Consider the following 46,566-nt stretch of genomic DNA (forward strand, 5'->3'; position numbering starts at 1 on the left):
CGGCCCCTCGCGCACGAAACACTCGATGCTCAGTCTGGGCGAGGGTTATGCGGTCGGCAGCAACAACGGCTGCATCGACCCGCCGTCCGGCACCCCCGGCTTCTACAGCAAGATCGATCTCGCGCAGCCCGAGCTGTGGCTGCCGGACGGTCGTTTCAAGGGCGGCAAGAGCGCGGAGCATGTCGCCCAACATCCGGAAGACAGCTTCCAGGTGCACGTCAGCCCCATCAGTCAGTTCGCGACGCGGGTGAAGACCCAGGTGAAGGCCGAGCGCTAAGCGGCCTCCGACGGGCGGTCTGGCTCGCTGCAGTGAAGGCAACACCTGTTGCTTCACTGCTGAACCTCGAGTATCAGAGGTAGGTCAACAAGCTGCTAGAGCTGCAAGAGATCGGGGATCCGCACATCGGGATTCACATCGGCGTCATAGTCGACACCGCTCATCTCGAATCCGAAGAGGCGCAGGAACTCGGTCTTGTAGCCCGCGAAATCAGTCAGCTCATAGAGCCTGTCGGTGCTGACCTGATTCCACAGCTCGCGCACTCGCGCCTGGGTTCCCGGATCGAGCTCCTTGTAGTCTGTCCGAAAGCGCCCTTCTTCGTCGATGCAGGGTGACTTGCCGCTCAAGCTGTCGTGGTACAGGGCGTGGATCTGCTCGATACAGCCCTCATGAGTTCCTTGCTCCTTCATGACCTTGAACAGCAAGGACAGGTACAGCGGCATGATGGGGATCGCCGAGCTGGCTTGGGTCACCACGGCCTTGAGCACGGAGACCCGGGCGTCTCCGCCCTTCACCGCCAAGCTGTCCCGGATGGCAAGTGCGGCCCGGTCGAGATCTTTCTTGGCGGCTCCGATCGAGCCGTTCCAGTAGAGATCGCGTGTGGTGTCTTCGCCGAGGTAGGTGAATGCGGTGGTGGTGGCGCCGTCGGACAACACGCCGGCCGCGAGAAGCGCATCCATCCACATCTGCCAGTCTTCACCGCCCATGACCGCCACGGTGCCGTCGATTTCCTCTTGCGTGGCGGGCTGCAACGTCGTCTCGTTCACCACTTCCTTGTCCGTGTCGATACCGCGCACGGTGATCGCTCGTCCTATCGGTTTCAGGGTCGAGCTGAACACCTTTCCTGTTCGGGGGTGGGTCCGCCTCGGCGCGGCGAGGCTGTAAACCACCTGATCCACCTGACCGAGATCTCGCTGGATGAGATCGATGGTCCTTTGCTTGGTCTCGTCGGAAAAGGCGTCCCCGTTGATGCTCTTGGCGTACAGGCCCTCATCGGCCGCGTACTCGTGGAAGGCCGCCGTGTTGTACCAGCCGGCGGTGGCGGGTTTGCTGTCGGTCCCCGGGCGTTCGAAGAACACCCCCAAGGTAGCGGCACGGCAGTTGAACGCTGCCGTGATCCGAGCCGCCAGCCCATACCCGGTGGACGCGCCTACCACCAGAACCTTCTTCGGGCCGCAGGGGATGGTGTCCTTGGCTTTGACGTATTCGATCTGCTGCTTGACGTTGGTCCTGCAGCCAAGGGGGTGGGCAGTCACGCAGATGAAGCCGCGGACGCGCGGTTTGATGATCATGAAGACCTCGATCGTCTGATTTTTTCGGCGACGCCCACGTCAACCTGTGGTGCGAACGCATGGAGCAGAAGCCCCTGGCAGTGTAAGCGCCGGGGAACAGGTGCCAGGCCGACCTGGCGCAGCCGCTTCTGCCCCCCGATGATGCGTCGCTGGCGGCTCGCATCCAGCGCGAGTACCGTCCTCTCCTGCGCTCTACAAACTGCACGGAGACATTGCGATCCAGCTGCATCTGCGGCCCATCGACTACCGCGCTTCGCGCCGGCAAGTTCGTGGGCCTGCCCGCCTTCCCCTGCCGCCGCGCTCGGTCGTATCCTTACCCCCCACAAGGATCAGTACAAAACCAACCCATGCCCCGCACCCCTACCCCACCCGATGCAGACGCCCGTATCGGCAAGAAGATCGAATACGTCGCCCGTCGCCTGGGCGATCACCTGCAGGCCGAAGGCTTCGAGCGGCATGGCCGCACCCTGGTGCGGACGCGCGGCGAGGGGCACGGGCTGCACCGGCAGATCCTCCACCTGCAGGGCAGCAAGTGGAACGAGGGCAGCTACGGGGGCTTCTACGTTGCGCTGTCGGTGCTTTTCCCCAAAGTGAACGCCAGCGTCGCGACCATGCCCTCCCAGGCATGGCGGGCCGATGGCGCCGACTCGATCGACGAGGCAGCGGGGCAGGTGCGCGAGCGCCTGCACGAGGTGTTGCCGCCCGAAGGCCGGGCCTGGCCGGGCTGGCACGACTTCGGCGAGGTGCGCATCGAGAAGCACTGCGACCTTGACGCCCTGGCGTCCGACCTGCACGGGCTCCTCATGCAGGGCGCACTGCCCTGGTTCGAACGCCACGGCCGGCTCGAAGCGGTCCGCGATGGCGCCGGCATGCTGGGTGGCAACATGCTGGACGTCCTGTGCGCCGCCGCATGGCTGGGGCCTGACGGCGACGCTGAACGTCTGCTGGCGCAGTTTGCGCCGAGGCTGAAGGAAGGCCGTATTGCACCGGTCAACGAGCTGGCCGCGTGGCTGCGCTCGCTGGCGTTGGACCCGGCGCCGCTGCTCGGCGCCTAAGGATTCACCGGTTCGCACCTCTCTCCGGGAGGCCGAGATGCGTTCGGCGTCCCCCAACTTGAGGCCTGACCCAGGTCGCAAGCACAGATACAAGGCCCTGAAGCTTCACAAGGGCCCGCGCATCAGCGAAACCACCACCTCCCGAAGCCAGCGATGACCCGCGTGGCCGTGGCTGCGCTCGTGCCAGACCATTCCCACCGGAAAACCCTCCACCGGAATCGGAGGAGCGACGCTCTTCAGCTTGCCGGAGCGGCCGGCGACCAGCCGCTCTGGAACGAGGGCCACGAAGTCGGACTGCGACACGATCTCGGGCACGGACAGGAAGGACGCCGCGGACAGCACCACCTTGCGACGCAGGCCCAGGGCCGCGAGCGTCTCATCCACAGGCGTGGTGAAACCTCCGGCCAAGGAAACGATCACGTGCTCCAGTCGGACAAACTCCCGGGCCGTCATCCGCTCCTTGAGCGCAGGATGGTTGCGACGGCCGATCAACACGTACCGTTCGTCGAACAGATGCCTGCTGCGCAGACTCCGCGGGGCAGCGTCGGGGGTCATCAGCACAAGGTCGACATCCCCGCGCACCATCTGGGCCTCCAGCTGCTGCAGATCCAGGTGGCGCAAGGCCACCCGCACCCCCGGCGCCTTCTTTCTGAGCGCGATCGCCAGCGGCTTGACCACCGCGACCTGGAGATAGTCGGTGCACGCGATCGTGACCGTCAACTCGGCCTTCGATGGCTCGAAGCGTTTGTGCTCCTCGACGGCGGCGCGCACCTGATCGAGCGCCAGGCGAAGCGGGCCGAGCAGGTCGAGCGCCTTTGCGGTCGGCGTCATGCCCCGCTGCGCCGGGATCAGCAGCGTGTCCTCGAAGAGGTCGCGCAACCGGCTCAGTTGAGCGCTCACCGCCGGTTGGCTCAAGTGCAGACGGGCGGCCGCCTTGGTGACGTTCTGCTCCACGAGCAAGGCCTCCAGCGTCACGAGGAGGTTGAGGTCAAGCCGCTTGCTATCCATGCGATGGATAGTAGCCAATCCATCTTCCGATTTCACCAATGGGCGGCTGCCGGCCAGACTGGCGCCATGGATCACCTGCTTCTATCAGGAGCGCCTCAGGAGAGTTGTCGATGAAAAAGGTCTTGATCGTTTTTGCCCATCCGGAGCCCACATCCTTGAACCACCAGCTGGTGGAAACGGCCGTACATGTCTTGCAGCAAGATGGACACGAGGTGCTGCTGTCCGACCTTTACAGCATGGGCTGGAAAGCCGTCTTCGACGAGCAGGACTTCCCCCTTCGGGCTCATCCGCAGCGACTGTCGTTCATCGAGGAGTCGGGCCACTCGTACGCGGTGGGACGGCAGGCGCCCGACATCGCCGCGGAGCAGCAGAAGGTGCTGGCCGCCGACGCATTGATCCTCCAGTTCCCGCTGTGGTGGTTCGGCATGCCGGCCATCCTCAAGGGCTGGATCGATCGCGTCTGGGCCCGCGGGCTGGCCTACGGCTACGAGGGCGCGGGCAACCGCTACCGCTATGGCGACGGCGCATTCAAGGGCAAGCGGGCCCTGGTGTCTGTCACGGTCGGCGGCCCCGCGGTGGACTACTCGCCGCGCGGCATCAACGGTCCGCTAGAGCAATTGCTCTTCCCGATCACCCACGGCACGCTCTTCTACCCCGGGATGGACGTGCTGCCTGTCCACGCCGTCTATGGCGCCGCGCAGCTGAGCGCTCAGGGAGCCGAGGTGGCCAAGGCGCAATGGGCAGCGCGACTCGAGCGGATTTTCGATGACACGCCGACCCCGTTCCGCCGCCAGAACGGCGGCGACTATCCGGACGGCCATGTGCTCGCCCCCGATATCGCGAGCGGACGGAGCGGCTTGCTCGCCCACGTCGCAGACCAGGGGGCCTTGGCGCCAATGAAGCCTGCCGGCACCTGAACGAGCCGCGCCAGAGCGGACATCCGTCCTCATCCTTGAGCCGAGCGCCTTGGCAGACAACAAATCCGACATACGGCCCGGCTTCACCGCGGCTCGGAGAATCGGACCGACGAGAAGAAGACATCGAACGCGCCTTCGTTCTGCCTGTACGCTGCCGTTGCCTTCGCAGCGCCGCGCGTAGAGGCAGAACCGCATTGGACGTTCCAGGCATAGCCCGGGGTTTGGGAAAGGTAAGTCTTCGAGACGTAGTCGGCCGTGCTTGCACCCGTTCTTTCCGATGAAGTCGAAGCGGCCCAGTAGGCAAGGCTGTCCCCCAGCATCGCCTGACCATGGGCCGTTATAGCGACGGGAACCCCTGTGTGGCTGCCGAGGCGGTCGGCAAAGCCTGCTGCGTCGAGAGGCCGGCTGGCATAGGCGTCGTTCAGCTCCTGCTGGGTGTACTTGCGGAAACGCGCAGGCAGTTCATGTCTGTCGATGCGACACCGCACGGCCACAGTAGCGTCGCTGTCACTTGCCGGCCTGATGGACACGCCAACACGCCCCGGCTCCTCCTTGACGTGATGTTTCCAGCGGTCAGGAACCGAGAACGCGACACCGACAGCGGGAAGCGATACATCCCCTGCATCGGCATGAGCGTGAGCAAAGAGGGCGACGACGATCGCGAAGGCGTGATGGCAGGTGGGGGGAGGCACAGCAAACTCTCCGGTGGGGCGTCTCCGTCAATAGGCTGACGCCAAAGCCGTTGATTCTGCTCGGCCCAAGGCCAGTGCGCAAACGCCGAGCCCATTCCCTTGAGCGGAACACTGGCGGCATCAGGTCTTGGTCGGGTCAGCGGTGTGTGTGGTCAGGCTGATACGCATCGAAAAAGGATGGCCGCACCTGCTTGACGTAAAAGTGAAGAGTCTTTACAGTTCGCCTTCTCGCTGCAGTGAATGCGGCGAGGACGACTTCAAAACATCCCAACACCGAAGAGTTCATCGTGCACCGCCAAGGCCACATCGCAAACAGCTCACTGCCCCTGCAGGGCCAGTGCCGGTTCGTGCGCGCCGCCTCTGGCAAGGCCAAGGCGGTCCTCACGTTGAACGAAAAACGGCATCCGCTCCAGAGCCAGCGAGCGACTTGGTCGCTGGGCGACGAGGATGGGAAACATCCGGGCGAGGGAGGCGCGTAAGGCGCACACCCTCCACTCGATCACAGGTCGAGGCCCGGATTCCGAAAGGATCCGGGCCTTTTTTGCTTTTCCGAGCCGGTCGGCAACCGGCTCACTGCCGCGTCCCACGCAGGACGCACCGGTGCGCCATGGCGCACCGGACTGCTCTTTGACAAGTTGCCGCGAACACGCCTGCACCACTGGGTGCGGCCCGTGTTCGCACTCAGCGGATATAGCTCAGCAGGCAGCGCCCGGTCACGCCATGGCCGAGGCCCCGAGTTCGATGCCCGGTATCCGCTCCATGACATCTCATTGCGGGTGTGTTCCGGTGCGCTTGCGCAGCGAGAGCACTTCACGGCCGGGAACCGCGGTCGTGCTGGAGCACAGCCGCAATGAAATCGCGACCCCCACGTCGACGAGCACGTGTTCCGCTTCGCGCAGCACTGGGCGGACACCTGGTGCTCGAACCCGGCGTTCTGGCTCGAGGTGGCCGACACGCCAAACGGATTGAAGCTTCTGGAGATCAACGCCATCAACTCCAGTGGCTTCTACGCCTGCGACATGGGGAAGTTCGTGAACGCCATCAATGCCCTGGTCTGAAGGAGCCGTCCGTGCGCTCTTTCCTGCCTGCGGCGGGTATGCCGAAGGAATCGCGCCTCAGTGGATGCACTGCAGGCGCTCATGAATCTGCTGTGGAAGGCGATCGCTCACAGGCCAGGGGCTCGGGCTGATGCTCTGCCCCGCCGGTGTGCGGTGTCCGGACCGCAAGTCTGTCGTCGCCGCACATGCCGCGCCGCCGGAAGCAGCCGATACGGGTCATCGAGGGTTCGCACTGCAAGGTGCCGGGTTCGACTCCCGGATGACCGAAAGCTTGGATAGCTCAGTGGGTAGAGCAACGCACACCTCATGCGTCTGTCACGGGTTCGACTCCCGTTCCAAACCAGCAAGGGCCGCAAGGCCACCCGCCGAACGTGGGCCGCAGGATGGGCCCATCAGCGGCGGCCGCTCCGCACGACGGGCAAGCGGGGCTCCGCGTCCAGGGCCAGCCGAGGCGGTCTCGATCGGGAGGGAGACCGCCGACGCGCACCCTGGCACCCGGGCCCTGGCATTCGTCGTCCGCGGCCGCTGCTGTAACGGCACCCATTTCATAACAACCGACACGCCAGACCACAAGGAGAACCGACATGAAGATCAAGCGTGTGACCGTCAAGAAAAACGAGCGCGGCCTGCTGCTGCGCAACGGAGATTTCGAGCGCGTGCTGCAGCCGGGCACGCACTGGCTGTTCGACGGCATGGACCAGCTGCGCGTGGAACTGTTCGCACAGGAACAGCCCGCGTTCACCCATGCGCTGGTGGACTACCTGATGGCCAAGGAGCCCGAGGTGGTCACCGCCGAGTTCGTGCGCGTGGAGCTCAACGAACACCAGGTGGGCCTGCGCAGCGAGAACGGCGTGCTGGTCGAAGTGCTGCCGCCGGCGACCCGCAAGCTGTACTGGAAGGGGTTGGTGGATGTTCGGGTGGAGGTGATCGACATCGCCGACTCGGCCGAAGCGCCGGCGTCGGTGGTGGCGCGCCTGGTGCAGACCCAGCTGCGTCAGCGTGCCGTGCAAGGACTGGCCGGCGTGCTGCAGGTGCAGGTGCCCGAGTACGGCGCCGGCATCGTGTGGATCGACGGCAAGATCGCCCGCGTGCTGGGGCCCGGCTCGTACGCCTTCTGGAAGTTCAACCGCAACGTCGTGGTGGAGCTGGTGGACCTGCGACTGCAGGCGGTGGAGGTGTCGGGCCAGGAGATCCTGACCCGAGACAAGGTGGCCCTGCGCCTGAACCTCTCGGCCACCTGGCGCTTCACCGACGTGCTCGCCGCCTACACCCGGCTGGCCAAGCCCGCGGAGCACCTGTACCGCGAGCTGCAGCTCGGCCTGCGTGCGGCCGTCGGCACGCGTTCGCTCGACGACTTGCTGGAGAACAAGCGGGTGATCGACGAGGTCGTGACCGCCCAGGTACGCAGCAAGCTCTCGGCTTATGGGCTGGAGCTGGACGGCGTCGGCGTGAAGGACATCGTGCTGCCTGGCGAGATGAAGACCATCCTCGCCCAGGTGGTCGAGGCCGGGAAGTCGGCCGAAGCCAACGTCATCCGTCGCCGTGAAGAAACCGCCGCGACCCGCTCGCTGCTCAACACGGCCAAGGTGATGGAGGACAACCCCGTCGCCCTGCGCCTGAAGGAGCTGGAGACGCTGGAACGCGTGGCCGAGCGCATCGACAAGATCTCGGTCTTCGGCGGTCTGGACCAGGTGCTCAACGGTCTGGTGAAGCTGCGTTGAGCACGCTCCGGGATGCAGCTTGCAGGGCGCCGGAAGGCGCCCTTTTTTTCTTGTTGGCTCGGGGCGCCTCTACACTGCCGGTATCCAGGAACATCGAGACAGGGAGAAACCTCGCGATGCAGGCGCCAAATGTCCCGCCGGGCCGCTACCGGCACTACAAGGGCCAGTTCTACGAAGTCATCGGCGTTGCGCGCCATTCCGAAACCGAGGAGTGGCACGTGGTCTACCGAACGCTCTATGGCGACATGAGCCTGTGGCTCAGGCCGGCCTCGATGTTCACGGAATCGGTCGAGGTGGACGGCCGGCAAATCCCCCGCTTCGAGCGCGTGGACGACCGGTAGCTGGCGCGCTTCCCTGCAATGGCACACCAGTCCCCCTGTCATCAGCCCGCGCCACGCCCCGCCGCCCCTTGCCATGATGCCCGTGTCCGCCTTGCTCGCCGCCCTTCGGTCGGCGGGCCTCCCCACCGCTGACGCCGCCGCCGCGGCACTCGCCCCCCGTTTCGTGCCGCAGGATCTGGCCCGGTCCACGCCCTTGTTGCGCCAAGGGGAGGTCTGGCGCTTCGCCTTGGTCGTCGAGACCGGCCTGGTGCGCATGCACTTCCTGCGCCGTGACGGCCGCGAGTTCAACAAGAACTTTTTTGCCGAAGGCGCCTTGGTGTGCCCGGTGACACCCGCGATGTGGACCGGGCCTTCGCTGTTCGGCATCACCACCATCGAAGCCACGCGCATCTGGCGCTGCGACGCCGAGGAGTTTCGCGAGGGTTTGGCCGCACACGGCCAGTGGTCGCCCTTGCAAAGCGAACTGCTGGTGAAGCTGCTGACGGGCAAGCTGCAGCGTGAACACGACCTGTTGGCGCTGGACGGCCGGCGGCGCTACGAGACCTTCTGCCAGCGCTTCCCGCATCTCGCCGCCCGCGTGCCGCTGGTGCATCTGGCCACCTACCTGGGACTGACCGACGTGTCGCTGTCGCGCCTGCGTCGCGCTCAGCGCGAGAGCGCGCCCGTGGCCTGACCTGATCATTTGTTAAGGCACGGTCGGCCCGCTGCCACGAAGCTCTCGCTCAGCGCGCTGACGCTGAAAAAGGAGTGAACCGTGAAGCATCCAAGGACCGTCGCAGCCACCCTGGGCACGGCCGCCGCCGTCGCCACCATCGCCGTGTGGGCGCTGTCAGCGCGTACCGAGGCGGACATCGCCGCGCACCGAAACGGTCTGGAGAAGCAGGGAGCGGCCGCGGCCAGCCGGCCGCCGAGCGCCGACCAGGTATCGGCCCTGCCGGCGCCGGTGCAGCGTTTTGTCCGATTCACCTTCCCCGGGCCCGTGCCCTCGTTCACACATGTCGAACTCGACATGGAGGGACGCTTCCGCCGCCCCAAGACGACCGATTTCATGCCGACGACGGCGAGCCAGTCGGTGGCAGTCGCCACGCCGGCCCTGGTGTTCGCGGCCACCACGCCTATCCTGCCTGGTGTGTGGGCGCGGGCCTACGACGCGTATGTCGACGGCAGGATGGAGATGAAAGCCAAGATCATGTCGGCCGTCGCGGTGGTCGACGAGGTCTCGACGCCGGAGCTGGACCGCATTTCGCTGCGCCGCTGGCTGCTGGAGAGCCCGCTATATCCGATGGCCCTGTTGCCCGGCGGCCCGGTGCGCTGGGAGCCGGTGGACGAGCATCGCGCCCGTGCCGTGGTCGAGTACCGCGGCATGACGGCGTCCCTGATCGCGACCTTTGGGGCGGACGGCCGGCTGACGCGCTTCGACGCCGAAGCCGATGGCGACCTCGACACGCCGTATCACGGCTCGGGCGAGCATGTGGCACGCGACGACTACCAGCCGGTCGAGGGCATGATGATCCCGATGAAGTTTGTCATCGCGCGGGCAGCCGGCGGGCAGGTGTACCCGTTCTGGGAGGGCCGGGTCACGCGCATTCGTTTTGCCAAGGCCGGCGCCTGATCGCCGCGGGCGCCCTCGCGAGCGCCGCCGCGCTGAGAGGGCCGCCGCCCCCCCCCGTTCGCTCCGTGAGTGACCTCGGGCGATCCTTCAGGCGCGCTGCCTGCCTTGCGCCCTGCGACGAGCCAGCAAGGCAACGACGCCACCGAGCATCAGGGCATAGGTGCTGGGCTCCGGCACGGGCCCCAGCGGCGTGAAGACGTACCAGGCACCGCCGCCATAGTCACAGCCAAACTGGCAGGGTGTGGCAGTGACTCCGAGCGTATACGTCGTGTTCGCCTCCAGCAGCAGCCTCACCTGCCCCTCCGCGCGTTGACTTCCTGTCGTCGAATCCCTGTGCCCGATACCAGGGACGTAGCTGTCCCAGCTGATCTTCGCGCCGTTGAGCGTGAGCACTTCGAAGTTGTCGCCCGGGAAACCGATGTCCTCCAGCTTGAGCTGGACCCATTGTTGCTGCGCTCCGGTGACCAGACGCCAGGTGTCAATGTAAGGGTCACCCGGATAGATGGGGTCCCACCCCCATGTGATATAGCCGGCACCTCCGGCATAAGGGTCGACGTCGATCACGTCGCCGGTGAACTCCTGCGCAACCGCAGGAAGCATGAACACGGCGGCAGCAGCAGCCGCGATGATTTTTCTCACTGCCATGGCATCCTCTCTGTTCGTTGGGGTTCATAGGCTGCGGGACTTTGACCGCGCAGCCGAAGCGACTATAGAGAGGAAGCGGAAAAAGGACTGTAAAGACTTACGCCCCCAGGGAGCCACGAGCCTTTGCAGCCCGCACTGGTCATGTAGTTCCTATTGCCAGCGATCATTTCTGTATTGACAGAAATACCAGAAAGGTTAAGCTCAAGGCCATGGAACTGACTGACACCGGACGTCGCTTCGTCCTGCATTGGGGCGAGATGGGTACCGCATGGGGCGTGAACCGGACAGTTGCGCAGATTCATGCCCTGCTGTTCTTTCACGGCCGGCCCTTGAATGCCGAAGAGATCTCGGCGACCCTCGGTGCGGCACGCTCCAACGTGAGCACCAGCTTGAAGGAGCTGCAGAACTGGAACCTGGTGCGGGTGACCCATGTGCTGGGCGACCGACGCGACTTCTTCGAAACGTCGCATGACGTATGGGAGCTGTTCCGAACCGTGGTGCGCGAGAGAAAGCTGCGCGAGTTCGACCCCACCGTCCGGTTGCTTCAACAGCTCACTGCCCAGCCGGGCTTCGAGAATGAGCCGGCCGATGTACAGGACCGCATCCGAGAGACCCTGCGTTTCATGGAGGCGCTCGAGTCTTGGAGCAGTGAGATGTTGCGGCTCTCTCCTGGCACCCTTGAAAAGATGCTTCGGATGGGCGCCGCGGTGCAGCGCTTCCTGCGTCCCTCTGAAAGCATGGGCGCCGACACGACTCCCTAAGAACACGTCAACCTTTTTTTGCCCCACCATTTCTGTTGAGACAGAAAATTCAGAAGGAAGGAATAAACGATCCCTAAGCCGCGCCTCCGTCTCGTCCTTCACCCTTAATTTCGCCCGTCGGGCAGCACGGCAGAGGTCCCTGCTCGACGCCACTCACCCTGCCCGAGCATTGCCATGGACACCCTTGTGTTTCTTCTGTCCCTCTTCCTTGCGGTCGTCGGTCCCATCATCGCCATCACCTACATGCGCCCCATCCTCTTGAAGGTGCTGCGAGGCTTGTGCCCCGCCGACTGCGGCGCCGAATTCTGGGTCCGATCCGCCTATCTGCTCGCCGTCTCCGGCACGCTGCTCCTGCTGCTCAGCTTCGGCCTGTTCGAACCCGGGACGGCGTGGGTCGAGTCGCTGCGTCGAACCCTCTGGTTGATCCTCACAGGCGTGTTCCTGACCATTGCCTTCATCGCACAGAAGGTCTGGTCTCAAGTCCAGGTGCAAGCCCCGAATGTGGACCAGGCGGCCGGCCAGGGACCGGCAGGAAACGAAGCATGAGAGTCTGAACACCAAGGTGCCGTGATGCAGACCTACCTGATCCTCAAATGGGTGCACATCGTCTCCAGTGTGCTGATGGTCGGCACCGGGCTGGGCTCGGCGTTTTACATGTTCTTCACGAATCGCAGCGGCGATGTGCGTGCCCAGGCTATCGTCAGCCGCCTCGTCGTCAGGGCAGACTGGTGGTTCACAGCGCCGACTGCGCTCATCCAGCCGGCCACCGGCATCGCCATGGCGCATCTGGCGGGCTGGCCTCTCGGCACGCCCTGGCTCGCCACCTCCATCGCTTTGTACGTCGTCGCGGGCGCGTGCTGGCTGCCGGTGGTCTGGCTGCAGATCCGGATGGCTTCGCTGGCCCAGGAGGCGGCCCGATCCGGCACGCCGCTGCCCACCCAATACGGGCGATACGCCACGTGGTGGGAGGGACTCGGGTATCCGGCCTTCTTCGCGATGGCAATCGTCTTCTTTCTGATGGTCAACAAGCCGGCTCTCTGGTGAACGCAAAGAGGGCGGCGATGAATCGGCCGAGTTGCCGACCGAAAGGCTGAAATGCGAAACCACCTCCATCGTGCAAGGTCCGTCGCCTTACCGGCAGACAGCGGCATTGCCCACTTGTATGAGGATGCCCATCTGGCGGATGCGTTCGCCATCGCACTGCCGCCGTCGGCGACCGAGGACATTGAAGCATTGGCTCGCTCCGCGCTCGGCAATCCGGCACCCTGGTCCCGTGTGCTCCTGGCGCTGCGCGACGCAGCAATGACAAGATTCGGTGTGAAGACCTCCGAGCAGATCCGCGCCAAGCTGAGTCAAGATGGCGTCGAATGCATCGACTTCTTCCGGATCTGCAGCCGGTCGAGCCGTGAGTTGGTCCTCGGCGAAGACGACGTGCACCTGGACTTCAGAGCGTCCGTGCTGCTACAGCCCCGGCACGGCGGGCCGGGCCATGAACTGGTGGCGACGACCGTCGTGCACTGTCACAACCGACTGGGCCGCGCCTATCTGGCGCTGATCGCGCCGTTTCATCGCCTCATCGTTCGGTCCACCCTGTCCAGGGCGGCAAGTCGGGGGTGGCCCGTCCGCGTCGACCGCTGATGCGCCATCGCGTCGGGCGGCCAGGCGCCAAGTTGCCTCGCTCGATGAATTCGCGCACCATGGCGCGCTGACGCGAAGCACAACCTGAGCCCAACTTCATCAAGATGACCATCGAAATCTCCAAGGAAGCTCGCAAGGAGGCCATTGCCTCGATCGAGCGATACTTTCTCGAGAACATGGAGGAGAAGATCGGGAACATCGCCGCCGGGGCGCTTCTCGGCTTTTTCCTCGAGGAAATTGGTCCGATCGTCTACAACAAGGCCGTCGCAGACGTGCAGGAACGCCTGCAAACGAGGATCATGGAACTGGATATCGAAGTCCACGAAGACGAGTTCCAGTACTGGCGCAAGTTCGATCGACAGGCCAAGAAAAAGTGAACGATCGCTGGCACACCACCGAGCAGCAGGTTCGGCGCGTTCATCGGACGTGAGGACGGCGGCAGTGGTGGCGGCGCCGCCGACTTCATTCTGACTTCACAAGGCGCCGGCAGACTTCGCCTGCGGTCCTGCTCTCCGAAGCACCTTTCTTTCGTGATACAAGGGTCGGGACCTTTCCTCCGGATTGCCGATCGTCACGCCATGCTGCGCCTTCTCTCTTGTGTTGCCTCGAGTTTGTTCGCTACCGCCTCCTTCGCGCAGACGACCGTCGCGTTTCCCGCTGGCGAGAAAACCGTTGGGAACGGTGCCAAAGCAGTTCCTGGGCAAGCCTCCAGCTGCAGTTTCGTCGGAGCCGATCTGCCGAAAGACACGATCGTGATCGCGGCCGGCAGCTATTCGGGGCGGCAGCTCGACTTCCAGATCGACCAGAGCGGTCACGAGGCGACGCAGTTCGATGTGGCCGTGCACTCCGACAAACCCGTGGCGCTTCTTTTAGGCGCCTACGAGCCCACCATCTGGTCAATTGGCTGGAGCAAGGGCACCCGCGTGGTGGCCGTCTTCGCCACGGGGTATCACCGACAAGTGGTGGCAGGCCTGCCGAAAGGCACGCCGGTGATCACGTCGAGCTACGAAGAGAAGAGCCCATGCGGCTACAACTACATCGGCAGCGAGCAGGGCCTGGCCTGGGTCAATCCGAAGGCGCGCAGCGTGTTCGGCACCGAAGCCGCTCGCGTTTACAACCAGGCGCCCGGCGGACTCCTGGACATTGTCGAGTCGACGCGGTCCAAGACGGCCTATGTGACGTCGCCTGACACTCCGCCGCAGTCTTTCAGGGACACCGCGGCTCCGAAGGCCGGGACGGCCGGACTGGAGGACGCTGTCGCCAAGGGACTGCTGCGTCCCATCACCACGGCGGACCTTGACATGGTGCGAGAGCACTACCGGGCCATGGCATCGAAGACACCGACCGGCAAGCCCGACATTCCGCCAGTCGCGGGAGCCTCTTCGTCATCACCGCCCGAGGTTCGAATTCCCTCCATCTGGATGCACAGAGGATATGTCGTCCAGAAGCCGTTCGTGTATCCCGCGGGTCTGTATGGCGCCAACTCCGCATCGTTCGTTGTGCCCAAGGGCGTCGCGTCGCCGACCGGGAATCCCGGGCACAGCACGGTCATCGATTTGAACCGGAGCAACCCTTGCGTGAGTGCCATGTGTCGCTGACCAATTCATCGCCCCGACGCCGTCCGTCACGCCCCGCAGCAAGCCCGAGGTGAACGCCAACGTCGCCACAACACGAGCTTTGTCGATCGCCTTCGGCTGCCCCTCTTTTTTACCCGCCTGCCCCCAAACCTTCGCCCGGAAGCCGGCTCATCGCAAGGTCAAGCTCAAGAACTCGACCCCTTGCTTCCGGGACGATGCCATGTCGAAACGGGACAGGGTCGACTGCCCCAGTAGCGAGGCACAGTCCTCGCACACCACGGCGGCAACGTTCTTCAGCTCGAAGGGCCCCAGCCGGACCGACTCGAGCACCACCGCGTCCGCAGTCACCTTGCGACCATCGGCCGTCCGCATTTCGACACGTGGCCTCGAGACCCGCCACACCACGTCCGCAGCCTCCAGGTCGGCCGTGCTGAACGTTGTCGTGGTCGCCCCGGTATCCACCATGAAGGGTTTGGGCCGGGAGCGGCCCAGACTGAGCGGCGCGAAATAGTGGCCGGCATGGATGGGCAATCGAAGCACCGGCTGCTCGGCGGTGTCGGTCGGCGCCTCACGCTCCAACAGGCTTTCAATACCGAGTCGCTGGGCCGCGAAGTAGCCGGGCCGCCCTTTGGCTTCTCTGGCGGCATCGAAGGCCTGCAGGAGAGACAGTGCTTCGTAGTGCCGCTTCCGTGAAACCAGCAGTTTGGCAAGCTGACCCCTGACATCGACCAGGGTCGGCGCCACGGAAAGCGTCTTGTAGGACCAGTCGATCGCCTCGTCCGTGCGGCCCGACTTCGCGAGGCTGTCGGCGTAGTACGCGAACAGCTGCGGCGCCCCTTCCCCGAGTTCCAGCGCGCGCTCGAACTCGGCGGTGGCCTCGCCATACCGGTTCAGCCTGCTTAGCGCGACACCAAGGCGGAACCGGCCGGCACCGTCTTGCGGGTGGGTGGCGGCATAGCGCCGCCACAAGCTTTCCACGCATTCCGCATCACCGTGCCGCCAGCACTCCTGGGCCCGCTCGTCCAGCTCGTCGAAGCTCAGCCGCTCGGCGTTCGCCTGGACCACATAGTGTGCATAACCCCGCACGCCCACATAGGTCAGAGTCGGCAGCAGGAGCAGAGCCAGGCAGGTGAAGAGGAACACCTTGAACCGTCCCCTCTGGGTCGGTCGCGAGCTCCACAAGCTGTATGCACCGGCCAGAAGCATCGGCCAGATGAAGCTGCCGACCACCGCACCGGCGGCCTCCGCCCCTCCTCCGCCGCGTTGCAGGACAAGGGCGGCATTGACGCCGGCGCAGGCAAGGAAGGCCAGTAAAGCGCCGCCGCGGAGCCACGGTCCGGCGCGGGTCTCTTCGGGACTGCTTCCGCGCAGGAAGCTGATGTCCCGGGCAGCAAAGTCGGAGGGATCAGCGGCGAAGCCGACAGGTTCTTGTCGCTCGTACGACAGCTGGTGGACCTTTGTGATGGACCAGGGCGTCCGAGATGCACCGACTGCCGCACCCGCCGCTTTCATTTGTGCCCGACACCCTCTTGTCTTGGAGAGTTTAAGGCTCGGCGCTCGTCCGGCGGACGGCATCGCGAGAGGGTTGCCGGGCGCTGTCTACTTTTCCTCGCTGGCGACGCTGCCCCCACCGAGATTCGCCTGCCGGCGGGCGCCTTTGGCCCCCCTCCAAACGGGGGAGTCGCCCCTCGGGCGAGATACCTGTTCGCTAAACTGCCCTCGGGACGATGTCTCCATGCACCCGCACTCGTCAGTACAAACAGCGCGGTGAGGCTAACGGGTCAGGTCCCTCGACCAAACAATAATTTCGTGGAAAGGGAGTCAGCATGTCGATACAGGCACCAACCAGGACAGGTTTCGAAAAATGGCAGGACGGCCTCGCGCGCGCCGTCGGCGACGCCAAGTGGAATGCGTACGACTGTGAAGTCGAGATGGCCGTCGGCGAGTTCAACCGGCATCTCGGCGGCACATCGGGCTACCGCCCTCTGGATTGGCAGCTGATCAAAGCGATGTTATGGACCGAGAGCGGTGCCGAGCACGCGGAGTGGAAAGTCAAACCGATGCAGATCGGCGTAGCCGGCGATCCCGGCCTGATGGCGCTTCTCTCGGGGAAAGAAGGTGGCGAGCTGATCATCCCGCCGACTTGGAGCGGGCTCCTCACCGCCGGCTCGGTGAGATCGATGCCTTCCCACAATATCCGCGCCGGGATCGCCTACCTGCTCATGCGCATGGCGAACTTCGAGCACAAGAGCGTCGCTGCTGAAGACGGGCAGATCCACGAAGTCACGGTCAAAGCAGGCGACAGTTTCGACAAGATCGCCAAGGCCCAGGGGACCACGATCGACGTACTGAAACAGTTGAACCCTTCCGGCAGTGTCCTTCGGGTGGGCCAGGTTCTGAAGTACAAGAAGGCATCGGTCCGGCGCGTCATCACCGGGTGGCGGCATATCAACACGGCCTCCATTGCACAACGGTATAACGGCGGCGGCGACCCCAACTACGCTAAGAAACTGGACTACGCATTGACTCTGATCCGGAAAGGAAAAGCTGCAGCATGTCCCCAATGAAATCTCTCACGCTGGCCTTTTTTCTCGGCATGCCGGTGCTCGGAACCGCGTTTGCGGGGGAGCGCCAGGAGGCTTCCGCAGCACTTGAGGAATGCGGCGCCCATCCTCAGGCGGGCATGCGTGAATGCCTGCAGCAGAAGGCCCGTGACAGTGAAGCAGCGTTGAAACGGGCCGAGGAAAACGCGTCCCAGACCATTTCCAAATGGGACGAAGACGCGAAGTATGTCGCCAAGGCCAGGAGCACCTTGAAGGCGTCGAACAAGGCCTTTTCTCAATACCGGGAAGCGCACTGTGCCCACGTCGCGACGCTCGCCGGAGGGGCCGCCGGCAACGCGCTTGAGATGCGCCGCCTCGCTTGCGTGTTGGAGCTGAACGGCGGCAGGGCCCGGCAGCTCTCTGACACGACAAGCGAATTGCCGTTGAAAGGGCAATAGAAAAAGCTCGGCGGGCCGTTCAGGCCTCCTGACCCTGCACGGCCAGGCGTCGCTCGTTGGCGGCGGCGATCATTTTCTGCACGCCGAACACCCCGATCAAGCCGACGGGTACAAACACACCGAAGCCGATGAAGGCCATCACAGCGAACAGCTTCATGCGGGTGGCTGCATAGCCCAGCGTGCCGATCAGGCTCAGCAACAGAAAGCCAAGCAATACCACCATCAAGCCGCCCCGAAAGCTGTCTGAAATGTCGTTCCGTGCCAAAAACGACGCCGATACCATGAGGTTGATGATGACGGAGACGATGGCTTGAGTCATGGCGATCTGCTGCGGCTTACGGTTGGGCAGGTGTGGGTCGGTGCGGGCTGCTCGTAGGAGCAACCCTTCTGTAGAGGCCGCATTGTCTGGGGCTGGATCGCGGTTCGACACCACCTATTGAAGGGGCTTCCCCCTGTTTGGGGGCTTCAGCGCCGGGTCGCTGCGTGCCGGGAACACGGTCGGAGATCAGTGCGGCCGTATCAGGCCCCGGGCACGGAGCTCGGCAAGCACGGAGGCGACGACAGCATCGCAACGACCGCCGGCGAACGCATACAGTTCCGTCGCCACGCGGCCCACGTCGGCCCCGAGCAGGTTCCGCAGCATCGAGCGGACGCGCAGGTAGCGGGTCTTTACGACGTCCGGACTCACCTGCAGCGCCGACGCCGTTTCCTCCACGGTCATTTCCTGCACGGCGCGCAGCATGAACAGGCTCCGGTAGAGCGCCGGCAGCTGGTCGATGGCACGCTGCAGGAACTCGCGAGCTTGCGCCTGGGAGGCCGGGGTTTCCGGCGATGAAGTGTCGGAAGGAAGTTCTGCCATCGGGTCCTCCGCCAGATGTTCTGCGTCGAGCGGCGCCTCTGTCTCGTCGAGTTGCACCAGCCGGCTCTGCTTGCGCTGCAGGCTCAAGGCCCCATTGATCGCGATGCGCGCCACCCAGGTCGACAAGGCCGCCTCGCCCCGGTAGGTCTGCATCGAGGCGAAGGCACGCAGGTAGGCTTCCTGCACCACGTCCTGCGCGTCGGCGTCGTCATTGACGATGCCGCGTGCCGTCCTGAACATCAGGCGGTTGTAGCGCCGCATGATCGCTTCGAAGGCAGAGGCGTCGCCGGTCAAGACGGCCGCCACGAGGTCGAGGTCGCTGCGAGCATCGGGGATGCGCCGGGCCGCCACGCCGGCGGCCGGGTCCATCCTGGGGTACAACTGTTCTGACATGAACGAAAGGCTCTAGGTATCTCTGCTTGAGCGCAGGCGGCACGAAAAGGTGACAAGGGCCGCACTGGCGTGTCCGTCAATAGCCGTGGAAGCCCTCGGTGTGGATGTCGGCGCTCGCGATGCCGATCCGACCCAATGCATTCTGCACGTCCGCCACCATCGCAGGCGAGCCGACGATGTAGAAAACCGGCGAGGACAGAGGTCCGCACAGCCGTTCGAGCAAACGTTCGTCGACGCGACCCGACAGTCCCTGCCATCCGTCCTGCAGCGCCGACGGATCGGACATCGTGGCGAACAAGCGGAAGTCGGGGCACCTGGCTTGCAGTGCTTGCAACTCGTCCAGGAAGGCGGCGTCCTCGGGCCTTCGGCTGGCGTAGATCAGGGTCACCGGAGAGGCCGGGCGCTCCAGCTGGGCCTGCCGCAACATGCTGACGAAGGGTGCGATGCCGATCCCGCCCGCGATGAACACCGTCTGGCGGGCCTCCGGGTCGCGCAGGGTGAGCCCGCCGAACGGGCCTTCGAGGCTCACTGAGCGACCGACAGGCAAGGCAGCGAGCGCGCGCTTGAACGGCGTCTCGCGCATCCGGGTGGCGATGACCAGCTCGGACTCGTGCGGGGCGCTGACCAGCGAGAAGGCGTGCCGCATCGCCGCCTGGCCGTCGCCGCTCGCAGGGGGCAGGACCAGGTTGATGGCCTGTCCGGCCACGAAGTGGAATTCGTGCGGCCGCTCGAAGTGGAAGGCCAGCGTGTCCCGCGCGACAGCTTCCTTGCGGAGCAGACGGACCGCCTGCGCGCCGGTCCTGAGGGCTGTCGCGGCGCTGCTGGTGCTGCGGGACGGCGAGCGATGTGCAGCGTGCGGGTCGCCGGGACGGACGATGCGGGCGTAGGCGGAGTGGTTGTGGATGGACTCGAAGTTCTCCACTTCGACTGTGTAGGCCCCGATGCGCAGATCCTGGTTGAGCGCCAAGGCCAGGTCGCGGACGATGTCCTCGGCGAACTTCGGGTTCTCGTAGGCCCGTTCGGTGACATGCTTTTCGTCGACCCGCTTCAGCAGCCCGTAGACCTCGCAGGAGGCGCTTCGCTCGGCGATGAGGATCAACTCTTCGATGAACATCGGCCCGTGCAGCTCGACGTCCAGCGTGAGGTGCGAACGCTGGTTGTGGGCCCCGTAGGCCGAGATCTCCTTGGAGCAGGGGCACAAGCTCGTTGCCGGCACCACCACACGCATCGAGAAGCGGTAGTCCCCTGAAGGCGCGAGCCGGCCCCGCCATGCCACCTGGTAGTCCAGGCGACTCTGCACGCCGGACACCGGTGCGGCCTTGGTCACGAAATACGGAAAGCGAAGCTCCACTTCGCCGCCCGGAGCATCGAGCCGGCCGAGCATGTCCCGCACCAGCATCTCGAAGGACGCCGGGTCCAGCACCTCGGGCCCGGCCTCCAGCAGCTCCAGAAACCGGGACATGTGGGTACCCTTGGTGGACGCCCCGAGCGCGACCGCCATCGAGAACTCGCCAACCGTCGGCTGGGCCGTACCGCCCCGGCTGGCGATCCGCAGCGGGTAACGCACGCCTTTGACGCCCACGGCATCGATGGGCAAGCTGCGCTTGTCCGGGCTGGCTTGAATGTCTGGCAGGAGGGTGAGGCGCTCGGGGGCGTTCATGACGGCTGTGTCCTGGGTTCAGTGAAGGGCTTGTCCTCCTGTTAGACGCGGTGGCCGGCAAAAGGTGACAGGGGTCGGCGTGTAGGCTGCGGTGGCCCGGGCTGCCGTCTACAACGAGCTGCTATAGGTCCGGGCATGAACCTGCAGCATGAACGCATCGTCAGCCGATGCGGCGCAAACGTCCATCGAAGCGGCGGCTTCTCTTCCAGAACTTCCGCAGCGAGTACGAGCAAAGGGATGCACTCTCGCGGTGGTGGCACAACAATCAGCTGGAAGGCTCGGCTCGATTCGGCGGAGGTCCGAGCCGAGTTCTCGAAGACGGTTGGGCAGCTGATGATAAGCAGCGTCCTTCAGTCGATGGCCTGACTCAAGCCACCCTTTCCTATCTGGCTGAGCTCCTTGTCAATATCTGCGCGACCCGCACTATGCTCGTTTGCGGCACCGCCCGTAAGCCCGCCTTACAACATGCACGCACTCAGGGGGTGGCGGGGTGCGACCGCGCCGTTAGCATGCGCACACATAACAGCCCTGGGAGGGCGCCATGTCGGACTACGAACACGAAGCAGCGAAGCCAGCCGTGCCTCATTGCAAGGGCGCAGCGCTGTCGCTCCGCTTCAACGGCGACTACCTGATGCTGAGCGGCAAGAAGACCTACATCTTCCCCGCCGTCTCAGGCAAGCCGGACAAGGCCGGTCACTTTTCGAACACTGTTGAGCGCCAGAAGCAGAAGGGCATCGGCCTCACCCCAAGGGGGAATGCTGGGTCAATTTCCAGGAGCTGTGGGAGAACGCCTGATACAAGCGCGGGCCATACGCCGGGTGGGGCAACTTCCGCATCACAATCCACAAGTTCCCCGCCACCGAGACGTATGGCCGCGGTGGCTTCTTCCTTCATGGGGGCGCCGTTCCTGGGAGCGCCGGCTGCATCGACTTGAACAACCGGATCGACGATTTCGTCGCGGCAATGCGCGAAGAACTGGAAGGCGAGAAGCAGTGCTACATCTCCCTCTCCGTCTACTACTGAGCAAAGATGGGTAGCAAGATTATTGCCGCTATTGCCGCCATTGCCGCCCTAGGGGTCGCCGGCTTCGACGTGTACGTCACCTACATCAACCTGGTGGAAGCCTATGGCAGTGGCCCGCCCTACTACGGCATGACGGAGAACATGGACAAGTGGGCCAGCCCGGTTGGCTTCTTGCTCATGTTCAACGCAGTCGCGCTCGTTCTCGTGTACGTGCTCGGCCGTTTGGCCTGGAAGCTGTGGAAGAAGCAGCCGTCGTAAGCCCGGCTATCTGCGCCATGTCACAACGACAGGTCGAGGACTCGTTCGACAAGATCGAGAACAAGACCGGCATCATCTTCCTGAAGGACTACTACGGTCCCGGGCTTTCCGGTGACACATTGACTTCTTTAACGGGTCGCGGATGACTGACTTGTCGTCCTGGTTCCGGATTGCTATCGGCTTCTCTATCCAGGGATACTGGAGCGACTACAGGAAAGCCAAGGCCATCCGGTTTTGGCAGTTGGCATGAAACGGTTGCTCTACACCGTCGCTGGCGGTGCCCTGTTTGCGGTGTTGTCCTACTTCCTGGTCGAGCTGTTCGCCCAGTGGTACGGCCCGAGGTACATCAAGTCGGACTCGGACATCGGCGACATCTACATGATCTCGCTCGGGTTCATGCTGGTGTGCCTGATCATCGGCGCGGTCTTTGGCTTCAAACTGGCGGGAAAGCGACCGAGCACCACGAACAGCTAAGGACGCGCTGAACAACGGGCCCCTTGCCCCGAGCTGAGTCGAGCGAGCGTCACGGCAACGGAGCAAACGCCTTTGTCGGCGGCGCAAGAGGCCCCCTCGAACGCGGTCTGAGGCCTCGTTCGAGGCCTGCGTACCACTGCGGCAGACAGTACGTGCGCAGCATCTTGGGCACACCGATCCGTTGCCGGCCCACGCGACCACTCTTCGTATACATGTCAACGTCGGTTTAAAACTGACCCACTTTCCGGCGATCGCGTCGGAGTAAATCTGACCCACCCGGGGTCTCATTGCTTCAATTCTTCGGCTTGACCTGTCCGGCCTTGCGCTTGTCCTTCAGGCGGTAGCTCTCGCCGGCGATCTGCACGATGTGGGCGTGGTGCAGCAGTCGGTCGAGCAGCGCAGCCGTGAGGGTCTGGTCGTCGGCGAAGCCGCTGGACCACTGGCTGAACGGCAAGTTGCTGGTGAGCACGATGCTGCCGCGCTCATACCGCTTGGCCACGACGTTGAAGAACAGCGTCGCCTCCTCGGGCCCACCACCGCCCGGTTGAAGTACTCCTTGAGGCGGTCTTGCTTGTGGGCCGTGGCCAGTTGCAGCATCAGGTCGGCCGCCGTGATGAAGCGCGTCTTGATGCCCGCCATCACCGCCCGGTACGCCAGGGCTTGCGCCAGATGGCTCTTGCCAACGCCACTGGGTCCGAGGAAGACGACGTTCTCGGCGCGCTCGACGAAGCTCAGGGCAGCCAGTTCCTGGATCTGGCTGCGCGGCGCACCGCTGGCGAAGCCGAAGTCGCAGTAGAGACGGGGGCCTGACCCCGATGCTCCCACCCGGCCATGTGCGGCTGGTCGCGAGCGACTCGGCCATTGCCGAGTCGCTGCTCGACGACCTGGCGGCCTTCATGCGCGAGCCGAGCAACGCCGGCATCCAGGTCGACATCGAGGAGCGCATCTCCAGCGAGCTGGTGCGCGCGGTGCGTGAAGGCAGCGCCTCACTGGGCGTCTGCTGGGACAGCATCGCCTTCGACGGCCTGGAGCACCGCCCCTACCGGGAGGACGAGCTGGCGCTCGCGGTGCCGGCCGGCCACCCGCTGGCCGGCCGGCCTTCGCTGCGCTTCGAGCAGAGCCTGAGCCATGAGCACGTCGGGCTGCCGCCCAGCACCGCGGTGCACCGCATGCTTCAGCGTGCCGCGGCGGAGTGTGGCAAGGCCATCGTGTACCGGGTGGTGGTGTCCAACTTTGACGTGGCTTTCCGGGTCGTCGCGGCCGGGCTGGGCATCAGCGTGGTACCGCTGCAGGTCGGGACCGCGTATGCGCGCCTCCTGAACGTGCGGTTGGTGCCGCTCAGCGACGCCTGGGCACGGCGCCGCTTCGCGGTCTGCTACCGCAGCCAACCGGCGTTGCCGCCGGCCGCGCAGCGGATGCTCGACTATTTGGCCGGCAAGGCGGTGGCGGCAGACGCTTGAGGCCGCGTCCACCGCCGGCCCATTAGAGGCAGGCCGAGGAGGAGGAGGAGCAGGACGGAAGCGGGTTCCAGAACGACCCGAGCGCTCCCCGTCACATAAAGCTCGTTCAACTCCGGCTGAATCCACGCCTGTTGAGCGTCGAGAAATGGCAGGGTCCCGAGGTTTTCAATGACCTGCGGGACAAGGGGCTTGAAGTAAGCCGTCACGGTGAAACTCGTGGCAGCCCCGACCTGCTGCGCCGGGACCACCGTCGTGAAATTCATGGAGCAATGGCCGAGGAGAAAAGATCCGCGCAAAGGACTCAGCAACCGTGCGAGAAGCCCTGGGGATCTGCCTGGCGGAACCAGGTGCGAAGGCGTGCAAACCCGGTCTCAAGTTGGCGTGCCAGCGGCCGTAAATAACGCTGGTGAGCCGTCTCTCCCGGTACCGTGCCGATTGCGGCGCGACGACACGCCTTGTTTTTATGCACCTGCCAGCCGCTGTCCGGACCTGCCACCGCGTGGCGATCCGCCTTACACGTTCGCATGCGGGCAAGCCGCATCCGGCCATCGCCAGCCTGCGCGCTGCGCTGCTGTGGCTGCTGGCCTGGCTCGCGACCGTGGCCGTCTCGGCGGCCTGCGCCCAACCGGTGGAGCTGTCGGCCTCCCGGGTCGGGACGCTGCTCGGCCAGGAGCTGCGCTACCTGGAGGACCCGGACGGGCGGCTCGACCTGGCGGCGGTCCGGGCCCGCGCCGACAGCATGCGGCCCAGCGAGCAGGCGGTGCCCAACTTCGGATACACCCGGACGACCTACTGGTTCCATGTGCGCTTGGTCAACCGCGACCCCCTGGTGACGCGCTGGTTGCTGGAAGCCCAGTACCCGCAGCTGGACGACGTGAGCTTCTACGCGCTGCGTGGCGACACGGTGGTCACCGCGTCGCGGGCCGGGCGGCTGTTTCCCTTCGGCCAACGCCAGGTCGAACACCGCAACCTGATCTACCCGCTCGAACTGGCCGAGGGCGAGGCGGTCGACATCTACCTGCGAGTCCATACCCAGAGCTCGCTGCAGCTGCCGCTGCTGCTGAGCACGCCCGCCGCCTTGTTCACGCGCGACCTGAAAGTGCAACTCGCCCTCGGGCTCCTCTACGGCGTGCTGGTCGCGATGCTGGTGTTCAACCTGCTGGCCTACGTGCAGATCCGCCACCGGAGCTATCTGCACTACATGCAGTTCACCGGGAGCTATATGTTCTGCCAGCTGGCCATCAACGGGCTGGCGTTCCAATACCTGTGGCCCGACGCGCCGCGCTGGGCCGCCACGGCGCTGCCGGTTTTCGTCTGCATGTCGCTCGTGGGCATGCTCAACTTCAGCCGCTCCTTCCTCGATCTCGCGCATTGCCTGCCGAGGACGGACCGGCTGATGCGCGCGTATGCGCTCGCGCTGCTGCTGCTGGCCCTGGCGGCGCTGGTCACGCCTTACCGCATCGCCATCACGCTGGCGACGGTCAACGCCTTTTTCGTGTCCCTCGGCGTGTTCGCCGTCGCCGTCGTCGCCGTGTCGCGCGGCCTCAAGCAGGCGCGCTATTTCATGCTCGCGTGGGCCGCGCCGCTCGTCGGCATCGGGCTGTACCCGCTCAAGACCTTCGGCCTGCTGCCCAGCAACGTCCTGACCGAGTACGGGCTGCAGATCGGCTCCGCGGTCGAGGCGCTGCTGCTGTCGGCCGCCCTGCTGGACCGCATGAAGATCCTGAAGGAACAGAACGAACGCATCGAGGCCGATGCGCGACGCGACCTGGAGCAACGCGTGGCACAGCGCACCGAAGAGCTGAACGGCGCGCTGCGCGAGCTGTCGGATGCCAACGCCGTGCTGCAGCAGATGAACGTGCTCGACGGTTTGACCGGGGTGAAGAACCGCAAGCATTTCGACGAGCGGCTGGACAGCGAATTGAAGAGCCAGGCCCGGACGGGCCGGCCGCTGTCGCTGCTACTGATCGACATCGACCACTTCAAGTCCGTCAACGACACGCACGGCCACCTGGCCGGAGATGCTTGCCTGCGCGCGGTCGCCGGGGCCATTGCGGCCTCTTTGTTCCGCCCGGGCGACGAGGTCTCGCGCTATGGTGGCGAGGAATTCGCGGTGGTGCTCCCCGAGACGCCGGCGCCGGGCGCGGCGGCTCTGGCAGAGCGGATCCGCTCTGCGGTCGAGCAACTGCAGCTGCACTGGGAGCAGGGAGAGCGGATTCCGCTGACGGTCAGCATCGGCGTCGCCCAAGCGAAGCCCGGACAAGGCGCGGTCCCGCTGATCGCGACGGCTGACGCCCAGCTCTATCGCGCCAAGCACGAGGGCCGCAACTGCGTCCGGACGGCGTCGGGCGAGGCGGGCGGCGTGGTGGTGCCGCTGCCGCGTTGAAGGCGGCCCGGCGCGACGCCTGTCGGCACGTGCCGCTGGTCATGCGCCGAGGCAGCTTCTATGGTGAAGAGGGCTGCGCCTTCGATCACCCCATGCCTCCGATCCCGAGTGGCGACGGGTCTCAACGCAACAAGGCCCGGGCCAGGTGGCTGGAGCGCGTCGGGCTGGCGGAGCGAGCGGGCCCTGGCCGAGGGGGCCCGCCTGACCGCCGCGCATCCGCGGAGTGCGGTGCTGCGCATACAATTCAGCCGCGCCCGCGGCGAGGACGGGCTGGGTCCGGTGCAGCGTGCAGGCGCTCAAGGCCTGCCTGGAGCAGGTGGGTAGGGAGTCTTCGATATGAATTACACCCGCGCGGACCTGGCCGACCGACTAGCGGCCGAATACGTGCTCGGCACGCTCCACGGTCCGGCCCGCCACCGTTTCGAGGTGCTGTTGCCGGCCCATCCGGTGTTGCGGCAGGCGGTGCGAGGCTGGGAGGCGCAGCTCGCACCGCTGATGCAAGCGGTGCCACCGGTCGAGCCTTCGCCCGAGGTGTGGCAACGTATCGAGGCCGCGCTCGCGCGTCGGCACGCGGTCACCTCACCGGCGCGAGCGCCAGCGCAGCGGCGTTGGAACTCACTGGTGCTGTGGCGCGGCTGGGCGCTGTTCGCCAGTGCGGTGACAGCCTGCCTGACCTTGCTGCTGACCCGACCGCCGCCGTCGCGCCCCCCGCTCGTGGTCGTGCTGACGGCGCCGGAGGGCGCGCAGTCTTTTGTCGCGGGCATCAATGCCGACCGCCGCAGCATGGAAGTGCGGCCATTGGTGCACGTGACCCCGCCCTCCGGCCGCGATTTGCAGCTGTGGGTGCTGCCGCCGGGCGGTGCACCGCGCTCGCTGGGCCTGATCTCGCCGGACCGTGCCACCGTGCTGCGGCATCCCCCGCCGCCTCGCGGCGCCGACACGCTCGCGGTGACGCTGGAACCCGCAGGGGGCTCCCCGAGCGGCGCGCCGACCGGGCCCGTCCTCTACAGCGGAAGGCTGCAGCTCTGAGGGGTCGCGCGAAAAAGCAAACCCGCCAGGGGCGGGTTTCTCAGAGAGACGGGGTCACTCAGAGAGACGGGGTCAGGCCTTAAATTAAATCTTAACTGCTACGCCTTGCGAGGACACCCGCCGGGATCGATGGGATGCGGGACTTCAAATTTAAGGCCTCGTATCTTGACCAAGCCGACCCGGAATGCATCGATGGCAAGATGGAGTCGGCCGGCCAGGGTGATGCCGATTAGGCTTTGGGCCATGAGTTGAACAACTCGGGAGCCCGTGGGTCAGATAGGACAGCCTTGGCCGTTCTTCGTTCACGAGACCGAACGGTAACTTGAGCCGGCGTCGACGGCAGTGCGACCAGAGCTCGCATACGAGGATGGTCGGCAATGGAGAACTCGATTCAGTTCTGGCTGGGCATCGACGTGTCCAAGCGCAAGTTGGATGTAGCGCTGCTGGATGCGCGCGGCAAGTTCAGGTCGCGCAGCGTTCCAAACGACGCCAGTGGCTTTGCTCAATTGATGAAGTGGCTGCAAGAACGGGCGGCGACGCCTGGCACGTGTCATGTCTGCATGGAGGCCACCGGCCCCTATAGCGAAGCCTGTGCCACGTCGCTGAGCGATGCAGGCTGGCTCGTCAGTGTCGTCAATCCACTGCGCGTCAAAGGCTTCGCGCAAAGTGAGCTCCTGCGCAACAAGAACGACCGCGCGGACGCGCAGTTGCTCGCGCGCTTCTGCTCCAAGCATGCGCCTGAGCGCTGGGTCGCGGCGCCTGCACACGTGCGTCATTTGCGGGCCCTGGTTGATCGCCTGCAAGTCCTCAAAGACATGGTGCAGCAGGAATCGAATCGACTCGAGGCACTCGATAACGATGCCATGTTGCGACAGTCGATCGGCGAGCACATTCAGTGGCTCAAGCGCTGCATGGCCGATCTGCAGCGGCAGATCGACGATCACATCGATGGGAATCCCGATCTGCGCGAGGACGCGGCGCTGATGCAAAGCATCCCGGGATTGGGACCTGTGACGGCTGCCAAGGTCCTCGCCTACCTCGGCGATGTGCGCCGCTTCGGCAATGCCAAAGCGCTGGCCGCGTTCCTGGGGGTGACACCAAGGCAGCGGCAGTCGGGCACATCGATCAACGGGCGAACGATGCTGAGTCGCAGCGGTCATGCGGCGATGCGCACCGCGCTGTACATGCCGGCAGTCGTCGCGATGCAGCACAACCGGGCGGTCAAGGCTTTCGGCGACCGTCTGCGTTCTCAGGGGATGGCACCTAAAGCCGTCATCGGCGCTTGTATGCACAAGCTCGCGCTGCTGATCTTCGGTGTCGTTCGCTCGGGCAAGGCTTTCGATGTCAGTTTGGCAATGCCCAAGCTTGACTTTCAAGACGGTATCTGACCCCGATGCCCGCCGATGCCCGATGCCGATGCTGACCTGACCCCGATGCTGACCCCTGGAGCGACTACAGGAAAGCCAAGGCCATCCGGTTTTGGCAGTTGGCATGAAACGGTTGCTCTACACCGTCGCTGGCGGTGCCCTGTTTGCGGTGTTGTCCTACTTCCTGGTCGAGCTGTTCGCCCAGTGGTACGGCCCGAGGTACATCAAGTCGGACTCGGACATCGGCAACATCTACATGATCTCGCTCGGGTTCATGCTGGTGTGCCTGATCATCGGCGCGGTCTTTGGCTTCAAACTGGCGGGAAAGCGACCGAGCACCACGAACAGCTAAGGACGCGCTGAACAACGGGCCCCTTGCCCCGAGCTGAGTCGAGCGAGCGTCACGGCAACGGAGCAAACGCCTTTGTCGGCGGCGCAAGAGGCCCCCTCGAACGCGGTCTGAGGCCTCGTTCGAGGCCTGCGTACCACTGCGGCAGACAGTACGTGCGCAGCATCTTGGGCACACCGATCCGTTGCCGGCCCACACGACCACTCTTCGTATACAGCGGCTCGATCCCCGCCATCAGCCGCGCCCCATGGCACGATGCGCTCCATCTCGGCGAGAAACTTCTCGCACCGCGTGCGCTTTTTCTTCATCGCATAGTCGGCGCTGGCAAAGCTACGTTGGCTCGTGGTCGTTCAGGACTGCACTTCGAGGCGCTCACGCATGCATGTGTCATGCCGGCTGCGGCGGATTGATGAGCGTCTCCTTGACGATCCTGTGGCGGCGGGCGCACCCACGTCCCGGGATCCAGGCGGGACGCGCCTGCCCTCAGTTCCTGCCGTCGCAATCAGTGATCTACCGGGCGACACAGCGCCTCGACGCCGAGAGCTGGCTGATGAAGCGGACGTAGAGAACGGCCCACCACCGGACGTGAGCACACGCAGCGCGCATGCCATCCTTGGAGCTTGAGGACATCGACTTCATGAGCAAATCTTTCTCAGTCCCGCCTCACAGCCGCCCCCGTTTCGTTTGTGCGCTTTTCGTTTGTTTCGATTAGAATGCGTGACCATCGAACCTGCCCCGGAACACGTCATGACCCAGGCTCCGACCCTCGAAACCTCGCTGCCCGTCGAACGCGAGGTCGCGGCGGCCATGGAGAGCCAGCGCGCGCTGGCCGCCTACCTCAGCACCCAATTCGAGACCCAGCGCATCCAGATCTTCGATGAGAAGAACCAGGCTCATCAGGTCGAACTGCCAACGTCTGCCCTGCGCCTGCTGGTCGACATCCTGTCGGAGCTGGCTGATGGCAATGCCGTGAAGGTCGTGCCGATCCACGCTGAGCTGACGACCCAGGAGGCCGCCGACATGCTGAACGTGTCGCGCCCGCACCTTGTGAAGCTGCTGGAGAGCGGAGCGCTGCCGTTTCACAAGGCCGGAAAGCATCGGCGCATCCGCTTTGCCGATCTGATGGCCTTCAAGGCCGAGCGTGACCATGCCAGCGCTGACGCGATGGAAGAACTGGCGAAGCAAGCCCAGGAGTTCCGACTGGGCTACGAATGAGGAACTCGTCGTTTACCGCGGTCTACGACGCCTGCGTGCTCTATCCTGCGCCACTGAGGGACTTCCTAATGTGGCTCGGCTTGTCTGGGCGATTTCGTGCGCGCTGGAGCACGCAGATCCACGACGAGTGGAAGCGCAACCTGCTGAAGAACCGCCCGGACCTCACGGCCGAGCAACTCGATCGGACCTCTAACTTGATGGACCGGGCAATCGCCGACGCGCCAGTCACAGGGTACGAGCCCCTGGTCGCCAGCCTCACCCTTCCCGACCCCGATGATCGGCATGTTCTCGCAGCCGCGATTCGCTGCCACGCCAGCGTGATCGTGACCTTCAACGAGAAGGACTTTCCGGCCGACGTGCTGGAGTCGTTCGGGCTCGAGGCCCAGCACCCCGACGTGTTCGTCGAGAACCTCTTCGATCTCGATCAAGCTGCCGTCGTCGCTGCTGCCCAACGACAGCGGCAGCAGCTCAAGAACCCGCCGATGGATGTCGACCGCTATCTCGACGTCCTGCTCAAGCAGGGTCTTGCCCAGACCGTGAAGGGGCTCTCAGCGTTTCGAGGTGTGCTTTGAACCGATGCAAGGCCACTACCAGGACAAGGCTCAGTGAGAACGAACGTCGCCTTTGTGTTGATAAGAAGAGTTAACGTCGCACGCTATACGAAACCCTGAGTTCCGCCAACAGATCGGTCAGCGGCTGCTTGAAGAGCGGACGCGGCTCGGTGACCCGTCCTGAATGGCGTTGACACCCAAGACGGTTGAAGACGACCAGACTAGCTGGTCAAGGACGCCCGGTGGACTGCGGGGCAAGCCCAAGGGGAGCTACTTCGCCTTCGATGCGCGACGCCCGGTGGTCACGTGATCCTCCACCATCCCGATGAGCGTGCGCGGAGGGATCTCCAGGGCGTTCGCAAGCGCAAAGATGGTGACCAGACTGGGCACCGACTCCCCTCGCTCCACGCGACTGAGGTGTCTCCAATTCATCCCGGATCGCAGCGCCAGGTCACTGAGCGTGAGGCCTTGCTGCTGACGCTCAGCGCGAACGACGGCGCCAAATGCCTCGGTGACGTTCATGACCTTGCCAGCAAAAAAGTGCTGGCCATTCTGTTGGGACTGGCGCTACCATCTTCCACATCCATGTGGAGCACGTCCAGCGATGAGCACGACCGAACAGCGCCCCTCCTCGGCCGCCGGCCGAGCCCTGCCCGACGTCGATGTCGACGCAGTGATACAAGTGATCGACAACTGGGCGGGGGGCCAACTCTCCTGGCCCTCCGTTGCGAAGGCTGTCGAAAGGCAGACCGGCAAGCGATACAGCCGAGTCGCCTTGCAGCGGCACAAGCGGGTACAACTTGCGTTCGCGATCAAGACGGCGACGATGCTGGAACGGCCCACAGGAAAGTCTCGCCTTGAGTCGGAGCTGGCGACAGCGAAGGAGCGTATCGCCAAGCAGGAAATGGCCATCGCGCGCCTCTTGCTCGAAAACTGCAGGTTGAGGGAGCAGGTGCGGCGCCAGTTGGGGTTGAACTGACCGTTGCGTTGAAAGGCGTCTCGAAGACGAAACACGTGCCGTGACCCTTGTTGCGACTACTTGACGTCCTCCGGCGCGCAACGCCCGGCGGCCACCTGATCCTCGACCATCCCGATGAGCGTGTCCAAGGGCCGTTCAAGGGCCGCCGCGAGAGCGGTGATAGTGGGCAGGCCGGGCACGCACTCGCCTCGCTCCAACCGACCGAGGTATCTTGGCTTCATTCCAGAACGGACGGCAAGGTCAAGCCGGGTCATACCTTGCCGCTGGCGTTCATTGCGAACAACGGCACCGAACGCCTTAGCGAGGGCCGTGGGTTTCCAGGTCTGGAGCGATGGCAACTCTTTTGAGCGAGCGGGCATTGCCTATCACCTTCGCGCGATGCAGGGACGGGGAACGAGCCACAACCAGATTGGCGAGGCTGTCGAGGACAGACCCGGGGAGAAGTGTGTCACGGCGCGAGGAATGCACTACATGCAGTGCAGTACTGCGAGCTACTTCGTACCGGTTAGAGAAGCCTCAAGATTCGGGCACCGCCATACGCGACGATACGGCCGACGGCAGTACAGCTGTTGCGGCTCCAAAGCAGACGCTCAACGTTCGACATAGGGGCGAACGCAAGTGAGCGAAGCCCGCTTGTGGACGTCCCCTCGATGGAGGGGTTCGGCCTCGGGTCCCTTTCTCGTACGAACGAGCGCATTCAGTGCTCGCACGCCACGTTCCCAAATCTCGGGAAGGGGAGGTGACGCGCCCGGAGGGCACGCATACATTCCAGGCGTCTACTCCTGAGTCGCGGGTCAACTCCCGCGACGAAGACGAGCGCCACCAGGCTTGCCGGCCTCGGTGGCGTTTTTGTTGGTGCGATGCTTTCCTGTGGTCCGACCGTGCCACTCGCGCAAACTCGGGACGACAGCCGGTGACGCTGCGCTCACGCCTCTCAGGAAATCTCTCCCGTTAGCTCCGCCCGCGGCGGGGTGAACCGCTTTAAACTACACACCAATGCTTGATAAGAACAGTTAACGTCGCACGCTATGCGAAACCCCGAGGTCCGACAACAGATCGGCCAGCGCCTGCTTGAAGAGCGGGCGCGGCTGGGTCTCACGCAACAGGCGCTCGCGGATGCGATTGGCGCGCCGCGTGTGAGCTTCGTGAAGTACGAGTCGGGGCAGTCATCGCCCGCAGCTGAAACGCTCGCTGCGCTTGAGGTTGCCGGCGTCGACGTTCGATACGTCCTCACGGGGTTTCGAACCGCTCCCTCCGGCGTCGACCGTGACCGGTTCCGGCAAGCTTTTCTCGAAGTTGAGCGGCAGGTGAAGACGAACAAGGAGCGGTTGTCCACCGACGATCGTTTGAGCCTGGCCTGGCGCATCTACGATGCTCTCAGCCAGGTTCGACCTAGCAGACAAGCGCAGCCTAGCTCCAGATAAACACTCTGTACACACCCGTCGCCAATGCCTCTGACCCTTCCCCAACTCGAACGCCACCTGTTCAAAGCCGCCGACATCCTGCGCGGCAAGATGGACGCATCTGAGTACAAGGAATACATCTTCGGGATGCTGTTCCTCAAGCGCTGCTCGGACGTGTTCGAGCAGCGACGAGAAGAAGTCATCAAGCTTGAGTTGGAGACCGGCAAGAGCCTGGTCGACGCGTCAAAGTCAGCCGAGAACCCGCGGTGGTACAGGAAGGAGGGCTCATTCTGGGTGCCACCGCACTCTCGGTACATGTATCTGCTCAACGACGCCCACCAGAACGTCGGCGATTACCTCAACAAGGCGCTCACCGGCATCGAGACGGCTAACACCAGCCTCTACGATGTGCTGGAGCATATCGACTTCACGCGCAAGGTCGGCCAGAGCAAGATCCCCGACATCAAGCTGCGCCAGCTGATCACGCACTTCGGCATCCACCGCCTGCGCAACGAAGACTTCGAATTCCCCGACCTGCTGGGTGCCGCCTACGAGTACCTGATCGGCGAGTTCGCCGACTCGGCCGGCAAAAAGGGAGGCGAGTTCTACACCCCGCGCTCGGTGGTGCGGATGATGGTGCGGCTGATCAAGCCCGAACTGAAGCACGACATCTATGACCCCTGCTGCGGCTCCGGCGGCATGCTGATCGCGGCCAAGGAGTACATCGACGAGCACGGCGAAGACGGCCGCAAGGCCAACCTCTTCGGGCAGGAGTTCAACGGCACGGTGTGGTCCATTGCCAAGATGAACATGCTGCTGCACGGCATCAGCACCGCCAACCTGCAGAACGAGGACACGCTGGCCGAGCCGCAGCACGTTGAAGGTGGGGAGCTGATGCGCTTCGACCGCGTGCTCACCAACCCGCCGTTCTCGATCAACTGGGGCAACACCGAGAAGAACGCCGACGACACGCCCGCCTGGGCACCGAAGTTCCCCGAGCGCTTCCGCTTCGGCCAGGTGCCGCTGGGCGCCAAGAAGGCCGACTTGATGTTCCTGCAGCACATGCTGGCGGTCACCCGCGACCGCGGCATGATCGCCACCGTCATGCCGCACGGCGTGCTCTTCCGCGGCGGCGAAGAGAAGACCATTCGCGCTGGCGTCATCGATGCCGACCTGCTCGAAGCCGTGGTCGGCGTCGCGCCCAACCTGTTCTACGGCACCGGCATTCCCGCCTGCATTCTGGTGTTGCGCCAGCAGGTGCAAAGCGGTGCCCGCCGCGTCAGCGGCAAGCCGCCCGAGCGCCAAGGCAAGGTGCTGTTCATCAACGCTGACCGCGAGTTCTTCGAAGGCCGGGCGCAGAACCACCTGCTGCCCGAGCACATCGAGAAGATCGTCACCACCTTCGACGAGTTCCAGGCCGTGCCCGGGTTTTCGGCCATCGTCGACAACGCCACGCTGAAGGCCAACGACTACAACCTGAACATCCGCCGCTACGCCGACAACGCCCCGCCACCCGAACCGCACGACGTGCGCGCCCATTTGGTGGGCGGCGTGCCCAAAGCGGAAGTCGACGCGAAGGCCTCGCTGTTCGCTGCGCACGGTCTGAACCCGCTGGACCTGCTCGTAGAGCGCCCGAACGACCCTACTGGCAAGTACTTCGACTTCCGCCCTGAGCTCACGAAGCGTCAGGACCTCAAGCCCGCCATCGAAGGCAACGCCGGGCTCGTTGCCAAGGAGGCGGCCATCCGCGCAGCCTTCGAGCAGTGGTGGCAAGCCCACAGCGCCCGCATCACGGCGCTGGCCGGGCAAATGGACAACGCGGCCAGCCTCGTCGCCCTGCGCAACGACCTGCTGGCCAGCTTCAGCGAATCGCTCGAAGCCATCGGCCTGCTCGATCCCTTCCAGGTGCGCGGCATCGTGGCCGGCTTTTGGTACCAGACCAAGTACGAGTTCCTCACCCTGATGGCGCGCGGCGCCAAGGGGGTGGCCGACGCCTGGCGCACCAGCATCGTCACCGCGCTGGAAGACAAGGCCAGCAAGGAAAGCCCGCTGGAGCACAAGCTTGTCAAGTTCCTGATGAGCGACTTCGTCGAGGCGATCAACGAACTGGAGGCGAAGAAGGCCGAGTTGGACAGCCAGATCAAGGCGGCCAGCCCCAAAGACGCCGAAGGTGAGGACGGTGCCGATGCGGCGACTGGTGACGAGGCCGCGGATGGGGATGGCGACGAGGAGAACCCGGTCGAGGAAGCCCAACTCAAGACCTGGAAGAAGGAACTCGCCGCCGTCAAGAAGCAGCTCAAGGCCAAGAACGACAGCTTCAAGCAGCATATCAACGCCGCCGTCGATGGCCTCTCACCCGAGCAGGCGGCCAATCTGCTGCTGACCATCCTGCACAACGACATGCGTGCGATCGTCGAGCGCTACATCGCCGCTCAACGCAAAGCCATCGTCGTCGCGTTCGACAACTGGTGGGCCAAATACCGCGTGACGCTGACCGAGATCAAGGACAAGCGCGATGCGGCGGCGCAAGCGCTGCAGGGATTTTTGAAGGGGTTGCGGTATGTCTGAGCCCTGGAAAGAAGCCACGATTGCTCAATGTCTTGCCACGTCATTTGCGGGCGAATGGGGTACCGAACCGAAACCCGGCAACGCGCTGGTGTTCCGGGCTACCGACATCGACGACGAGGGGCGAATTGTTGGCAATGGTGCTGAGAGGCGATTGCCGATTGGCAAGCTGACCGCAAAGCGGCTACAGGATGGCGACATACTGCTGGAAGGCTCTGGCGGTGGGCCAGACAAGCCCGTGGGTCGCGTGGCGTACTTTGCTGGCGACGACAGCGCTGGTCCCGCTGTCTGCTCGAACTTCTTCAAGACCCTTCGACCTGCTCGCGATCGAGTCGACTCTCGGTTTCTGCTTAGGAAGTTGGCGTGGTTCTACAAGCAAGCGCCGATTCTTGCGCTCCAGCAGCAGACCACTGGCATCATCAATCTGAAGTTTGAGGAGTACCTTGCGTCGCCGATCACGGTGCCGCTCTCGATCGCAGAGCAAAGCACGATCGCGCACGTCCTCGACACCCTTGACACCGCCATCCACGAAACCGAGGCGATCATCGCCAAGCTCAAGGCTGTTAAGCAGGGCCTACTGCACGATCTGCTGACGCGCGGCATCGATGCCAACGGCGAACTGCGTCCGCCCCAGGCTGAGGCGCCGCATCTCTACAAGCCGTCGCCGCTAGGGTGGATTCCGAAGGAGTGGGATGTTGTCTTGCTAGACCGTGTCGCAGTTCGGGGCAGCGGTCACACGCCGAGCAAGAGCATTCCGTCGTATTGGAATGGAGGCATCAAGTGGGTTTCTTTGGCCGACTCCCATCGTCTGGACAACATCTACATTGACGAGACGGACAAGGAGATCAGCGTTCTTGGTATCGCCAACTCTTCGGCTGTCTTGCATACCGCGGGAACTGTGGTTCTTTCGCGAGACGCTGGGGTAGGAAAAAGCGCGGTGCTTGCACGTGACATGGCTGTAAGCCAGCACTTCATGGCATGGCGATGCGGAGACCAACTGAACAATCTGTTCTTGTACTTCTATCTGCAACGTGAGAAACCTAGGTTCGAGGCGATTGCACTTGGGAGCACAGTCAAGACGATTGGCTTGTCTTTCTTCAAGAGCTATATGGTGGCGCTCCCAAGCCGCGCTGAGCAGGACCAAGCGGTCACCTCATTGATGTCCATGGAACGAAACTTGTCCGACCATCTTGCAGAAGTCGACAAGCTCCGCGACTTCAAACTCGGCATCATGGACGACCTCCTCACCGGACGCGTCCGCGTCACGCCGCTGCTGGAAGCCACCGCCGCATGAACCACCTCCTGCCGCCCGCCGAATCCCTGACGGTCGAGTTCAAGAGCGACCGGAGGCGCCTGCCTGACCACGAACTGGTCGAGGCGGTGGTGTGCCTCGCCAACACCGAGGGCGGCGAGCTGTGGCTGGGGGTGGAGGACGACGGCACTCCCACTGGGCTACACCCCGATCACCAGATGCTGATCGGCTTGCCCGGCCTGATTGCGGCGCGCACCTCGCCCTCGCTCAACGTGACGGTCGACACGGTGGAAGTGAACGGGCTGCCTGTCGCCCGCATCGCGGTGCCCAAGGCGCGCGCGGTCGTGGCGACGGCTAGCGGTGTCTATGTGCGGCGGCGGCTCAAACACGACGGCAAGCCCGAATGCACGCCGATGCTGCCGCACGAGCGCGAGAGCCGCGCCGCCAGCCTGGGGCTGACGGATGTGTCCTCGCAGCCGGTGGCCGGCGCCACGCTGGCCGACCTGGACCCGCTGGAGCGCGAACGCCTGCGCCAGGCGGTGCAGCAGTATGGCGGCGACCGCGTGCTGCTGGAGCTGGACGACGAGGCGCTGGACGGCGCGTTGGGGCTCACGGTGCGCGAGCCCGATGGCAGCCGCCTGCCCACTTTGACGGGCCTGCTGCTCGTGGGCCGCGAGAGCGCCTTGCGCGAACGCGTGCCCACGCACGAGTTCGCCTTTCAGGTGCTGGCGCAACAGGCCGTGCGCTTCAACGAGTTCCGCCGCTTTCCGCTGCTGAAGGCGCTGGACTGGCTGGAGACCAACTTCCGCCCCTACAACCCGGAAGAGGAGTTGCAGGTGGGCCTGTTCCGCGTGCCGGTGCCGATGGTGGACATGGCGGCCTTTCGCGAGGCGGTGGCCAATGCGCTGATCCACCGCGATTACCACCGCCTGGGCGCGGTGCACGTGCGGCTGGAGGACGACGCCCTGGTGATCAGCAACCCGGGCGGGCTGGTGGAGGGCGTGACGCTGGCCAACCTGCTGGTGACCGAGCCGCGCCCGCGCAACCGCACGCTGGCCGATGCCATGAAGCGCATCGGCGTGGTCGAGCGCTCGGGCCGCGGCGTGGACACCATCTACCGCGGCATGCTGAAGTTCGGCCGGCCGGCGCCGGACTATTCGCGCACGGATGCGCACGGCGTGGTGGTGCGCCTGCCCACCGAGCCGGCCGATCTGGACTTTCGCCGCCTGGTGGTCGAAGAAGAACGTCGCCGCAGCGCCGAGTTACCGATTGACAGCCTGATCGCGCTGGCGGCGGTGCGGGAGTTGAAACGCATGACGGCTGACGAACTGGCCCAGCGCATCCAGCGGGACGCCGCGAGCGCGAAGCGCACGCTGGAGGCCTTGACCGAGGTCGGGTTGGTGGAGGCGCACGGCAACACGCGCGGGCGCAGCTACACGCTCTCAGCCGCGGTGTACCGGCAGGCGGGCGACAAGGCCGGCTACGTTCGGCAGGCCGGGTTCACCCCGCTGCAGAACGAGCAGATGGTGTTGAGCTACGTGCGACAGCATGGGCAGATCCGGCGCGCGGAGGTGATGGCGCTGTGCCGGCTCAGCGAGGGGCAGGCCAAGGAGCTGATTCGCAAGCTGAAGGAGCGCGGCGAGTTGGTACAACATGGCGAGCGCCGCGCGGCCTACTACACGGCCAGCCCCTGATCGGGCCGCCGGTTTGGACGGAAACGGGCGGTTTTGGATGGTTATGGATGGCTTTGGATGGAGCCATCCAATCGGGAAGGAGCGTCGCTGATGGGCAGGGAACTCGAAGACGTCGAAAAGCCGTTCGTCGCGCAATTGCAGGGGCTGGGCTGGACGCACGTCGAAGGCAGCCTGGACCAGCCGGCCGCCACCCGTCGCGGCAGCTTCGCCGAGGTGATCCAGAACGGCGTGCTGCGCGAGCGCCTGCGCGCCCTGAACCCCGGCCCCGACGGCCAGCCCTGGCTGGACGATGATCGCCTGTCGGAGGCGGTGGCCGCCGTCACCCGCTTGGGCACCCACAAGCTGATGGAGGCCAACCAGAAGGCCACCGAGCTGCTGATCAAGGGCCTGACCGTCGAAGGCCTGCCGGGCTGGGACGGCGGCCGGGGTCAGACCCTGCGCTACATCGACTGGGACACGCCGGGCAACAACCGCTTCACCGTCGTGAACCAGTTCCGCGTCGATTGCCCGCCGGGCTTCAACAGCGCCAAGGCGTTCATCGTGCCCGACCTGGTGCTGCTGGTGAACGGCATCCCGCTGGTGGTGGTGGAATGCAAGAGCCCGTCCATCCCTGAGCCCTTGGCGGAGGCCGTCGACCAGCTGCGCCGCTACAGCAACCAGCGCAAAGCGGCCTTCGAGATCGACGACAACGAAGGCAACGAGGCGCTGTTCTCCACCAACCAGCTGCTCATCGCCAGTTGCGTGGATGAGGCGCGGGTGGGCTGCATCGGCACCGGCTTCGAGCACTTCGCGCAGTGGAAGACCGTGGTCGGCCCGGACGGCAGCGGGTCCGAGGCCGAGGTGGCCCACGCGCTGCGCAAGACCCGGCTCAACGAGCAGGAGCGCCTGATCGCCGGCCTGCTGGCGCCCGCTCATCTGCTGGACGTGGTGAAGAACTTCCTGCTGTTCATGCAGGTGGGTGGGCAGACCATCAAGTCGGTCTGCCGCTACCAGCAGTACCGGGCCGTGAACCGGGCCATTGTCCGGCTCAAGACCGGCCAAACCCGGCTGCAGCAGGGCGAGCACGACCAGCGCGGCGGCATCATCTGGCACACCCAGGGCTCGGGCAAGAGCCTGACGATGGTGTTCCTGGTGCGAAAGATGCGTGCGGACGCGCAGCTGCGGCGCTTCAAAGTCATCGTCGTTACCGACCGCAAGGACCTGCAGAGCCAGCTCTCCGTCACGGCCACGCTCACGGGCGAGGTGGTGGAGGTGGCGGACAGCACGGCCGGCGTGAAGGCGCTGGCCCGTCGCAAGGGGCCGGGGCTGGTCTTCGCCACCATCCAGAAGTACCGCGACCCGGACACGGCGGGCGACGCGCCGCTCACCGCGGACGATCTGCCGAAGGTGGAGGAGCCAAAGGCCGGCTACAAGGCCAGTGAAGCCTTTGAGGTGCTGAACGAGGACGACAGCATCCTCGTGCTGGTGGATGAAGCCCACCGCAGCCACACCAGGGACTCGCACGCCTACCTGATGGCGGGCGTTCCGAATGCGGCGAAGATCGGCTTCACCGGCACGCCGATCATCATGGGTGAGAGGAAGCGCACCCACGAGATCTTCGGCGAGTTCATCGACCGCTACACGATCCAGGAATCCGAGGCCGACGGTGCCACGGTGCCGGTGCTCTACGAGGGCCGCACGGCCACTGGCGCGATCAAGGACGGCGGGAGCCTGGACGAGCTGTTCGAGGACCTGTTCCGCCAGCAAACGCCCGAAGATTTGGAGGCGATCAAACAGAAGTACGCCACCAAGGGTCACATCTTCGATGCCCCGGCGCTGATCGCCGACAAGGCACGCGACATGCTGCGCCACTACGTGACACACATCCTGCCCAACGGCTACAAGGCGCAGGTGGTGGCCTACAGCCGCCTGGCTGCGATCCGCTACTTCGAGGCCTTGAAGCGGGCTCGCGACGAGTTGCTAGCGGAGGCCGAAGCGCTTCAGCCGCAGGACAAGGCATTGGACGACGCGGCCCTGTGCCAACGCCCGACCGAGGTGCAAGCCCTTGTGCAGGCCTGGCGCTACCGCGACACGCTCGCACGCATCGAGTTCGCGCCCATCATCTCGGGCAGAAACAACGACGATCCGGCCTGGAAGACCTGGACGGACGGCGCAGCGCACCAGCAACTGATCAAGCGCTTCAAGAAGCCCCTCTTTCACCCCGATCCCGCCAAGACCGATCCACTGGCCTTCCTGGTGGTGAAGTCGATGTTGCTGACCGGCTTCGACGCGCCCATCGAGGGCGTGATGTACCTCGACCGGCCGATCCGCGAGGCCGAGCTGCTGCAGGCCATCGCGCGCGTTAACCGCACCGGCTTCGGCAAGCGCTGCGGCATCGTGGTGGACTACTACGGTGTGGCGCAGCACCTGAAGGAGGCCCTGGCCGCCTACGCCGACCAGGACGTGGCAGGCGCGCTGACCAGTTTGAAGGACCAGGTGCCGGTGCTGCGCGACCGGCACCTGCGGGTGGTGGACCTGTTCCGCCAGCGGGGCATCGAGTCGCTGGACGACGCCGAAGCCTGTATCGAGACGCTAGGCAGCGAGAAGCTGAGGGCCGAGTTCGCGGTCAAGCTCAAGGCCTTCCTCGCGTCGCTGGACACGGTACTGCCGCGCCCTGAGGGGCTGCCGTACTCGGCTGACGCCAAACGGCTGGCCTACATCTATGCCCGGGCGCGCAACCGCTACAAGGACACACCGGTCCTTGGCAAGGACGTCGGCGCCAAGGTGCACAAGCTGATCGACGACCACGTGATCTCGTTGGGGGTGGACCCAAAGATCCCGCCGATCCAGCTGACCGACGCTCAGTTCGACACCCACCTCGCTCGCGCCGCCAATGACCGCGCCAAGGCCTCCGAAATGGAGCACGCGATCCGTTCGCACATCCGCCGGCATACCGACGAAGACCCGGTGCTGTACCGCAAGCTTTCGGAGCGTCTGAACGACATCCTGACGGCGGTGGGCGAGCAGTGGAACGAGGTGATCGCACAGCTGCAGAAGATGATCGACGAACTGAAGAGCGGCAAGGCTGGCGCGGCCGACGCCGCCGATGATCTGCCGGAGCACTGCGCGCCCTTCCTGCGCACAGTGCTGGACGTGGTGTGTGCCGGGCAGACGCCGACGCCAGCCGATCTGCTGCGGCTGAAAGACGTGACCGTCGAGTTGGTGGACCTGCTGGTTCAGGAAGTGCAGGGCAATCGCAACATCTGGAGCCCGAGCAAACGGGCCGATCAGGACAGCCTGAACGCACAGTTGTTCGAGCATCTGATGCGGTTGCGCCCGCCGCTGGTGGACACCGACAAGGCGGGTGTCTTGGCCGACAAGCTGATGGAGCAGGCGCGCGCCAATCACGACAAGTTGGTGCAGGTGTGAGGATGGTGGTGGACGATCTGCAGTTCACCGTGCGGCATAGTGCTCGCCGCAAGACGATGCAGCTCACCGTCGAGCGCGACGGGGAGCTGGTGCTGTCGGCCCCGCCCGAGGTGGACGAGGCCCGCCTGCGCTCTTTCGTACAGGAGAAGCGCTTCTGGATCTACACCAAGCTGGCCGAGAAAGACCGTTTGCAGCATCAGGTGCCGCGCAAGGAGTTCGTCGGTGGCGAGGGCTTCCTCTACCTCGGGCGCAGCCACCGGCTCAAGCTGGTGGATGAACAGGACGTTCCGCTGAAGCTGGCGGCTGGCCGCTTCTGCCTGCGCCGGGACACCTTGCCCGCCGCGCGCGAGCACTTCATCCGCTGGTACGGCGAGCGCGCGAAGGCTTGGCTGGCGAGCCGCGTGGCCGAGTACCAGAGCCGGATGGAGGTCGCGCCCGCCGGCGTGAAGGTGCAGGACCTGGGCTACCGCTGGGGTTCGTGCGGTAAGGGTGACTGGCTGTACTTCCACTGGAAGGCTATCCTGCTCCCGGCGCGCATTGCCGAGTACGTGGTGGTTCATGAGAGCGCCCATCTGCACGAGCCGCACCACACGCCGGCCTTCTGGCTGCGCGTGGAGCGCGCCATGCCGGACTACGCGCAGCGCAAGGCCTGGCTGGCTGAGCACGGAATCGATGTCGAGGGGATCTGAGAACGATGGCGGACTACTTCACCAGTGACCACTTCAAGCTACTGAACCGATGGAAGGGGCAGAAGCGCGACGAGTCGAACCCGGAGCAGAACCGCGCCTACGAGGACCTCAAGAAGGCCTACGAGGTGACCGAGGCGTGGGCCGTGAAGGTGAAACAGGCGATGTTTCCCCTGGGCCATGTTGAGGTCCGCAAGCGTCCGACGAACCAGGGCAACCACTTCGCCAGCTACAACTGGGCCAAGATCTACCCATCGTCGGAAGCGCCGAAGGAGCTCGCCTACACGGTCGGCATGGGTGCCGATGACGGCTTCGTGGTGAAGATCGACACTGCGGGGCTCGACGACTCGAACGCTACGCGGCGTGCGTATCTGACGCTGCGCGGTGCCTACGACAACACGGCCCCCTTTGTTGCCAAGCTCCCGGCTGCCGAGGGCCTTGAGAAAACGCTGGACCAATTGGCGGCGTGGAGCGTCGAGGCGATTCGGACGTTCAAGCTGCGCTACGACGACGTGGTCGCGAAGCTCAACCTGGGCAGGACACTCAGCGACGAGGACCTGCTCAAGCACTTCGACGGCAAGCCTGCGTTCCAGACGTTTCGTGCGTCCTGGTCGCCAGAAGACAAAGCCCTGTTCTGTCGGTTGGCCCGAGCCGTACACGCTGCCGGCCTGGACTGGTGGCATCGCCCGAAAAACATCCAGCTGGGCTTCGGACGCAAGAACCCCGGCAGTGAACGCGCGGTTGGGGTTCTGGGCGTCATCCGCGGAATCCGCTCCCGCAACCTCACCTGGAACCGACCGCTGGGGCCTGTCGCCAAGCTCACCCGCGAGCTTCTGAGCGAGGACCTGGTGGCGAAGATCGAGTCGGCCCTTTCGACCCATCGGAGCTCTCTGGACGACTGGCTGGTGCTCGAAACCGAGCGGCCCGGTCTGTGGCCCGATCAGCTGCGGGACGACCCGCTCGACCCAAGCGAAGACTCGGACGATGACGAGTCCTCCGAGACCGAGGAAACGAGGCTGCCCGTCAACCGCATCTACTACGGCCCACCCGGCACAGGTAAGACCTACGAACTGTCGAAGCTGCTCAAGCGTGAGTACGAGCAGGCCATGACGTCGGTCTCGAACGAGGAATGGCGAAGACAGCTGATCACCGTCCGGATCGCGAACCTGACTTGGTGGAAAGCAGCCGCGGCGGCGCTGTATGACCTTGGGGGCAGGGCCAAGGTGGCTCAGCTCCATGCGCATCCGTTCATCCAGGCGGTCGCAGCAGCCAAGGGGCGCGACAAAGACATCCCCGAAACCCTTTGGGCCACCCTGCAGCAGCACACCGTCGAGGATTCCAAGACCGTCAACATCAAGCTGCGACTGGCGCCGACCGTATTCGACAAGTCCGCCGATTCGGTTTGGCACTTTGCTGGTGACTGGAAGGAAGTCTGCGCGGACTTGATCGAAACGGTCTTGGCCTATCAGGGCGGCGCTCCGGCGTCAGGGGAGATCCGGCGCTACAGCTTCGTCACCTTCCACCAGTCGTATGGCTACGAGGAATTTGTCGAGGGGCTGCGGCCGGTGCTCGATGGCGATGCCGAGGCCGGTGAGATCCAGTACAAGATTCGCTCCGGCGTCTTCAAGGACCTCTGCCGCCGAGCCAGATCGGCACCGGATCAACGATTCGCGATGGTGATCGACGAGATCAACCGGGGCAACATCAGCAAGATCTTCGGCGAGCTGATCACCTTGATCGAACCCGACAAGCGCGAGGGTGCGGAGAACGCCGTGTCGGTGACGCTGCCTTACTCCATCGATAGCTTTTCGGTACCGTCCAACGTCGACATCATTGGCACGATGAACACGGCGGACCGGTCGCTGGCGCTGCTGGACACCGCGCTGCGCCGACGCTTCGAGTTCGTGCCGGTGATGCCGGATGCCCGCGATGAACCGGGCGCGCCCTTGGCCGGGCTTCGAGTGACCGCGGGCGAGCAGGTCATCGACATCCCACGGATGCTCGGCGCCATCAACCAGCGCGTCGAGGCGCTGTACGACCGCGACCATTGCATCGGCCACGCGTATTTCACGCCGCTGGCCAAGGTGCCCGATGGCGACGAGCGGCTGGTCTCCTTGCAGCAGGTATTCAGCACCCGCGTCCTGCCGCTGCTCGAAGAGTACTTCCTCGAGGACTGGCAGAAGATTCGCCTCGTCCTCGCCGACAACCAGAAGCCAGCGCCTGCGCAGTTTGTTCGGGAGAGCGCCGATCACGAGGACGATCTGGCGCGCCTGTTCGGGAGCGACCACGGCCTGGACAGCTACACCACCAAGCGCCGCTACGCGGTGCAGGACGCCGCGTTCTCCAATCCGGATGCCTACATCGGCATCTACCAGACCTTGTCGGCCTGAGTGCCGGAGCACCGGTGAACGGCATCACGATCTACGAGTTCGACGCCCTGATGGCGACCGACTCGGGTATTGGCGCTGCCGACGGTCTGCACGGCATCCCGGCCAGGGTGTACGGGTGGCTTGAGGATCAGTGTTTACGGGCCACCGAGGAAGGTGAGGCTGCTTGGCTGCGCCTCGCTCAGCGCCGCGGTCGCCGCGTCGTGCAGGTCACCAGCTTCGTCGGCGTGATCCGTGCACCGGATGGATTCCAGATCGAGGTGTTGCCCAAGCTCGGCAAGGCCATCGGCGGTGGTGCCAGAGAGGCACGCCAACTGCTGATCGAGATGCTTTGCTGCCTCCAAGGCTTCCGCCACGTTCAGACCGGCAGCGCCAAGATCTCGGCGGCGCGCATGCCTTTGCTGGAAGTCTTTATCGCGGAGTTTCTGCGGACGGTCGAACACATCGTCAAGCGCGGACTGCGCAGCGACTATTCAAGCCGGCAGGACAACCTCTTCGCCTTGAGAGGCAAGTTGCTGATGGCGCCGCACTTGCGGCAGAACCTTTATCGTGCGGACCGCTTCTTCACCGAGCACGACGAGTTTTCGACAGACCGGCCGGAGAATCGCTTGCTGCACGCCGCGTTGCGTCGCGTGTTGACGGGGGCGGCGTCGCAGGCCAACCAGCAACTGGCCCGCGAGCTGCAGTTCGTGTTTGCGGACGTGCCCGTCTCCGCGCAGCCCCGGACCGACTTCCAGCGGGTGCGGCTGGACCGCGGCATGGGGTACTACGCCGATGCGTTGGCATGGGCCCGCCTCATCCTCGACGAGGAGTCGCCCTTGACGGGTACGGGTGGGCACCGGGCCCCGTCATTGCTGTTTCCGATGGAGGCGGTGTTCGAAGCATTCGTCGCCAAGCACCTGGCAAGACAGCTGGCGCGGCCGCTCATCCTGAAAACCCAGGCCCGCAGCCATCACCTGGTTCGCCATCGCGAGCAGAACTGGTTCCGGCTGAAACCGGACTTGCTGGTTCGCAATGCTGGGCGTGACGCCCTGGTGCTGGATACCAAGTGGAAGCTGCTGGACGACTTGAAAGCGAATGGCAGCGACAAGTACGGCCTATTGCAGAGCGACTTCTACCAGTTGCAGGCTTATGGTCAGAGCTACCTGGACGGGCGCGGCGATGTGATCTTGATCTATCCGAAGACCGACTCGTTCACCCAACCGCTTCCAGTGTTCGAGTTTCCCAAAATCGAAGGCCTGCGCCTCTGGGTGTTGCCGTTTTGCCTGAAGTCACGGCAGCTCTTGGTGCCGCACGCCGCACCGTACTTTGATGTGCTGACGAGCAGCACGGAGGCGAGCGGCAGGGTCGACGCCGGCAGCGCACTGAGGCCGCCCCGCAGTGCAACATGAAATCAGCATGCACCTTCTCGCTGGACGGTAGCGGTACCGCGAGGTCCCGATCGCTGATCACGCTGACGCCGACGGCGGGCATTCGTCTGTCGGCTCCCAATGATGTGAACACCCCATGCGTCCCAGACTTTAGAGTTGCTATTGAGTCGGCACAAAAGCATTGAACGACGCGGGTCGAGCGA

General features: G+C 64.6%; 46 protein-coding genes, 2 tRNA genes and 5 pseudogenes (1 of these 53 running past the window's edge). 38 read left to right on the plus strand and 15 right to left on the minus strand.

Going from position 1 to position 46,566, the window contains the following annotated elements:
- A protein-coding gene (locus OOT46_RS21655) for a hypothetical protein (protein WP_265405708.1) crosses the window boundary here: on the plus strand, nucleotides 1-277 show its 3' portion. The gene continues 632 nt to the left of window position 1, outside the view; only the last 277 of its 909 coding nucleotides appear in the window; its start codon lies off the left edge, out of view; the stop codon is at nucleotides 275-277.
- A 95-nt stretch (nucleotides 278-372) separates the two neighbouring features.
- Here the strand turns inward: OOT46_RS21655 and fabV are convergent, their stop codons facing one another.
- A complete protein-coding gene (fabV, locus tag OOT46_RS21660) occupies nucleotides 373-1,569 on the minus strand; it encodes an enoyl-ACP reductase FabV (RefSeq protein ID WP_265405709.1) in 1,197 nt (398 codons plus the stop codon).
- A 347-nt stretch (nucleotides 1,570-1,916) separates the two neighbouring features.
- Here fabV and OOT46_RS21665 point away from each other — a divergent pair, with 347 nt between their 5' ends.
- Complete coding sequence (locus OOT46_RS21665; RefSeq protein WP_265405710.1) at nucleotides 1,917-2,624, plus strand: DUF4304 domain-containing protein; 708 nt, start codon at nucleotides 1,917-1,919, stop codon at nucleotides 2,622-2,624.
- A gap of 105 nt (nucleotides 2,625-2,729) precedes the next feature.
- Here the strand turns inward: OOT46_RS21665 and OOT46_RS21670 are convergent, their stop codons facing one another.
- On the minus strand, nucleotides 2,730-3,707 hold the full coding sequence (locus OOT46_RS21670) for a LysR family transcriptional regulator (RefSeq protein WP_265405711.1): 978 nt from the start codon (nucleotides 3,705-3,707) through the stop codon (nucleotides 2,730-2,732).
- A 35-nt stretch (nucleotides 3,708-3,742) separates the two neighbouring features.
- Between OOT46_RS21670 and OOT46_RS21675 the strand changes: the two genes are divergently transcribed.
- The gene (locus tag OOT46_RS21675) at nucleotides 3,743-4,549 is read left to right on the plus strand and encodes an NAD(P)H-dependent oxidoreductase (RefSeq protein ID WP_265405712.1); all 807 of its coding nucleotides are present in this window, start codon (nucleotides 3,743-3,745) and stop codon (nucleotides 4,547-4,549) included.
- Nucleotides 4,550-4,632: 83 nt separating this feature from the next.
- Here the strand turns inward: OOT46_RS21675 and OOT46_RS21680 are convergent, their stop codons facing one another.
- Nucleotides 4,633-5,241, minus strand: a complete 609-nt coding sequence (locus OOT46_RS21680; protein WP_265405713.1) for a hypothetical protein — start codon at nucleotides 5,239-5,241, stop codon at nucleotides 4,633-4,635.
- A 684-nt stretch (nucleotides 5,242-5,925) separates the two neighbouring features.
- Between OOT46_RS21680 and OOT46_RS21685 the strand changes: the two genes are divergently transcribed.
- The 7 genes from OOT46_RS21685 to OOT46_RS21715 all read left to right on the plus strand — a co-directional run bounded on the left by OOT46_RS21685 (nucleotide 5,926) and on the right by OOT46_RS21715 (nucleotide 9,973).
- A tRNA-Gly gene (locus OOT46_RS21685) sits at nucleotides 5,926-6,001 on the plus strand.
- Nucleotides 6,002-6,122: 121 nt separating this feature from the next.
- The gene (locus tag OOT46_RS21690) at nucleotides 6,123-6,299 is read left to right on the plus strand and encodes an ATP-grasp domain-containing protein (protein ID WP_265405714.1); all 177 of its coding nucleotides are present in this window, start codon (nucleotides 6,123-6,125) and stop codon (nucleotides 6,297-6,299) included.
- A 271-nt stretch (nucleotides 6,300-6,570) separates the two neighbouring features.
- Nucleotides 6,571-6,642 (plus strand) — tRNA-Arg (locus OOT46_RS21695).
- A 241-nt stretch (nucleotides 6,643-6,883) separates the two neighbouring features.
- Nucleotides 6,884-8,020 (plus strand): slipin family protein, encoded by a 1,137-nt coding sequence (locus OOT46_RS21700; protein ID WP_265405715.1) that lies wholly within the window; start codon nucleotides 6,884-6,886, stop codon nucleotides 8,018-8,020.
- Between the two features lie 116 nt (nucleotides 8,021-8,136).
- Nucleotides 8,137-8,361 (plus strand): DUF1653 domain-containing protein, encoded by a 225-nt coding sequence (locus tag OOT46_RS21705; RefSeq protein WP_265405716.1) that lies wholly within the window; start codon nucleotides 8,137-8,139, stop codon nucleotides 8,359-8,361.
- 73 nt (nucleotides 8,362-8,434) lie between these two features.
- Nucleotides 8,435-9,034: a Crp/Fnr family transcriptional regulator gene (locus tag OOT46_RS21710; protein WP_265405717.1), complete on the plus strand. Its 600-nt coding sequence runs from the start codon at nucleotides 8,435-8,437 to the stop codon at nucleotides 9,032-9,034.
- Nucleotides 9,035-9,115: 81 nt separating this feature from the next.
- Nucleotides 9,116-9,973, plus strand: a complete 858-nt coding sequence (locus tag OOT46_RS21715; protein WP_265405718.1) for a DUF6920 family protein — start codon at nucleotides 9,116-9,118, stop codon at nucleotides 9,971-9,973.
- Nucleotides 9,974-10,060: 87 nt separating this feature from the next.
- Here OOT46_RS21715 and OOT46_RS21720 read toward each other — a convergent pair whose 3' ends face one another.
- Nucleotides 10,061-10,618, minus strand: coding sequence for a PEP-CTERM sorting domain-containing protein (locus OOT46_RS21720; RefSeq protein ID WP_265405719.1), 558 nt, complete (start codon nucleotides 10,616-10,618; stop codon nucleotides 10,061-10,063).
- A gap of 209 nt (nucleotides 10,619-10,827) precedes the next feature.
- Here OOT46_RS21720 and OOT46_RS21725 point away from each other — a divergent pair, with 209 nt between their 5' ends.
- From OOT46_RS21725 to OOT46_RS21750, 6 genes are all read left to right on the plus strand, one after another.
- Nucleotides 10,828-11,379: a GbsR/MarR family transcriptional regulator gene (locus OOT46_RS21725; protein WP_265405720.1), complete on the plus strand. Its 552-nt coding sequence runs from the start codon at nucleotides 10,828-10,830 to the stop codon at nucleotides 11,377-11,379.
- 174 nt (nucleotides 11,380-11,553) lie between these two features.
- Nucleotides 11,554-11,925, plus strand: coding sequence for a hypothetical protein (locus tag OOT46_RS21730; protein ID WP_265405721.1), 372 nt, complete (start codon nucleotides 11,554-11,556; stop codon nucleotides 11,923-11,925).
- Between the two features lie 24 nt (nucleotides 11,926-11,949).
- Nucleotides 11,950-12,423 (plus strand): DUF2269 family protein, encoded by a 474-nt coding sequence (locus OOT46_RS21735; RefSeq protein WP_265405722.1) that lies wholly within the window; start codon nucleotides 11,950-11,952, stop codon nucleotides 12,421-12,423.
- A gap of 114 nt (nucleotides 12,424-12,537) precedes the next feature.
- Nucleotides 12,538-13,017, plus strand: coding sequence for a DUF2867 domain-containing protein (locus OOT46_RS21740; RefSeq protein WP_265405723.1), 480 nt, complete (start codon nucleotides 12,538-12,540; stop codon nucleotides 13,015-13,017).
- Nucleotides 13,018-13,121: 104 nt separating this feature from the next.
- Nucleotides 13,122-13,394 (plus strand): DUF2164 domain-containing protein, encoded by a 273-nt coding sequence (locus OOT46_RS21745; RefSeq protein WP_265405724.1) that lies wholly within the window; start codon nucleotides 13,122-13,124, stop codon nucleotides 13,392-13,394.
- Nucleotides 13,395-13,595: 201 nt separating this feature from the next.
- Nucleotides 13,596-14,615: a hypothetical protein gene (locus tag OOT46_RS21750; RefSeq protein WP_265405725.1), complete on the plus strand. Its 1,020-nt coding sequence runs from the start codon at nucleotides 13,596-13,598 to the stop codon at nucleotides 14,613-14,615.
- 147 nt (nucleotides 14,616-14,762) lie between these two features.
- On the opposite strand, the gene OOT46_RS21755 is transcribed toward OOT46_RS21750, so the two are convergent.
- Entirely contained in the window at nucleotides 14,763-16,106 is a 1,344-nt protein-coding gene (locus OOT46_RS21755) for a retroviral-like aspartic protease family protein (protein ID WP_265405726.1), read from the minus strand.
- 314 nt (nucleotides 16,107-16,420) lie between these two features.
- On the opposite strand from OOT46_RS21755, the gene OOT46_RS21760 reads away from it, so the two are divergent.
- Together OOT46_RS21760 and OOT46_RS21765 are read left to right on the plus strand one after the other, a co-directional pair.
- Nucleotides 16,421-17,161: a LysM peptidoglycan-binding domain-containing protein gene (locus tag OOT46_RS21760; protein ID WP_265405727.1), complete on the plus strand. Its 741-nt coding sequence runs from the start codon at nucleotides 16,421-16,423 to the stop codon at nucleotides 17,159-17,161.
- Nucleotides 17,158-17,595 carry a lysozyme inhibitor LprI family protein gene (locus OOT46_RS21765; RefSeq protein WP_265405728.1) on the plus strand — a complete coding sequence of 146 codons (438 nt, stop codon included), beginning with the start codon at nucleotides 17,158-17,160 and terminating at the stop codon, nucleotides 17,593-17,595. The genes OOT46_RS21760 and OOT46_RS21765 overlap by 4 nt, the downstream gene beginning before the upstream one ends.
- A gap of 19 nt (nucleotides 17,596-17,614) precedes the next feature.
- Here OOT46_RS21765 and OOT46_RS21770 read toward each other — a convergent pair whose 3' ends face one another.
- From OOT46_RS21770 to folE2, 4 genes and pseudogenes are all read right to left on the minus strand, one after another.
- A complete protein-coding gene (locus OOT46_RS21770; RefSeq protein ID WP_265405729.1) occupies nucleotides 17,615-17,914 on the minus strand; it encodes a hypothetical protein in 300 nt (99 codons plus the stop codon).
- 186 nt (nucleotides 17,915-18,100) lie between these two features.
- A complete protein-coding gene (locus tag OOT46_RS21775) occupies nucleotides 18,101-18,847 on the minus strand; it encodes an RNA polymerase sigma factor (RefSeq protein WP_265405730.1) in 747 nt (248 codons plus the stop codon).
- Nucleotides 18,848-18,923: 76 nt separating this feature from the next.
- Entirely contained in the window at nucleotides 18,924-19,724 is an 801-nt protein-coding gene (locus OOT46_RS21780; protein WP_265405753.1) for a ferredoxin--NADP reductase, read from the minus strand.
- Nucleotides 19,716-20,507: pseudogene (folE2, locus tag OOT46_RS21785) on the minus strand (GTP cyclohydrolase FolE2); the annotation flags it as partial. The pseudogene folE2 and the gene OOT46_RS21780, both read right to left, overlap by 9 nt.
- A gap of 541 nt (nucleotides 20,508-21,048) precedes the next feature.
- Here folE2 and OOT46_RS21790 point away from each other — a divergent pair.
- The 4 genes from OOT46_RS21790 to OOT46_RS21805 all read left to right on the plus strand — a co-directional run bounded on the left by OOT46_RS21790 (nucleotide 21,049) and on the right by OOT46_RS21805 (nucleotide 22,262).
- Complete coding sequence (locus tag OOT46_RS21790) at nucleotides 21,049-21,441, plus strand: hypothetical protein (RefSeq protein ID WP_265405731.1); 393 nt, start codon at nucleotides 21,049-21,051, stop codon at nucleotides 21,439-21,441.
- Between the two features lie 95 nt (nucleotides 21,442-21,536).
- Nucleotides 21,537-21,788 carry a hypothetical protein gene (locus tag OOT46_RS21795; protein WP_265405732.1) on the plus strand — a complete coding sequence of 84 codons (252 nt, stop codon included), beginning with the start codon at nucleotides 21,537-21,539 and terminating at the stop codon, nucleotides 21,786-21,788.
- Between the two features lie 17 nt (nucleotides 21,789-21,805).
- Complete coding sequence (locus tag OOT46_RS21800) at nucleotides 21,806-21,934, plus strand: hypothetical protein (RefSeq protein ID WP_265405733.1); 129 nt, start codon at nucleotides 21,806-21,808, stop codon at nucleotides 21,932-21,934.
- Nucleotides 21,935-22,034: 100 nt separating this feature from the next.
- Nucleotides 22,035-22,262: a hypothetical protein gene (locus OOT46_RS21805; protein WP_265405734.1), complete on the plus strand. Its 228-nt coding sequence runs from the start codon at nucleotides 22,035-22,037 to the stop codon at nucleotides 22,260-22,262.
- 109 nt (nucleotides 22,263-22,371) lie between these two features.
- On the opposite strand, the pseudogene OOT46_RS31000 reads toward OOT46_RS21805, so the two are convergent.
- A pseudogene (locus OOT46_RS31000) lies at nucleotides 22,372-22,476 on the minus strand (IS5/IS1182 family transposase); the annotation flags it as partial.
- A gap of 78 nt (nucleotides 22,477-22,554) precedes the next feature.
- Nucleotides 22,555-23,051 (minus strand): annotated as a pseudogene (locus tag OOT46_RS21810) (ATP-binding protein); the annotation flags it as partial.
- Between the two features lie 38 nt (nucleotides 23,052-23,089).
- Here OOT46_RS21810 and OOT46_RS21815 point away from each other — a divergent pair.
- A pseudogene (locus OOT46_RS21815) lies at nucleotides 23,090-23,722 on the plus strand (LysR substrate-binding domain-containing protein); the annotation flags it as partial.
- On the opposite strand, the gene OOT46_RS21820 reads toward OOT46_RS21815, so the two are convergent.
- Complete coding sequence (locus OOT46_RS21820) at nucleotides 23,686-23,985, minus strand: hypothetical protein (protein WP_265405735.1); 300 nt, start codon at nucleotides 23,983-23,985, stop codon at nucleotides 23,686-23,688. The pseudogene OOT46_RS21815 and the gene OOT46_RS21820 overlap by 37 nt on opposite strands.
- Nucleotides 23,986-24,221: 236 nt before the next feature.
- Between OOT46_RS21820 and OOT46_RS21825 the strand changes: the two genes are divergently transcribed.
- The 4 genes from OOT46_RS21825 (at nucleotide 24,222) to OOT46_RS21840 (ending at nucleotide 28,856) form a co-directional block, all read left to right on the plus strand.
- A complete protein-coding gene (locus OOT46_RS21825) occupies nucleotides 24,222-26,108 on the plus strand; it encodes a diguanylate cyclase (protein WP_265405736.1) in 1,887 nt (628 codons plus the stop codon).
- Between the two features lie 336 nt (nucleotides 26,109-26,444).
- Nucleotides 26,445-27,137 (plus strand): anti-sigma factor domain-containing protein, encoded by a 693-nt coding sequence (locus tag OOT46_RS21830; protein ID WP_265405737.1) that lies wholly within the window; start codon nucleotides 26,445-26,447, stop codon nucleotides 27,135-27,137.
- Nucleotides 27,138-27,514: 377 nt separating this feature from the next.
- A complete protein-coding gene (locus OOT46_RS21835; protein WP_265405738.1) occupies nucleotides 27,515-28,525 on the plus strand; it encodes an IS110 family transposase in 1,011 nt (336 codons plus the stop codon).
- A gap of 103 nt (nucleotides 28,526-28,628) precedes the next feature.
- Nucleotides 28,629-28,856, plus strand: coding sequence for a hypothetical protein (locus OOT46_RS21840; protein ID WP_265405739.1), 228 nt, complete (start codon nucleotides 28,629-28,631; stop codon nucleotides 28,854-28,856).
- A 109-nt stretch (nucleotides 28,857-28,965) separates the two neighbouring features.
- On the opposite strand, the pseudogene OOT46_RS21845 reads toward OOT46_RS21840, so the two are convergent.
- Nucleotides 28,966-29,161, minus strand: a pseudogene (locus OOT46_RS21845) (IS5/IS1182 family transposase); the annotation flags it as partial.
- 439 nt (nucleotides 29,162-29,600) lie between these two features.
- Here OOT46_RS21845 and OOT46_RS21850 point away from each other — a divergent pair.
- Together OOT46_RS21850 and OOT46_RS21855 are read left to right on the plus strand one after the other, a co-directional pair.
- The gene (locus tag OOT46_RS21850) at nucleotides 29,601-30,068 is read left to right on the plus strand and encodes a helix-turn-helix domain-containing protein (RefSeq protein ID WP_265405740.1); all 468 of its coding nucleotides are present in this window, start codon (nucleotides 29,601-29,603) and stop codon (nucleotides 30,066-30,068) included.
- Nucleotides 30,065-30,640, plus strand: a complete 576-nt coding sequence (locus OOT46_RS21855; protein ID WP_265405741.1) for a PIN domain-containing protein — start codon at nucleotides 30,065-30,067, stop codon at nucleotides 30,638-30,640. The genes OOT46_RS21850 and OOT46_RS21855 overlap by 4 nt, the downstream gene beginning before the upstream one ends.
- Before the next feature lie 249 nt (nucleotides 30,641-30,889).
- Here OOT46_RS21855 and OOT46_RS21860 read toward each other — a convergent pair whose 3' ends face one another.
- Complete coding sequence (locus OOT46_RS21860) at nucleotides 30,890-31,141, minus strand: helix-turn-helix domain-containing protein (RefSeq protein ID WP_265405742.1); 252 nt, start codon at nucleotides 31,139-31,141, stop codon at nucleotides 30,890-30,892.
- Between the two features lie 82 nt (nucleotides 31,142-31,223).
- Here OOT46_RS21860 and OOT46_RS21865 point away from each other — a divergent pair, with 82 nt between their 5' ends.
- The gene (locus OOT46_RS21865; RefSeq protein ID WP_265405743.1) at nucleotides 31,224-31,598 is read left to right on the plus strand and encodes a hypothetical protein; all 375 of its coding nucleotides are present in this window, start codon (nucleotides 31,224-31,226) and stop codon (nucleotides 31,596-31,598) included.
- A 56-nt stretch (nucleotides 31,599-31,654) separates the two neighbouring features.
- Here OOT46_RS21865 and OOT46_RS31005 read toward each other — a convergent pair whose 3' ends face one another.
- The gene (locus OOT46_RS31005; RefSeq protein WP_416136239.1) at nucleotides 31,655-31,957 is read right to left on the minus strand and encodes a helix-turn-helix domain-containing protein; all 303 of its coding nucleotides are present in this window, start codon (nucleotides 31,955-31,957) and stop codon (nucleotides 31,655-31,657) included.
- 669 nt (nucleotides 31,958-32,626) lie between these two features.
- Here OOT46_RS31005 and OOT46_RS21870 point away from each other — a divergent pair.
- The 8 genes from OOT46_RS21870 (at nucleotide 32,627) to OOT46_RS21905 (ending at nucleotide 46,384) form a co-directional block, all read left to right on the plus strand.
- The gene (locus tag OOT46_RS21870) at nucleotides 32,627-33,022 is read left to right on the plus strand and encodes a helix-turn-helix domain-containing protein (protein WP_265405744.1); all 396 of its coding nucleotides are present in this window, start codon (nucleotides 32,627-32,629) and stop codon (nucleotides 33,020-33,022) included.
- Between the two features lie 24 nt (nucleotides 33,023-33,046).
- Nucleotides 33,047-35,569 carry a type I restriction-modification system subunit M gene (locus OOT46_RS21875; RefSeq protein WP_265405745.1) on the plus strand — a complete coding sequence of 841 codons (2,523 nt, stop codon included), beginning with the start codon at nucleotides 33,047-33,049 and terminating at the stop codon, nucleotides 35,567-35,569.
- Complete coding sequence (locus OOT46_RS21880) at nucleotides 35,562-36,860, plus strand: restriction endonuclease subunit S (RefSeq protein WP_265405746.1); 1,299 nt, start codon at nucleotides 35,562-35,564, stop codon at nucleotides 36,858-36,860. The genes OOT46_RS21875 and OOT46_RS21880 overlap by 8 nt, the downstream gene beginning before the upstream one ends.
- On the plus strand, nucleotides 36,857-38,512 hold the full coding sequence (locus OOT46_RS21885) for a DNA glycosylase AlkZ-like family protein (protein ID WP_265405747.1): 1,656 nt from the start codon (nucleotides 36,857-36,859) through the stop codon (nucleotides 38,510-38,512). Before OOT46_RS21880 ends, OOT46_RS21885 begins: the two co-directional genes overlap by 4 nt.
- 90 nt (nucleotides 38,513-38,602) lie before the next feature.
- The gene (locus tag OOT46_RS21890; RefSeq protein ID WP_265405748.1) at nucleotides 38,603-41,920 is read left to right on the plus strand and encodes a type I restriction endonuclease subunit R; all 3,318 of its coding nucleotides are present in this window, start codon (nucleotides 38,603-38,605) and stop codon (nucleotides 41,918-41,920) included.
- A 2-nt stretch (nucleotides 41,921-41,922) separates the two neighbouring features.
- Nucleotides 41,923-42,609 (plus strand): M48 family metallopeptidase, encoded by a 687-nt coding sequence (locus OOT46_RS21895; protein ID WP_265405749.1) that lies wholly within the window; start codon nucleotides 41,923-41,925, stop codon nucleotides 42,607-42,609.
- Between the two features lie 5 nt (nucleotides 42,610-42,614).
- Nucleotides 42,615-44,996 carry an McrB family protein gene (locus tag OOT46_RS21900; protein WP_265405750.1) on the plus strand — a complete coding sequence of 794 codons (2,382 nt, stop codon included), beginning with the start codon at nucleotides 42,615-42,617 and terminating at the stop codon, nucleotides 44,994-44,996.
- Between the two features lie 14 nt (nucleotides 44,997-45,010).
- Nucleotides 45,011-46,384 (plus strand): McrC family protein, encoded by a 1,374-nt coding sequence (locus OOT46_RS21905; RefSeq protein WP_265405751.1) that lies wholly within the window; start codon nucleotides 45,011-45,013, stop codon nucleotides 46,382-46,384.
- The last annotated feature ends 182 nt before the right edge of the window (nucleotides 46,385-46,566 follow it).

Origin of the sequence: Aquabacterium sp. A7-Y, assembly GCF_026153205.1 — a bacterium.
Taxonomy (GTDB): Bacteria; Pseudomonadota; Gammaproteobacteria; order Burkholderiales; family Burkholderiaceae_C; genus Caldimonas.

What these genes read in the sequence shown, in the direction of transcription:
- OOT46_RS21830 (WP_265405737.1), top strand. Translation starts at nt 26,445, where the DNA reads ATGAATTACACCCGCGCGGACCTGGCCGACCGACTAGCGGCCGAATAC.
- OOT46_RS21890 (WP_265405748.1), top strand. Translation starts at nt 38,603, where the DNA reads ATGGGCAGGGAACTCGAAGACGTCGAAAAGCCGTTCGTCGCGCAATTG.
- OOT46_RS21895 (WP_265405749.1), top strand. Translation starts at nt 41,923, where the DNA reads ATGGTGGTGGACGATCTGCAGTTCACCGTGCGGCATAGTGCTCGCCGC.
- OOT46_RS21840 (WP_265405739.1), top strand. Translation starts at nt 28,629, where the DNA reads ATGAAACGGTTGCTCTACACCGTCGCTGGCGGTGCCCTGTTTGCGGTG.
- OOT46_RS21820 (WP_265405735.1), bottom strand. Translation starts at nt 23,985, where the DNA reads ATGAATTTCACGACGGTGGTCCCGGCGCAGCAGGTCGGGGCTGCCACG.
- OOT46_RS21710 (WP_265405717.1), top strand. Translation starts at nt 8,435, where the DNA reads ATGATGCCCGTGTCCGCCTTGCTCGCCGCCCTTCGGTCGGCGGGCCTC.
- OOT46_RS21900 (WP_265405750.1), top strand. Translation starts at nt 42,615, where the DNA reads ATGGCGGACTACTTCACCAGTGACCACTTCAAGCTACTGAACCGATGG.
- OOT46_RS21765 (WP_265405728.1), top strand. Translation starts at nt 17,158, where the DNA reads ATGAAATCTCTCACGCTGGCCTTTTTTCTCGGCATGCCGGTGCTCGGA.
- OOT46_RS21805 (WP_265405734.1), top strand. Translation starts at nt 22,035, where the DNA reads ATGAAACGGTTGCTCTACACCGTCGCTGGCGGTGCCCTGTTTGCGGTG.
- OOT46_RS21800 (WP_265405733.1), top strand. Translation starts at nt 21,806, where the DNA reads ATGTCACAACGACAGGTCGAGGACTCGTTCGACAAGATCGAGAACAAG.
- OOT46_RS21855 (WP_265405741.1), top strand. Translation starts at nt 30,065, where the DNA reads ATGAGGAACTCGTCGTTTACCGCGGTCTACGACGCCTGCGTGCTCTAT.
- OOT46_RS21770 (WP_265405729.1), bottom strand. Translation starts at nt 17,914, where the DNA reads ATGACTCAAGCCATCGTCTCCGTCATCATCAACCTCATGGTATCGGCG.
- OOT46_RS21865 (WP_265405743.1), top strand. Translation starts at nt 31,224, where the DNA reads ATGAGCACGACCGAACAGCGCCCCTCCTCGGCCGCCGGCCGAGCCCTG.
- OOT46_RS21850 (WP_265405740.1), top strand. Translation starts at nt 29,601, where the DNA reads ATGACCCAGGCTCCGACCCTCGAAACCTCGCTGCCCGTCGAACGCGAG.
- OOT46_RS21870 (WP_265405744.1), top strand. Translation starts at nt 32,627, where the DNA reads ATGCGAAACCCCGAGGTCCGACAACAGATCGGCCAGCGCCTGCTTGAA.
- OOT46_RS21700 (WP_265405715.1), top strand. Translation starts at nt 6,884, where the DNA reads ATGAAGATCAAGCGTGTGACCGTCAAGAAAAACGAGCGCGGCCTGCTG.
- OOT46_RS31005 (WP_416136239.1), bottom strand. Translation starts at nt 31,957, where the DNA reads ATGCCCGCTCGCTCAAAAGAGTTGCCATCGCTCCAGACCTGGAAACCC.
- OOT46_RS21745 (WP_265405724.1), top strand. Translation starts at nt 13,122, where the DNA reads ATGACCATCGAAATCTCCAAGGAAGCTCGCAAGGAGGCCATTGCCTCG.
- OOT46_RS21795 (WP_265405732.1), top strand. Translation starts at nt 21,537, where the DNA reads ATGGGTAGCAAGATTATTGCCGCTATTGCCGCCATTGCCGCCCTAGGG.
- OOT46_RS21875 (WP_265405745.1), top strand. Translation starts at nt 33,047, where the DNA reads ATGCCTCTGACCCTTCCCCAACTCGAACGCCACCTGTTCAAAGCCGCC.
- OOT46_RS21720 (WP_265405719.1), bottom strand. Translation starts at nt 10,618, where the DNA reads ATGGCAGTGAGAAAAATCATCGCGGCTGCTGCTGCCGCCGTGTTCATG.
- OOT46_RS21760 (WP_265405727.1), top strand. Translation starts at nt 16,421, where the DNA reads ATGTCGATACAGGCACCAACCAGGACAGGTTTCGAAAAATGGCAGGAC.
- OOT46_RS21880 (WP_265405746.1), top strand. Translation starts at nt 35,562, where the DNA reads ATGTCTGAGCCCTGGAAAGAAGCCACGATTGCTCAATGTCTTGCCACG.
- OOT46_RS21725 (WP_265405720.1), top strand. Translation starts at nt 10,828, where the DNA reads ATGGAACTGACTGACACCGGACGTCGCTTCGTCCTGCATTGGGGCGAG.
- OOT46_RS21835 (WP_265405738.1), top strand. Translation starts at nt 27,515, where the DNA reads ATGGAGAACTCGATTCAGTTCTGGCTGGGCATCGACGTGTCCAAGCGC.
- OOT46_RS21735 (WP_265405722.1), top strand. Translation starts at nt 11,950, where the DNA reads ATGCAGACCTACCTGATCCTCAAATGGGTGCACATCGTCTCCAGTGTG.
- OOT46_RS21885 (WP_265405747.1), top strand. Translation starts at nt 36,857, where the DNA reads ATGAACCACCTCCTGCCGCCCGCCGAATCCCTGACGGTCGAGTTCAAG.
- OOT46_RS21775 (WP_265405730.1), bottom strand. Translation starts at nt 18,847, where the DNA reads ATGTCAGAACAGTTGTACCCCAGGATGGACCCGGCCGCCGGCGTGGCG.
- OOT46_RS21755 (WP_265405726.1), bottom strand. Translation starts at nt 16,106, where the DNA reads ATGAAAGCGGCGGGTGCGGCAGTCGGTGCATCTCGGACGCCCTGGTCC.
- fabV (WP_265405709.1), bottom strand. Translation starts at nt 1,569, where the DNA reads ATGATCATCAAACCGCGCGTCCGCGGCTTCATCTGCGTGACTGCCCAC.
- OOT46_RS21675 (WP_265405712.1), top strand. Translation starts at nt 3,743, where the DNA reads ATGAAAAAGGTCTTGATCGTTTTTGCCCATCCGGAGCCCACATCCTTG.
- OOT46_RS21860 (WP_265405742.1), bottom strand. Translation starts at nt 31,141, where the DNA reads ATGAACGTCACCGAGGCATTTGGCGCCGTCGTTCGCGCTGAGCGTCAG.
- OOT46_RS21705 (WP_265405716.1), top strand. Translation starts at nt 8,137, where the DNA reads ATGCAGGCGCCAAATGTCCCGCCGGGCCGCTACCGGCACTACAAGGGC.
- OOT46_RS21750 (WP_265405725.1), top strand. Translation starts at nt 13,596, where the DNA reads ATGCTGCGCCTTCTCTCTTGTGTTGCCTCGAGTTTGTTCGCTACCGCC.
- OOT46_RS21790 (WP_265405731.1), top strand. Translation starts at nt 21,049, where the DNA reads ATGTCGGACTACGAACACGAAGCAGCGAAGCCAGCCGTGCCTCATTGC.
- OOT46_RS21665 (WP_265405710.1), top strand. Translation starts at nt 1,917, where the DNA reads ATGCCCCGCACCCCTACCCCACCCGATGCAGACGCCCGTATCGGCAAG.
- OOT46_RS21730 (WP_265405721.1), top strand. Translation starts at nt 11,554, where the DNA reads ATGGACACCCTTGTGTTTCTTCTGTCCCTCTTCCTTGCGGTCGTCGGT.